Below are 57,671 nucleotides of genomic sequence, written 5' to 3'. Positions count from 1 at the left end.
GGCACCATCAGCTTATTTACATCAACCACAAAGTTGATTTTATTATACTGGTCCGTGAAGAATGTTAGGTTCGTTCCTAAACGCAGGTTTGTTGGAATGTAGTACCGCTCAAGGCCGCCGTAATTGATTCGTCCGCCCAGATTAGACAGCATCCCACCGAAAGCAAGACCAAAGCCTTTACCTGTTGCATTATCACGCGTTTCGTTGCGGTAATACGCACTGATATCAGCAGCTGCTGTTGCTCCCGGTTTCAACGCGGGGTTAGGACTACCAGCGGCCAGGTTGGAATTCAGATATTTTAAATCAACGCCCAACGAAAAATTCTGCGATAGGCGCTGCACAAACGAAGCCGTGATGGCATACTCGCGGGAGTTGAACGTACCGGCGGCTACTCCCGTTGCCGTTGTGAAGTCGACTGTTCCCAGATCAAAATAAAGTAGTGAACCACCGATAACCGAATTTTTACCAACCTTCGAATAACCGCTTAGATACGTATAATACATATCTCCAATCAGATCACGCAGCCAGGGCGTATACGAGATTGCCGCGCCTTTGTCCTGCTTGGCGAAGACAAGCTTCGACGGATTCCAGAAGATAGCGTTTGCATCGGCATCACCCAAGGCTACCCCTGCTTCGCCCAAAGCACCAGAGCGGGCGTCAGGCGTAAAATTGAGAAAAGGAACTGATGAAGTGGGAACCCGTAACACCTGCCCATTAAGAGCTGTAAGTGAAGTTTGAGCGGAAACGACGAGGGGAAGAAAACTAATTACGCCGAGAAGAACACGGAAAAAATTGCGCTTCATACAAAGAGTGTTGGTGACGACAGCAACAAGTTGAGGTGGAAATAGCGGTCGTGTGTGGTCAAAATTACGATGAATCGTTGGATTAGAAAAAATAGGTTAATTAAAGGTGATAAATCATTTCGTCAAGACGATTCGTCCGCTGCCATTTGCCACTGACCCATCAACGGTGGAGCGCACCTGAATTGTCATAATGTACAGTCCATTTGGTAACGGCTGTCCGGCATCCGATACGCCCTGCCAGGTTCCGACGCTTATCGTTGACGGGCAATCTGAGCACTGCCCGACCCGCTGACTATATTGCCTGCCGCTGAGATCATAAATACCCATTGTCCAGTCGAGAGGCTCCCCGGAACGATTTAGCTCAGCGGTTAGGGTAGCTTCGGCCTGTATTGGATTCGGACTACTTGTCAGCGCCCGCACCGTCAGGGCCGGTCGTTCAGAAACTCTTATGGTCAACGCCCCTTCTGTTGAATTATTGTTAATGTCCCAGGCTTTGACTCGAATCTGATACGTTCCCGGCACCATGTCCCGAAACGTATAAATGACATTTCCCTGCCGTCCATCCGTTCCGTCAGCTACATACGTTTCATTCAGAACTATTGGTTGCTGGTTATCCAATTGGGCCGTCAGTTCATGACCTAGTCCCGAGCGGGCAATATTTATGCCTTTGTTATCACTCAATCTCACTTGCAAGGTTACGTCCGGCCCCGCCACGCGCACTGTCTCGTTTTCCTGAACTCCGTCTTTTACGGAAAGCGTAACGACAGGAGGTTGGTTGTCAACACTATCAGCAAAAACGCTGCCACCAATCAGCAAGCTATCGTAGCTACCCGCGGCTTCCAGCAAACTATCGGCTCGTACAGCATACGCGTAGAGTTTACCGCGCCCGATTGAGTAATTAATATCTTTGGGAACCGTGAACCGAATCGAAAAGCGTCCCTGTTGCACAGACGTCTGACCAATGAAAATTGGACTGGTATAAGCCTGGTAGCTCATTTTAGGACTAGTCGCTTCAGCGCCCAACGTAGTCTGTACCGTTGCTTTGTCGTACAGCACGAGCCGGATTGTACCCGTAAAATCAGCCAGGCGTTGTTGCTCCTGTTGGATTTCACCGCTCAGTTCAACCGATTGTAGAGCACGTAACGTATCAGAACGATCCGCTGAAATAGCAAGGCCATTTATGCGGGTGAGCTTTGCTTCGGCCTGTGGATACGCTAACCTCATGGATGGGTCACCGAGCAGCGCAAAGTTGCGGTTCACAGGTCCGCTTAAACTGTTGTTTTTGGTAATTCGCATTACGTCACCCAACCTCGGCATTTCACCGTTAATTGGGGTGAACACCGCCTTATAAAAGGCCTCGTTCAATAGCAGATTCGTATTGGCGTACACAGGGCGCGTAGTGGTTAGTAAACCAATTGCTCCGCCCGTTCGGCTTATTAATGCTAACTCCGCTCCTGAACTTACTGAGGGGTCGTCGTATCGCCCAAACTGACACGTAGCCGTCACGAATAACGGTAACCGTCGGTTTTTCCAGGATAGAATGTCCTGCAACGTAACGACCTGCTCATCGGCCAGGTCCAGAATACCGCCATGACCACTATAATTGATAATCAACCGTCCTTCGGCAAAAGCTCGGTTAATGGTTTGGTTGACAAGGGGAGCTTTCTGACCGTTGGTTGTATTTTCCTGAACGTAACTATCTATAAATATGCGCTCCGGCTTGTAGGCAGGCGATTGAGTTTCGATGGCGGTGGCGAGTTGATCCGCGTCGCGTTGGTGAATGTTATAATCGCCATCATCGGCAACGAGCATAACCCTAGTTTGCCACTCGCCCGACAAGCTCCGGTCGGAACTGTACCGAATCAATTTATCGACTACTGTACGAGCCTCGTCAACGGATTTAACCGGCAAACGCCCGACTCCAATATCCATTCGTTTGTCACCCGTTGTCGTTTCAAGCCACTCTCCTTCAGCTTCATCCATAAAGCCAAAATAATCATCTGACGAGTAGCTTAGCACCGGATGAAGTGACTCTCGGCTTTCGTATACCGGAACCATATTCGCCTGTTGGGATGGGGTAATCAGCTTTGCTATATTCCGATAATCGAACGTAGCATCGCCGAACAATAGCAGGTATTTGAGCTTTCCCGCTTGTTGTTGATAAAAATAGCGGGCCGCATCACGAATAGCCGTCGGGTCGGGCTGACCTGAGCTAAACTCATTATAAATCTGCTGTGTCGTAGCTACCAACACAGTGAGTTTGTCAGACTCGCGTCGAAAGGCGGCCAGTCGCTCCGCCTGATCCTGCCAGGCAGCAGGTGTTATGATCAACAAATCAGGCGCTGACTGACCACGCACATTCTGGTTGGCAAACGTAACGGCAGAGGCTGGACTCAACAACTGGGCATCAGTAAACAGAAAATAGTCGCCGGATGTAGCCGACGCCCAACCCGCTTCCTGGCTAGCCGAGCGTACATACGCCTGATTCACGGGTGCCAGCGGATTTGCTACGTCCCAGATACGCAGGTTTGCGGTTGACTGCTGAACAGCATATTGGCCAGGCATTAACCTTCGCACCCAGGTTGGTTGATTATACTGCCGAAGTTCGCGTCGTGCCTGGATTGCCAGAAAGTTTAGGTATCCCTGTGCTGAAAACTGTCCATTTTTTTGAAATGTCAGTTGAAGTTGGACGGGGCTGGTTGTTACCGTAGGCACGATAGAAAACGTGTCGGTACGGGCAAGACCCTGGTAATCGTACTCGTAACCTGACACCGACGACATGGCCATTGAGCCAACCAACTGGTCATTCAGCCGCACCCGAAACTGCGTCGGCACCGTTGCGCCTGCTACTACTGATGCCGTCAATCGAACCGGAGCGCCCGCCCGCAGTCCCCGCATGTCAAGCGGAATGGTTAGCGTTGTATCCGTTGTCAAATATTCGCCTAGCCACTCCCGACCCGAACGCACACTGGGCAACTTTAACAAATCGTTTTCGTGAAACTGATAATCGTCAAACGACGTAACAGTCGGCGTATTTGATAAGGTACCAGCCTCTCGATCGGCAATACGTAATCCGGGCGACGTACCGATCGTTAAAAAGTAATACGTAGTATCCGAATAGGGGTTGATCTGATGCGTAAACCGCCGGTTGAGCGAGTCGTAGCGAATGGTATGCGGGCTTTGCCCGAAAAAAAGCACCGCATCGCCCAAATCAAAGCGCCCATCGGCTTCACCACTCACCTGAATTGCATTTTCGAGAAGATCACCGGGACGCTGTACTGCATTGAGCTGAGGCAAAACCGCCCCTCCATTTCCATACAAACGCAGTCGACGAGGATCAGCCGTAGCAAACGCTGGGTGCAGGCGGATAAGCTGCGCCTGATCGATTCGATATACGCCCGAAGTCGTAACCCCAATTTTGACCCAGACACCTTCTTTCAGCACCGATTGCGCGTTGAGCGGACTATGAGTCAGAAATGAGTAACAAATCAGGGCAAATAACCAGAGTGCTTTCTGTCCGCTCGGTATAAGCCTTTGCAGCTGTACTCTATCTCTATTGTTGCTCCACCCAAGCATGAGCTAAAATTGCGTATGACTTACCCGACGATACTTCTTTACAAACGACACAAGTCCGGCGTAACGTACCGCGCACATACGTCTTTTTGGCAAATTTGAAGGAATTACCTTCGGGCACATCTCGTAACAACACACGGGTGGTTTCATCAGGCTGCCGAATTTCCGGGTCGGCTCTTCTCAACGCCATCATCAATGCCGGATTCGCGTAGGTTGTCGCTGCGGGATCAGCCAGGTAGTTCACCAGCGGCAGGAGAATGTCCGAAGGAAAGACAGCTGTGGTCAGCAGCGGCTGCATCAACCGCTGAAACGCAACTTTCCAGGCTCGCCCGTGCGGCTGTACCCGTCGCTGGCTCCGCCGATTGACGTCCGCATGGGCAACTTCATGGACATACGTAATGAGAAACGCGTATGGATTCAAATCGGCATTAACGGTGATTTGTGTCAGACCGCCGGGCAAAGCGCGGAAATCGCCCAGCCGGGTTCGACGCGGCTTTACTACCCGAAAATTGAATGAATAGTGTTGCCAGAGCTGTCGACAGTACGCTGCCGAAGCTTCAGGAACATGTTGAGCAAAAACGTCAGCCAAGGTTATAAAACAAAAAAGCCTTATAAAAATAAGGCTTTTTTGTAATTCTATTGCGAGCGGAGCTTACTTAGCGCTGTCGGTAGCCATGGTAGCGGCTGTATCAGTCGACATCGTTGCCGACGAATCCATTGCCATCGTGGTGGTGTCCGTCATCATAGTAGCCGTCGAATCCGTGCCTGCTTCTTCAGTTTTAGGCTTTGTCTGACAAGCTGCGAACGTCAGCATGCTGCCAACGAACAATAAAGCGAATACTTTTTTCATTACCCTATAGTGGTGTTTTAGGTTTACTCTGCAAATATACCCTTTTCCGGAAAAATGCAAAAAAGAACGCCTAAGGCACTTGCTAACGTACTGTATCTCTCTGAAAAATACTAATTGATGTACTCACTTCTAGAGCTGTTCTTCGCTTTGTTTGGAGGAGCGAGACCGAATCTTATCGTATACCCCGGTGCTGCGGAACGTCAGTAATTTATGCCCGAAGTAGTTGGCCATAAAGCTGGCTCCCATGCCGACTACGTGAGATCCTTTTTCACGCCAAAGCTGCTTAACCGATGGGAATATAGGATTGGCAACCCATTCCAATGTGTATTTGGCTACGTAGACCTGGACAAGTAAAGCCACTAAGGCGATACCCAGAAATTTAACGGCCTCGCGACCCGTGTTTCCCGTTTTTCCAGCCGAAAACGCATATCGCTTTGTTGGAATGAATGTTAAAACAGTAGCGGTTAAGTAGCCGCAGAAAACACTCGTATCGAAATCGAGGTCAATGTATTGGCGATAGAAGATTTGACTAACAAAGTTTATTGAAGCCCCCAACAACGCTGTTAAGAAGAACGAGAAGAAGTCCTTAAATTCTTTCTGTTTCGGTTGTTGAATACTGCTCACGTCCACTCTCTCACTCAAATAATATTGTTGACTACTTCCTTCGTTCGCTATTATTAAAAGTCAAAAGTACAAAGCCTCATTTAAATACGCCGTATTGTGTGACTTTAACTGATAAAACGGGCAACTAGATAATTCTTAGAAAAGTCCTTGCAACAGCCCAGGCGCGATACCAAGCCCTAACGTCAGAATAGTTGCGGCTACCAATACGTACCGATAAAAGGGGGCCACCTGAATTGGCTCGGTAGCACCATCCCGGAAATACATCGCTATAATGACCCGGAAATAATAATAAATCCCCACGGCTGACATCAACACAGCAATGACCAGTAACCAAATTTGTCCGCGCTCAACCGCGGTTGAGAACATGTAAAATTTACCCCAGAAACCAGCGGTTAACGGAATGCCAGCCAGCGACAACATAGAAACGGCCATGGCAAAACCCAGCAGTGGATTCTGGCGCGCCAGCCCATTAAATGCATCAAAGCTTTCGGCGGTTGTGCCGCTACTCGACAAGGTTTGTGTGTTCCGTTGCTGAGCAACGAGCAACAGAACTCCAAAGGCGGAGATCGTAGCCACCGAATAAGCCAGTGAATAAAAAACGATTGCCTGTTTAGTTTGGGTACCTAACGCAGCCAGACCTATTAGCAGATAACCCGCGTGAGAAATGCTGGAGTACGCCATCATGCGCTTAAAGCTATTCTGATAAACGGCAGTGATGTTACCCGCCACGAGCGTAATGGCAGTGATAATCGCCAGGATTGTCCACCAGAATGTATATACGCCCCCAAACGATATCGACAGTAAGCGAAAAAGAGCCGCAAAACCAGCCGTTTTGACTACGGTGGACATGAAAGCGGTAAAGATCGTCGGAGCTCCGTCGTATACGTCCGGCGTCCAGAAGTGGAAAGGTGCTGCAGATACTTTAAAGAGTAAACCGATCAGGAGCAACAACAAACCAACGTACAGCAATAACGATAACCCCGCCTGTGGATTAACGGCGTATGAAGCAATACCAGCAAGTGTAAACGAACCGGTTATTCCGTACAACAGGGCCATACCAAAGAGCATAATACCCGTTGTAAAGGAACCCATCAGGAAGTATTTCAGAGCCGCTTCATTGGAACGCAGATTCCGCTTATCGCTGCCTGTCAATACGTACATGGCAACAGACAAGATTTCGACACCAACGAACAGCATAATCAGGTTCTCGTATCCCACCATCATGACTGCACCGACCAGCGAGAACATCATAAGACCGTAATACTCAGCAGGCTGCGCAGCATCGTCCTCAATTAATGTATTCGATAAGGCAACTACCATAAACGCAGACCCCAGGACAATAGCGGTGAACACCATTGCCAGGTTATCGGTCCGCAGCATGCCGTTGAAATACAGGTATGTCTTATTCCAATCCAGGAAATTAACGGCTAACGTAATTAAGAGGAATAGTAATGTTGCAGGTAGCAGTACAGCCTTTGACTTCATAAAGCCAAGGAATAGCAGTACAATACCAAAAACCGATAACAGAACGATGGGAAGCATGCTTTGTTTGTTTGTCTGTTTGGTGGTTTAATCCGCCCGGTTGGTCGTTGATTACGAATCCATCAACCCGGCAGCTAAACAGTCGAACTTTATTTCATAGACACCTCTGTAGTCCCGACGTATTTCATCAGGCTGGCCACAGCGGGTTTAGTTACTTCAAGAAATGTGTGTGGGTAAACACCCATCCAAAATACCATAATTACAAGCGGTACAAAGACCCAGCTTTCGGAGCTTGTCAGATCGGCGAACGTATTGGGGCGTGATGAAGTCGGTCCGAACATGCTTTTCTGGAACATCCGAAGCATGTAGACCGCACCGAATATAATCGTGAATCCAGCCGCTAAGCCAAGATAATGGTTGTAGGTAAAGACGCCGTGTAGCAGCAGAAACTCACCCACAAAACCGTTCGTTAGTGGAAGGGCCACGCTACCCAGCAGCATAATCATGAAATAAACGGTCAGTTTTGGCGTAGTACGGGTGATGCCGCCGAGTTGATCCAACTGTCGGGTATTGGTCCGCGAGAAAATTACATCGGCTACGAAAAACATACCGACTACGTTGATCCCGTGTGCCAGCATCTGCACTAATGCGCCCTGCATGCCGGTTTCGGTCTGCGAAAACACACCGGCTGCCATTAACCCAACGTGCGAGAACGACGAGTACGCAATCAGCCGCTTCATATCGCGCTGACGAATGGCAATTATTGAACCGTACACAATACCGATAACGGATAAAACAATGGCCGTGTGGCCCCAGGCTTCTACGCCCAATGGCACAATCGGCATAATGAACCGAATCAGGCCATATACGCCCATTTTGAGCATAATACCCGCCAGGAGCATCGTTGCTGGCGTTGGCGATTCGACGTACGTATCGGGTTGCCAGGTATGGAATGGAAACACCGGCATTTTGATCGCAAACGCAATAAAGAACGCCCAGAAGACCCATCCCTGCGCTTCGGGTGTCAGTTTTAGCTTGTAGAAATCTGCAATGGCTGCCGAATGAGGAGCCCCGGCAATAGCTGGTGTTTGGTAGTATAAATACACCAGCGCTACCAGCATAAAGAGACTTCCGAAGATCGTGTAAACGAAAAACTTGAAGGTTACCGGAATGCGGTTCTCCCCGCCCCACATAGCCGCTAAAAAGTAAATGGGGATGAGCGCAGCTTCAAAAAACAAGTAAAATAGGAATCCATCCCGAGCCGTGAAGACGCCCATCAGGGCAGCCTGCATAAACAAGATCAAGGCATAGAACGTACTGGGCCGCTCGTAGCTGCGGTTGAAGGTCGATAGTATAATGAAGGGAACGAGCAGCCCCGTCAGTAACACAAGTAGTAGACTGATCCCATCGATACCCGCGCTGAACCGAATACCCAGCGAACCGATCCAGGCGTAATCGAACCCAAACTGGGAGGTTGCATCGGGGGTGAATGTTGTAAACGTATATATAGCAAGCGCCAGTTCAACTAAGGCAGCCCCGAAGGCTATTTGCTTTACGGTCTCGCCTTTGGTCACTAACAGCAACGTGGCAGCCAGGGCGGGAAAAAAGAGTAACGCTAGAGTAAGCATATTCGTAATTCAAATGCCGGTAGGTCAGAAACGAACAAAGAAACGTAATGCGAAAATGACCGCAATACTTAACACCATGGCGAAGACGTAGAAACCAATTGACCCGTTCTGGAGCAGTCGCAGTTGCGCGGAACTTTGGCGAACGAGCCAGGCAATCCCGTTCACAACGCCATCGACGAGCCCTTCGCCAAAGCTGTATAAGGCATCGCCCAGACCACGAATAGGCCGAACGATGATCGTATCGTACAGTTCGTCGACGTAATACTTATTGTAAATAACCTGCTCGGGCAATGACCGCTCAGCCGTTTCCGGCGCGGGTACTGCCCGACGGCTCACGTACATTACGTAGGCAAGACCGAACGCCAGCAGGGCAACGCCCGCCGAAACGGCCATCAGAATGTATTCGGTGCTGTGTTCGATTGTCGATTCAGCGAACGCTTCCGGATTCACTTGGCGGGACCCTTCAAAAAGCGGAGCCATGAAATCACCTAACCAACCCGAACCCGGCAGATTCAACGCACCACCAACGGCCGACAAAACCGCCAGGAATAAGAGTGGTGCGGTCATTGTCGCGGGTGACTCATGAAGATGATGCTTTTGCTCATCCGTACCCCGGAACTCACCGAAGAACGTCAGGAACAGCAGCCGGAACATGTAGAAGGAAGTCAGTCCTGAGCCCAGCACACCTAAAGCCCATAAAACTTTGCTGTGCGCAAATACATGCGCCAGAATTTCATCTTTCGAGAAGAAGCCAGCCAGCGGAGGAATACCCGAAATTGCCCACGTACCGATCAGGAAGGTCCAGAACGTAACCGGCAGGTATTTCCGGAGTCCACCCATTTTGCGAATATCCTGTTCGTCGGACATGGCGTGAATCACGCTACCAGCACCTAGGAACAGTAATGCTTTAAAAAACGCGTGGGTAACAACGTGGAACATTCCGGCCGTGTACGCCGTGGCGCTCAAACCGAGGAACATATATCCCAGTTGTGAAACTGTCGAATACGCCAGTACTTTTTTGATGTCGTTCTGTAGTAAGCCGATCGAAGCAGCTAAAAGCGCCGTAGCAATGGCAATACCACCGATAATTTCTAACGTTAACGGAGACAGCGTATACAGGACATTCGAACGAACGACCATGTAAATACCAGCCGTCACCATCGTTGCTGCGTGAATCAGGGCTGACACGGGCGTTGGGCCAGCCATCGCGTCGGGAAGCCAGGTGTAGAGCGGAATCTGCGCCGATTTACCTATTGCTCCTACGAACAACAGCATCGTGATTATAAACACCGTCTCATCGCCCATCGTCAGGCTGGTCGCCTGCTTAAAAATGTCTACGTATTCAACGGTACCGAACGTATTGATCAGCATGAATATACCGAGCAGAAAGCCTAAATCACCGATACGGTTCATCACGAAGGCTTTACGAGCGGCATTGTTGTAATTCGTGTTTGTATTCCAGAAGCCAATGAGCAGGTACGAACACAGACCAACGCCCTCCCAGCCAATAAACATGATGACGTAGTTAGACCCCATCACCAGCAGCAACATAAAGAACACGAACAGATTCAGGAACGCCATGAACTTACCGAATCCCTCATCGTGACTCATGTAGCCGATACTGTACAGGTGAATCAGTGACCCAACACCCGTAACGACCAATAGCATAATCAGGCTAAGCTGGTCAATCTGAAACGAGAAGTTGATGTGCAGATCCCCAACGCTAATCCAGTCGAAAAGGGTAACGACGAGCGGAGCGGTACTGCCAGTCTGGTGTTCGTTGCCAATAAACGCTCCGAATAAGAAAGCCGACGTAAGGAATGAAGCCAGTACAGCTACTGTTGCAATGCCCCCAGCCAGCCCTTTTGGTACATGTCGGAAGCCAATACCGTTGATGATAAAACCAATCAGCGGAAAAAGCGGAATTAACGCACAGAGTAATTCTGGTTGCATTGATACTGAGTGAATGAGTGAAAGGGCGAATGAGTGAATAGCACGGTTAATAGCACCGCATCGCTACCACTCAACCGTACATTACCATTTTAATTTATTTAATAAGCCCACATCAATTGAGCGTGTGTTGCGGTAAATCATCACAATAATGGCCAGCCCAACCGATACCTCGGCGGCAGCAACAGCCATGATAAAAAAGACAAACACCTGACCGGCAGAATCCGAGCGGTAAGAAGAAAAGGCAATTAGCAGCAGATTAACCGCATTGAGCATAAGCTCAATGGACATAAAGATGATAATTGCATTGCGCCGGGTTAGTACGCCAATAATGCCGATAACGAATAATGCGGTACTAAGAATCAGGTAGTACGTAAGCGGTATTTGCTGAATGACTTCCGGAATGAGGACGTCCTGCGTGGGTTGCATGGCTTGCCGGTTAATAGAAAGTGCCGCAAATGTACAGATTATTCGGTATTGGTGGAAAGAGTATGTTGTGAAGTGAGCTGAGTAAGTGCAGTGTGCATTGACAATGAACCAGTTATCTATAGTCTACTAACTTCACAACTTTTTTACTTTCGTCCATTTGCGCTTGTGAGCATACGCAGCCGAATTTCAGTCAGCCTGCGTTTTGTGTCGAGAGTGAACTCACCTTTTTGTATCCAGTCGTAGAAAGAAGGTTCTTTTTTGAGCACATCCAACACAGGCAGCCCTTTATGCTTGCCAAAATTGAACACTTCCTCGCCTTTGTCATTGATAATCATGCGTCCGGCAAGGTCTACGTTTTTCGTAGCCGTCAGACTGTGGAGCATCTCTACGTCATTTTCAAACACTACGTCCTGCCCACTGTCGGTTTTGGCGATCCGACCCAGATAACGCTGCACCTGGGCATTGAGCACTTCGAGACTGGCGATTGTATCAGCTTCGGCTCCGTGGGCACCAATCAATTCTTTGTCGCAGTAAAATCGATAGGCAGCCGAGAGATTTCGCGGTTCCATGAGGTGAAAGATCCGTTGAGCATCAACCATACGTCGATTCTTTAAATCGAAATCGATGTTAGCCCGCAGGAATTCTTCAACTAGCAGCGGTACGTCGAACCGATTAGAGTTGAACCCCGCCAAATCGCAGCCTTCCAGAAACTGGGCTAATGTCCGGGCAACGGATTTAAACGGAGGAGCATCTTTTACGTCCTCATCGTATATACCGTGAATCATACTCGATTCGAGCGGAATCGGCATGCCGGGGTGAACACGTTGCGTTTTGCTAACAACTTCACCGCCGGGCAGGGCCTTAACGATGCAGATGTCAATAATACGGTCTTTGGCAACATTGATGCCGGTCGTTTCGAGGTCGAAAAACGCCAGCGGCTTTTTGAGTACAAGTTGATGCGTCATAACCAAACCGGGTTTCGCGCGGTAAGGCTACAAAGGTAAACACGTTTCAGCGGTTTTATTATGGGGTACGTCACCCTCTGCAATTCCTGACCCTTAATTATTTTCTGTTGCTTACGTCTTCACTCCATTTATACGTACGTCACAAACGGTTTACCCGTTCAAACGCTAAGTAGGCAGTTTTCCAGAAATAAGCTAACAGCGTTCACTACATAGTGCATAAAAAAGGCTCGTGATCACGAGCCTTTTTTATAATGCTGATGATTACGACTTACTTAGACGTAGCCATGACCATCTTGATATTCAGTTTGGCACCAGTCTGTAGTACGTCGACCAGGTCCTGTACCGTCAGCGATTTATCGAACCGTACCACAACCGTTGGCTCATCAATACCGGCCATTACGGTTTTCAACTCGGTTTCCAGATCAGCCGGATCGACGGGTTTTTTATCGATATAATACTGCTTCTTGTCGTCTACGGACAAGGTTACCTGCTTCTTACTCAACTGCTGCGAAGAAGCCGCTTTTGGTAGTAAGAGCTTGATGACGTTCGGGTTTGCTACGGTCGAGATAATCAGGAAGAACAACAGCAGGAAAAACATGATGTCGTTCAGCGAAGACGTCGCTACCTCGGCCGCAAATTTATTTTTTCTTCTGAGCTTCATAAGAAAGTCATTGACTGCTATCGGTGGTCATTTACCGTAGATGTCATTGCTTTAAAGACGAACAATGACCACTTCATAGCCAGATTTACCGCATCCGTGCTGGTTCGTTCGTGGGCTTCTGAAGGACTTCAATAAACTCGTACGCGTTTACTTCCAATGCCAGCGTAAACCGCTCGATCATCATATTCAGCAGGTGATAGCCGGTATAGGCGATTACCCCTGTAATCAGACCAGCTCCCGACGTAATCATTTTTTCGTATAGACCACCGGCGATAATGCCGACGCTGATGTTGTCCGATAAGGAAATGTCGTAGAATATGCGAATGATTCCCGAAATGGTACCGATGAACCCTAACATGGGGGCGATACCGGCTATAATACCCAGGTAGCCCATATTCCGCTCCAGCCGGGATAATTCAATCTGGCCAACCGTCTCGACGGTGCTTTCAATCTCTTTGATGGGCGATCCGATCCGGCCGATTGCTTTCTCGAAAACGCGCCCCATGGCCGTACGCTGGTTCTTTGCGAAGGATTCGGCCGACTTGATATTGCCCTGCGCGACCATATCCCGGATGTTGTCGATGAAGTTCGCATCCGATTTTGTCTGCGAACGGATCACGAAGAACCGCTCGAAAATCAAGTAGAGCGCTGAGAAGAATAAAAACGCGATGGGGATCATTACCCAACCGCCTTTAGCCACCAGATCAAACAATTGCAGACTTTGAGGCTGAGCAGCCGCTGAAGTGGCCGACAGCGATGCGGCCGTGGTATCGGTGGCCGGAACCTGAAGCAAGAGCATATAAACCAATGGGTAAGTGGATGACGGTAAACCAGCAGTGTTTTGGAACAAACGTGCTGATTAAACCTGATATTGTTGTCAAAGATAAGGAAGCTGCCAGAAAACGAAAGAGAAACTTAGGCTATGTCTGTTAGTCCATCAGGGCTTCACCAGAATCTTTCCCCAGCGTCCGGGCCGATCAGCGTGCTCAACGGCTTCTGCAATCTGATCGAGGGAATACGTCGCTTCGACGGGTAACTGAATTGTTCCGGAAGCCAGTAAGCTGATCACATTCTGCGCTACGTCCTGACGCGTCTGACTATCCACCCGGCGCATCCAGTCGGTTAACCAGAATCCTTTCACCGTCAGCTCCCGAAAGATGAGCAAACCAGCATTTATGGATGGGTCCTGTAGGCTCAGCAGTCCGTAAATGAGCATGGTTCCTCCCCGGCTCAGGCATTTCAGGGCTTCGGTAGCAGTATGTCCGCCCACGGCATCAAGCACACACGTAACGCCATTGCCACCGGTAATCTGTTTGACTCTGGCGCTTAAATTCTCGGTTTCCGTATTGATTACCTCCGTTAACCCCAGTGCTTTCAACTCATCATTCAGATCATCCCGACGTACCGTACCGATGGTGTTTATACCCCGCATCTTGCACAGTTGGACAACCAGTTTGCCAAAGGCCGAACCCGCAGCCGTAACCAGAAGCCAGCCCCCTTCCTGTACGCCCGACTCCTGCACCATTGCATAGGCGGTGAAGGGATTGACAAATAGTTGGGCCGCCACCTCATCGGACATGGCATCGGGTACGGGTATAAGGCTTCGCTGGTGCGCAATGGCATACTCCGACCACGTACCAATGCTCGTAAAGCTTACCCGCATACCGGTACGCATCTGAACGCCTTCACCCAACGCATCCACGACTCCTACCCCTTCAAAACCAGCTCCCGACGGAAACTGAGGCCGAATACCGTAGAGGTTTTGCACGAACATAATGTCGGATGGGTTGATCGGGCTGGCAATCACCTTCACGCGAACCTCATTGGGTCCCGGTTCAGGCGTGGGTATCTCCTTAGCTTGCAGAATAGAAGCCGGTTTGCCCGCCTGTTCAAATACGATGCTTTTCATAACCAATGCGAATTGTGGTTGTATACGTGTCAAAAATATGACTTAATTCGCACAAACTATTCCTAAACCCTGAACTGGGTAGATGTGCAGGAGTTGGTGATCCTCTGTTATGAACTAAGATTCATCAACTACAATGCGCTATCTATCAAAATTTTACAAATGCAAACATCTCCTTTTCTTGGCGAGCTTATCGGTACGATGGTTCTGCTTTTACTAGGCAATGGCGTAGTAGCCAATGTCGTTCTCAAACAGACCAAAGGTGAATCGGCCGGATGGATTGTCATTACCGCGGGTTGGGCGTTCGCCGTAACCATGGGCGTCTTCGTGGCGAAAGCGTTTGGTAGTACCGACGCCCACCTAAATCCGGCCGTTACGGTTGCGTTCGCCATAGCCACGAATGACTTCAGCCATATTTTCCCCTACATTGCCGCTCAACTGATCGGGGCTTTTCTGGGGGCAACGCTCGTATGGCTGCATTATCTGCCGCATTGGGCAGCTACGCCAGACCCTGGAGCTAAACTAGCCTGTTTTGCAACCGGCCCCGCTATCCGCAATTCCGGCGCAAACTTCCTCAGCGAAACATTCGCAACCATCGTACTCATACTGGGCTTAGCAGGTATTTCGTCTAAAAATCTGGGCGAGCTCGCCATCGGCGTAGGTCCTTACTTGGTGGGCATTCTGGTGTGGAGCATCGGCCTATCGCTTGGCGGCACAACGGGCTACGCCATCAGCCCAGCCCGCGATTTTAGTCCTCGCTTAGCGCATGCCCTGCTTCCTATACCCAACAAAGGTTCGTCCGATTGGGGATACGCCTGGGTTCCGGTTGTAGGTCCAATCGTCGGAGCCGCCATCGGTGGGTTTCTGATCCGGTGGTTTGCGTTATAACTGTTTTAGATATTCACGAAAGTTGCACTAGTCAACTACTACGACTATTCCCATGCCCACCTACGTAGCGGCCATTGATCAAGGTACCACGAGTACGCGTTGCATTGTATTTGACCGGCAGGGTCAGATTGTTTCATTGGCTCAAAAAGAGCATAAGCAGATTTATCCGCAGCCCGGCTGGGTTGAACACGATCCAGAAGAGATTTGGCGGAATACCCTCGAAGTAATTGCCCTGGCCCGGATCAAAGCCAAGCTGTCGGCGCAGGATGTTGCGGCTATCGGCATTACCAACCAACGCGAAACCACCGTGGTCTGGAATCGTCGGACGGGCAAATCGTATTACAACGCCATCGTCTGGCAGGATATGCGTACCGCTGACCTGGTTACGCAGTTTTCGGCCGGAGAAGGTGGACAGGATCGGTTTCGCGAGCAAACCGGATTGCCACTTGCTACGTATTTCAGCGGCCTGAAGTTGAAGTGGCTGCTGGACAACGTACCGGGTTTACGGGAAGATGCCGAGCGGGGCGACGCGCTCTTCGGGAATATGGACACGTTTGTGGTCTGGAACCTGACCGGAGGGGTGAACGGCGGCTTACACCTGACCGACGTAACGAATGCGAGCCGTACCCAACTTATGAATCTGAAGACGTTAAGCTGGGACGATTCACTGCTTGACGACTTTACCGTACCGCGTGCTATGTTGCCCCAGATTCGGCCAAGCAGCGAAGTCTACGGTACGGTTTCGTCCGAAGTGTTACCCGGCGTTCCAATCGCAGGTATTCTGGGAGATCAGCAAGCGGCATTAGTTGGCCAAACTTGCTACGAGCCGGGACAGGCTAAAAATACGTATGGTACGGGTTGTTTTCTGCTGATGAACACAGGCACGGAATTACGTCCGTCTACCTGTGGTTTGCTCACAACCGTAGCGTATCAGTTTCAGAACGAGCCAGTGCATTACGCCCTCGAAGGGAGCGTAGCCATTACGGGTGCGCTTGTGCAGTGGTTGCGTGATAACCTTGGCATCATCAAGAAAAGTACGGACATTGAACCATTGGCCCGCTCGGTCGATGATAACGGGGGCGCTTATTTTGTACCGGCCTTTTCGGGGCTGTACGCGCCCCACTGGAAAGCTGACGCCCGGGGTGTTATTGCGGGGCTAACGCGTTTCGTGAACAAAGGGCATCTGGCCCGCGCCGTACTGGAGGCCACGGCCTACCAGACCGTGGATGTTGTTCGGGCTATGGAGCAAGATGCGGGCGTATCACTAAAGTCGTTACGTGTCGATGGCGGTATGGTGGTAAACTCGCTACTCATGCAGTTCCAGGCCGACGTATTGAATGGTCCCGTTATTTGCCCCCGCATGACAGAAACCACGGCACTGGGAGCCGCTTATGCCGCCGGTCTCGCCGTTGGCTACTGGCAAAATCTGGATGACTTACGTCAAAACTGGGGGATTGCCCATACGTACGAATCGAATATGGACGAAACTCAGCGGACCCGCCTGATGCGCGGCTGGCAAAAAGCCATTGAACGATCGTTTGGCTGGGAAGATTAACGCACGAACTGGTATATATTGTAAATAAAAATGCTGGCGTGTAGTCGAAGAGCTACGTACCAGCATTTTTTCAAAGTTTTCTCGATTACTCTACGCTTTTTATCTCACGAGGCCGCAGTTCTTCAGCCAGCATCAATCGGGTTTGGGGTAATCCTTGTGGGTATTCGTCCCGAATAAATGCAATGAGTTGTTCGCGTAGGTGACACCGCAAATCAAACGCCGAAGGCGCATCCGGGGCCGATACTAATACACGCACGACAATACACGTAGGTTGGGTGTCGGTAACCTGTACCGCAAATACCTGCTGATTCCAGAGCGGATCGGCTTCGGCTAATTCGCGGGCCTTCTCTCGTACCCTGTCGACCGGAATTGTGTAATCCAAGTACAGGAAAACGGCTCCGGTAATCGAAGCATCGGAGCGGGTCCAGTTTTCGAAAGGGGTTTCGACGAAGTATGTAATGGGCAAGATCAGCCGTCGCCGGTCCCACAAGCGGACAACTACGTTGGTCAGGTTAATCTCTTCAATACGTCCCCATTCCTTTTCAACGACAACGGCATCGTCCAGCCGGATTTGCTGATTGAACGCGATTTGAATACCAGCTAATAGGTTGGCCAGCGTTTTTTGGGCTGCAAAGCCAAGCACTACCGAAACAACCCCGGCCGATGTTAACACGCTCAATCCGACCTTACGACTGCCCTGGAACGTAATCAACAGAAGCGAGCCACCAATGATAATCACCCCAAGCGCGATAATCCGCCGGACAAACCGCACCTGAGTCACGAATTTGCGCTGGGATAAGTTGATGTCCTGCGTCGTATCGTACTCACGAATAAGCAAGAGTTCGCCGACTTTAAGCAATTGAACGATCAACCAGGTGGCGATGATCAAAAAAAGAACTTCAGCGGCTTTATCGGCAACCGGATGCCGACGCAGAAAACGCTCAGATTGTACGTTCGTAGCCAGGAGGAACAGTAAGGAAGGAATAAATGCCCAGAATGCCCAGCGGACATGGATCTTAAGTAAAGCCAATGTCTGAAACGGCCGTCGACGAACGATAAACCGAATTACCTGGGTAATAATTACGTCAACAATCAAGCCGAACAGCACAGCCGAAATCAGCAGAACCCAGCCCGATATGTCGCGGTTGGGAATATAACCTGCCCACCGAATCAGGGCCCGTATCCAGGTATCGAGTTGTTGTAGCATACCGGCAAAATTAAAAAAGCCACCTTGTTTCAACGCGGCTTTCCTAAAGATGTTTGTTCGCTACGATTTCGAACCGGAGTAAAGTACCCGGTTTTAGAAGTAGGTCGGAGTATGATAATTTACGCCAGTAATGGCTTCACCACTTTGCCGTGTACATCGGTTAAGCGGTACCGGCGACCCTGGCTTTTGAAGGTCAACTTCTCGTGGTCGAGGCCTAGTAAATGCAGGACAGTGGCCTGAAAATCATGCACATGCACCGGGTCACGGACAACGTTATACCCAAACTCGTCGGTCTCGCCATAAACCACTCCTTTCCTGACGCCCGCTCCCGCCATCCAGACCGAAAACGCCCGGGGGTGATGATCACGCCCGTAATTATCGCGGGTTAGCTTGCCTTGTGAATAACTGCCTCGCCCGAACTCCCCGCCCCAGATTACGAGCGTATCGTCGAGCAAACCGCGCTGTTTTAAATCCATGATGAGCGCGGCCGAAGGCTGGTCTACGCTCTTTGTCTGGATCTTGATATCGTTAGGCAAGTTGCCGTGCTGGTCCCACCCCTGATGATACAACTGAATAAACTTGACATCTTTCTCAACGAGTTTACGGGCCAGTAAGCAGTTAGCCGCAAACGTACCGGGCTTCCGGCTATCGGGCCCGTACATATCGAAAATGTAATTGGGCTCTTTAGAAATGTCGAGCGTTTCGGGAACCGACGTCTGCATTCGATACGCCATCTCGTACTGCGCCATGCGGTTGTTGATTTCCGGGTCCAGTACGTGCTTATACTGCTCCTGATGCATTTTGGTCAGGTAATCGAGCATACGCCGACGACTTGTTTTATCGATTCCAGGCGGATTGTTCAGGTAGTACACCGGATCGGGACCCGACCGAAACACAACGCCCTGGTGGACCGATGGCAAAAAACCATTGCTCCACAACTTGGCATACAGTGGCTGATCCCCATCGCGTCCTTTCGAGAGCAAGACCACGAAAGCAGGCAAGTTTTGGTTATCGCTTCCCAGGCCATAACTGATCCACGACCCAAACGAAGGCCGACCCGCCTGCTGACTACCCGTCTGGAAGAACGTAACGGCCGGGTCATGGTTGATCGCTTCCGTATGCATCGAGCGAACAAACGTCAGATCGTCGGCGATACGTGCCGTATAGGGCAGCAACTCACTGATCCACATGCGGCCAGACCCATATTGTGCAAACTTATATTTCGACGCGGCCAACGGGAAATGACTTTGTCCAGCGGTCATACCCGTCAGACGCTGCCCTTTGCGAACAGACTCCGGCAGCTCTTTTCCCCACATGGCTTCGAGCTTCGGTTTATAGTCGAACAGCTCCAGCTGGGAAGGAGCTCCGCTCTGAAACAGGTAAATCACGCGCTTTACCTTTGGCGAAAAATGAGGTTTACCCACCGCCGGATTTTCGCCCGGTGTATTGCCAAAAAGGCTCGTCGGATTCAATAAGGACGCCAGCGCAATGGTGCCTAAACCGGCGCTGGTCTGCCCCAGGAATGTCCGGCGGCTAAGCTGATCATGAATCTGGTCCTGTATGTCCATAAAGCTAGCCAGTTAGTACGTATTGTTAATCAATTGTAATTAATTAACAATACGTTATCGTTTAATAATCGCTTCGTCGAAGTTTAGGATCGTGCTCGCTACAACCGTCCAGGCAGCCAGTTCAGTCGGGTTAAGCTTTTTGTCAACCGGGTACTCGCCCACAGACAGCAATTCCTTCGACCGCTTCGGATTTCGCCTAAAATCCGCTAGTTCTTCCGAATAAAGCTGCTTCATCAACTGAATCTCCTGCGGTCGGGCCGGTCGACTAACAATAGCCTTAAAGGCATTGTCGAGCAGCTTCTCGTCCCGCTCGCCACGAGCCATTGCCCGCTGAGCCAATACACGAGCAGCTTCGACGAATTGAGGATCATTTAGTGTAACAAGCGCCTGCAAAGGGGTACTGGTCTTCTGTCGCTTAACAATGCAGGTGTGCCGTTCGGCCGCGTCGAAATTCAGCATCATCGGTGGTGGCGACGAGCGTTTCCACATGGTATACAACGACCGGCGATACAAGCTGTCGCCTTTGCTCTGGACGTATTTAACTGCGTTACGTGTCGCTAACGCTTCCCAGATACCCGCTGGCTGATACGGGCGAACACTTGGCCCACCGATATTGCGGCTCAACAAACCACTCGCGGCTAACGCGTTATCGCGCACTTGTTCGGCCGACATCCGGTAGCTGGGTCCACGGGTCAGATACGTATTGTCGAGGTCATCCTCGCGCGCTTTTTCGGGCACACGCGACGATTGGCGGTACGTCGCCGACATAACGATCAGCTTGTGCATGGCTTTTACGTTCCAGCCCGACTGTCGGAATTTTACCGCCAGGTAGTCCAGCAGTTCGGGGTGGCTGGGCAAAGCGCCCTGATTACCAAAATCATCGCTTGTTTTGGCCAGTCCCTGCCCGAAATATTGCTGCCAGAACCGATTGACCATCACGCGGCTAAACAAAGGGTTATCGGGTTGTACCAACCACATAGCCAGGCCAAGTCGATTTTTCGGTACATTGTCGGGAATAGGCGGCAGATTATGAAGCACAGCTGGAGCAACCGCTTCACCGGGCGCGTCGTAGGCACCGCGTTTGAGCAGATGCGTTGGCCGGTTGAATTTCCGCTCCCGCATCACCATCACATCAATCTGCTCATTTAATATGCTTGTTTCTTCGCCTAGTTGTTGCTCCCGCGTCAGTCGCCGTTCCTGCACCGAACGATCTACATTCGTTACGTAGTAATCGAAAAGGGCGGCTTGTTGAGTCGGTGTGCGCTTTGGGGTACGTAGTGCAGCCTGTAGCTCGTCACGTCGCGAAAACAAACCTTGCACTTCTAACGGAGTAAGTTTCCGGTTGTATACCCGAAGCTCATCTACCGCGTAGCCTTTGTAATTGTAATCGTGACGCTGACCAATGCTGAAGTTAGGCGTTCCGGCACCCCAATTCGTTTTGCTCTTGCCCCAAATCGTACTCTGGGTTAGATGATCCGTAACGACCCGGGTACGCGCTGGAAAACCGTTGGTATAGACATGCAAGCCACTGGCCTGGCTCGTACCGTCGTAGGTTATGGTCAGGTACGTCCATTTGTTCAGCGGCAGTTTGTCGAGGGTTTCCACATCGATGGCATCGTCGGGCCAGCCATTGCTTAGGCGGAAGGCAAGCCGTCCATCCTCAAGCCGAATGCACTCGTACCCTCTGAAGCCATTAAATGGCCCCAGGCTCCGGTTAAATAAAGGACCTTTCAGTTTGGGATCCTGAACGTTGACCCAAATCCCCACGGTAAAGGGCTGATTGCGTTCGTACCAACCCGGCGGATAAACCTTCGTTTTACTTTTGCCGGTCCAGGCGTCAAACCCACCAATACCTTTCATTTGGACAAAGCTTTCGCCAACTAACCGGATACCGGCTCCGGCCGGGCTTTTAACAAACGGAATCTTGGCGTCCAGATCGCCCTGCATTTCAAGCGGCAACGTATCATTTGCCATATTCCGGTAAAGGCGACGCATACGGGGCGTAGTCGGCGCTTTCGGATCAGCAGCCTTAGCGATACTCTTCTTGTCCCCCTTTTTTGTTAGCTCATCCTTTTTCGGCTTATCGGCCAATACGTCTTCACGTTGATCGAAGGGCACATAGATGGCCAAACCCTGATCAGCGGGAAGCGATACTTTAGCCGGATCACGTTGGGCCTGAGCCAGCCACGTAGCAAAGCGTTGCTTAGCACCCGCGTTCAGATCGGTCGTTTGTTGTTGATCAACCGTTCGCATTTTCTCACGAATAAATTTCAGCTTAGCCTCTGCTTCGGGCGTTGGTAAGGTAAGGTGCGGAGCGGGCTCACCGTTGTACGGAATCTGCCCGTATTCGTTATTCTGAGCAAAAAAAGCCCCTAGCGAGTAATAATCTTTCTGTGAGATGGGATCGTATTTGTGGTCGTGACACCGGGCGCATTCAACCGTCAGGCCCAGCATCGCTTTGCCGAATGTAGCAGTTCGATCAGCGATGTATTCAGCCTGATACTCCTCCGGCACAATTCCCCCCTCCTGGCTTTGCTGATGATTCCGGTTAAAAGCGGTCGCCAGAATCATATCCTTACTGGGCTTTGGCAGCAGGTCACCGGCTAATTGCCACGTAACGAACCGGTCGAATGACAGGTTGCGGTTGAACGCCCGAATCACCCAGTCCCGGTAGGGCCACATCGTACGCATGCCATCGTCCTGATAGCCATGCGTGTCGGCGTAACGAGCTACGTCGAGCCACTCTACCGCTTGCCGCTCCCCATAATGCGGGCTGTTCAGCAGGCGATTGACTACCTTCTCATACGCGTTCGGTGATGTATCGGCCAGAAACGCATCCACCTCATCCGGCGTGGGCGGCAGCCCCGTCAGGTCCAGACTGACGCGACGTAACAGCGTCGTCATATCGGCCTCGGCTGAATGCGTTAATTTTCTGGATTCCTGCTGGGCCAGAACAAATCGGTCAATATCGTTTTTCACCCAGTTTACGTCCTTCACCTTAGGAAGTTCAGGTAAAGTTGGCGCAATCAACGACCAGTGTTCTTTGTAGGCAGCGCCCTGCTCGACCCATCGGATCAACATGGCTTTTTCCTGAGCGTTTAAGCTCAGGTTCGACTCCGGGGTAGGCATCATTACGTCTGGATCGCTACTCAGAATCCGCCGGACCAGCTCACTACCACCCAGGTCACCGGGTACGATGGCCTTATGGCCACTTTTTGTTAAGGCTTCGTAAGCGCCCTCGGGTGTGTCGAGCCGCAAACCTGCCTGCTGTTTAGCCTGATCGGGTCCATGACAGGCGAAACAACGGTCGGACAGAATAGGCTTAACGTGTAAATTATAGTCAACTGCTTCGGGAAGATCAGCCTCTGCAGCTAGTATATCCGGGGTTTTCTGAACCGATTTATGGCAGGCCGTTAACCAGACTGATGCTCCGAACAGGATTGCAGCCGAGCTAAGAAGAGCATACCTAAATCGTGTGTCAGACCAGTTACGCATACGGACAGATTGCGTTGATAATGAATCGAATCAACAAAAATACCAAAGAAATCCCCACAAAATGAGACAATACTATCTTCTTTCTGTTCAAAATTGACCTATCATTAATTAAGTCACAGAAAGCACGTATCACTATCCTGTGGGCTCTTCCTGTAGGGTTGACGTATTTCGAGATTAGTTCTTTTTGGGTTCGTCTGCTTTAGCTTCAGCCGCTTTGGCAAATTCAGCGACGGTCTGCTCATTGATCCCGCCCACAACCTCTACCGAAGGCCTTGTCTTTTTTAAGGTTGCCAATCCCTGTTCGGTTACTTTCGTTTGCCACAAGTACACCGTTTTCAGACTTTTCAACTGCGCTATTTCGGCTAAACCCGCGTCTGAAATTGAGGTACCGTATAGATTCAGGTACTCCAAATTCGTCAGACCTTTTAATTGACTAAGCCCTGCGTCTGTTACGTCAGTTTGCTCGAGGTGTAGCTTCTGAAGATTCTTAAGTTTAGCAACCTGAGCCAGCGTTACGTCTGATATATCCGTATCGCCCAGCCGCAACCAAACAATCTGTTCGCTTAACTTAGGCAGTAAAACCGCCTGCGCATCGTTGAATGTCCGGGCGTTTACGGCGCTCACTTCGACTTGATTCTGTTCTTTTGAGAGAGGAAGTACCAGCAAGCCCGTTTTCCGTAACTCGTCAACCGCCTTTACATCAGCGGCCGGAACTTTCATAGTCAGCACGGGAGACTGGGGGGCAGGACCCGACGCAACCGATGCTCCACCCGTTGCGCTAGAACCACCTGTAGCTAATGAAGCCAATACAGGCCGAATGGCATCGGTAACTTTTACCTCTGAGACCTTTTTGTCGAAAGGAGCACCCTGATCGATCCACCAGGTCAGTAATGCAATTTGCCCTTCGGTGAGTTGGTTCTTCCCTTTGGGCGGCATGTGATGATCGTCTTCCTCGGGCAGTAAGCAGCGTTTAATCAGTTCACTATCGGTTGCCTTACCCGCCACGAACACAGGCCCATCTTCACCACCTTTTTTGACCATGTCGGGGGTATCGAACCGCAGATCGCCTTTCGATTTTTCGGCGTTATGGCACTGCACACAGCGGCTTTGCAAAATCGGATTCACAATCTGCTCATACACCAGTGCCTGGTTTACGTCCGTAATTGGCTTAACGGCGATTTCCCGCCTACGGGGCGGTATACCCGCTAAGGTCCGTAAAGGTTCGGGGGTAAATTGAGTTAGGTAACCTGACCCGTGCGTGAGCGCCCCGCCGTGGTGACCAGCTGCAATCAGCAACACCAGCGCCAGCCCTAAGGCTGGTACGTACAGAACGGACCCGGCCGGAATGCGGTGGCCGAACGCATCAGATTTAACAGCCCAGGCAATCCAGGCAAACGCGGCTACACCAATGCCCTGCCACATGTGTTCGTCCAGAATCTCTTCTTCGTAGCCGCCCCCCAGCGATAGCAGATAGCCCAACGCACACGCTACCGTTGCGCTCACCGCCGACCAGAACAAGACGCTCGTGATTGCCGATTCGCTAACGCTCACTTTACCCAGTCGCCTGCCAATTTCCAGAATGGCAGCTACTACCAGAAAGCCAATAGGCAAATGGACAATTACCGGATGAAAGCGGCCAAAGAACAAGACCCAATCGGCCGGTTGCGACGAGACAGCTTGCAGAAGAAGTAAGGTGTTCATACGGGTAGGTCTGGTCAGGCGACTCGCTCCAGTTTGATGGGATACGTTTTCTTAGAATTCCACTGCGCTACGTACACGTTCTCATCGGCGTCCACAAGTACGTCGTGCGGATGGAGGAACGTGGACGTACTACGGTCTTTACGCTGCTCAGCCAGTTTATCGCCCTGGTATATAGGTTCTGAGCCGCCGGGCGTCGATACAACCCGATCGTTTTTGTCCAATATCTGAATATAGCCCGAATCAGGATACGAGTCCGACGTACTCCGAAAAACGGCTCCGTAGATATTTTGGCCGTGGATCACCGGGCGGCAGATGTATGACCCCGGTAAGGCGATCGTCGCCAGGTATTTCCCATCCAGCGAAAACCGCTTCAGGGCGTTACGTCGGCGATCAGTAATTAAGAGAGTGGGGCTGCTGGCGTTACGTCGGTCAACGACAATTCCGTGGCAGCAGTCGAATGTATCAACGGCCTCGCCTTTACCGCCCCAGTAGCGAATTAGCTTACCGGTCCGATCGTACTGCATGACGTAATTGAGTCCGTAGCCATCCACTACGTAAATATCGTCATTGGCCGGATTAACAGCGGTTTCTGTCGGCTTGAACTGGCCAGGATAAGCGTATTTTCCGGTTTCCTTCGGATAGTCCAGTTTTAATAACTCGCGTCCTTTTAGGTCCGTTTTGATGACCTGATTGCGATCCGTATCGCAAATGAGCAGATATTGGTCATTGCCTTCACCCCCTATGCTAAGGCCATGACCACCGGGGTACTCGTGTCCCCAGCTTTCGAGCAGTTCACCCGACTTATCGTAAACGAGTATATTATTTTTTGTCTCGTTGGTAAGCATCAGAATACGCCCTTTGGTATCCTGCACCATTTCGTGACAATCATTTACGGGATTTTTACCGGCGTCTAACAAGCCCCAGCCGGGCACCACCCGGTATCGGAAACCGTTATGACCAATCAGAGCGGCTTCGGCGGTACTCCGGCCGGACTTAGCCGTAAGAATTGTAGGAGCGGCAATAGCAGCCGCGGTTGCGAGTGACGCCTTCTGTACAAACGACCGACGCGAAAACGAAGAAGACATGGTGTTGCAGGGTTTACAGAAAAAGACACCAGTCTGTAAACTTTACTGCCTGACCTTATCTCAGTAAACCGTTGAAATTAAGTTGGCTACCTGCTCAAGCCCTTCAACGTCGACCTGGCTAAAATCATCGAGCTGGTCACTGTCAACATCCAGCACCATAACGACTTCACCAGCCTGGTTAAAGACAGGGACGACTACCTCAGACTTTGAAGCCGAACTGCAGGCAATATGGCCAGGAAATTGCTCAACGTCCGGCACTAAAATCGTCTCCTGGCGCGTATAAGCTGCCCCGCAAACACCCTTATCAAAGGCAATACGTGTACAGGCGATTGGTCCCTGAAACGGACCCAGCACGAGCTGGTTCTCCTTTTTCAAATAGAAACCGACCCAGAAGAATCCGAATGCCTCTTTAAGCGCAGCCGTTATATTCGCCAGGTTTGCGATCAGATCAGATTCGCCTTCGACGAGGGCAGCGATCTGCGGCAGCAACGAATCATAAACGGCTCTGCGGTCGGCAGTCTGAGGAATGATGAGTGTTTCAGCCATGTTAGTTTCTTGTGAAGAATTGAATCAATAACACACTTACGCTGGTTAGCAACGTACTGGCCGCTACCCGAATCAGCGTAGGAATCAGTAACGCTACGCTACTGGCTTCAATAAAAAACAACGCCGAGTGGTGAATTAACGCCATTATAAACACGTACCGAAAAAAAGGCCCTGTACCGAGTTCCTGCAACGAGAATTCGATTCGGGATTCCATACCTGGAACATCAATCTGGGCTCGAACGACCAACGGGCGACAATAGGCCATTAGTACCGTAGCGGCAGCGTGCATGCCCAGCGTGTTATAGAACGTATCGATGATGATACCCGTAGCAAATCCAATCAACAGCAACCAGGTCATGCTCATCTCATTGGGTAACAGCAGGATGCAGGCGATATAAATAAAGCAGAACGCATAATCGAATAAGACAATATTTCGCGCAAGCAAAATCTGCAGGGCTAAATACAGCACGAAAAGTAGGGTAGTCGTAATTATTTCGCGCAGGGTCATGCTGTAATCAAACGGTCAATAGTGAGTGGCGGAGTGAGTCGTCTTCTGAACAACCCGTTACCTGAAAACTTATTTTTCAGTTTCTACCTGTTTTTCTAATTGCTCCTGCTCGCCTTGCAGGCTATTTTCTACGACATACACAAATGCCAGACTACTGAAGTTGGTAGACAGGTCCAGCGTAATGTCATGGAAAACCCGGTTTGGCTGAACGCCAATGCTTCGAACGCGGCCAACCAGGATGCCAGGCGGGAACGTTGAATTACGCTCCGACGTCACCACCGAATCCCCTTTGCTGACGGGCTTGGTGAGCGAAATATCGTTTAGCTTTATCAGGTGCGGGTCTACTCCATCCCAGCGTGCGGTTCCGATCTCTTCCGCTTTTGTCAACGCCGATGACACCAGGAAACTGGAATGTAGAATTGAGGTAACTACTGAAAAATGCTGATTACACGTTTTCACGCGACCCACCACACCCGTCGGTGAAATAACACCCATGCCGGGCCGAATCCCGTCATCCGTACCCTTATCGATGGTAATGTAGTTGTTGGCAAACTGCGTGGTGTTGTTCACCACTTTAGCCACTGTAAACTTGAACCGGTTGGCGAAGGCGGAGTCGGCCTGATATTCGTCGGGTGCCGCGGGCTTACTCTGAAGCAATTTGGTTAATCGATCGCGAAGACGTTGATTCTCCTGAGCTAAGTCAGCGTTTACCTGGCGCAGGCTGGCGTACTCATTGGCTGCGTTCGACCACGCCAGAACCTGAGCTGCGTAGCGATTCGACGTATTAAAATACGTAGCACTCCAGTAATTGCTCGTGTTAATGATGAAGTAAAAGCAAAGGACTTCCAGCAACACGAACAAGATGAAGTTTCGACTTCGAAGGAAAAAGTCAACTAACTCTCCCATTAGATTAAAAACTGTAGCCTGGAAATCAGTCCGGAAGCCTATCCTCAGCTATCCAGACTAATTCCCAGGCTACATGTCTGACTTCTTAGCTAATTAGTACCGACCGGTACATATCCAGGTTTTTAATCACTTCGCCGGTACCTTTCACAACCGCCTTGAGCGGATCATCGGCTACGTGAATTGGCAGTTTGGTTTTTGCACCTAATCGCTTGTCCAGCCCGTGCAGGAGAGCGCCACCTCCGGTCAGGTGAATACCGTTCGTATAAATATCGGCCGACAGCTCCGGGGGCGAAATCTCGAGGGCTTTCATAGTAGCCTCCTCAATCTTCGAGATGGATTTGTCGAGTGCGTACGCGATTTCGCTGTACGTAACCTTAATCTCTTTCGGAATACCCGTCATCAAATCACGGCCCCGGATTTCATAATCAGACGGTGGATTATCGAGTTCGGGCAGCGCCGACCCAACTTCCATCTTGATCTGCTCAGCCGATCGCTCCCCGATGAGCAAATTGTGCTCCCGACGCATGTAATCAACAATATCGCGGGTGAATACGTCGCCTGCGATACGTATCGACTGTTCGCACACAATCCCCGACAGGGCAATTACTGCAATTTCAGTCGTTCCGCCCCCAATATCGACAATCATTGTGCCATTGGGCTGCGTAATGTCAATGCCAATGCCAATAGCGGCTGCAATTGGCTCGTGCACCATGTATACTTCTTTGGCACCAGCGTGTTCAGCCGAGTCTTTAACGGCTCGCTTTTCCACTTCGGTAATGCCGGAAGGAATACAGATGACCATCCGGTGCGAAGGCGAAAACAGCTTACTGCCGGTATCGATCATCTTAATCATGCCCCGAATCATTAGTTCGGCGGCCGTAAAATCGGCAATTACCCCGTCTTTTAGCGGGCGAATTGTCTTGATATTTTCATTGGTCTTTTCATGCATCTGCATGGCCTTGTGGCCAATAGCCAGCACTTTACCGCTGACTTTGTCCATTGCTATAATCGAAGGCTCATCCACCACAATCCGATCCTTGTGAATAATCAAGGTATTCGCCGTGCCCAGGTCAATCGCAATGTCGCTGGTTAAAAAATTGAAAAGTCCCATTTCAGGTTGGCTATTAGGCCTTAATGCGCGTACAGTTTTTTGAAAGGTTTGCAAAAATATAGATTATTCAAGACAAACTACGCCCCCCCTTGAATAGAACACGCTATTTTTCAAATGACAATCAGACATATGAGTAATGGGTTACCCAAAAACACCGGTATATGCCGTTCATTCAAGCACAACCCATTTTGCATTATTCATTGTCTATTATACATTACTTTTGCGAAATCATGGGAATTCGTTCGGTATTGAGTAAACCATTGGCCAAGTGGGTCGTAGAACGGCAGCGCGACTGGATGTACCAGCCGGCCGAATCCCAGCAGCGCTGGTTCAGGCGGTTAGTAGCAGAAGGACGTAATACGGTGTTTGGCCGCGACCATCACTTTCATGACATTCAATCAGTTGACGAATTTCGCCAAGCTGTTCCCGTTCGCGATTACGAAGAGTTAAAGCCTTATGTCGAGCAAATTCTGGCCGGAGGCACCGATATACTCTGGAAAGGAAAGCCTTTATACTTCGCTAAAACGTCGGGTACAACTTCCGGAACGAAATACATTCCCATCACTCGCGACTCGATTCCGAACCATATTGACTCGGCCCGCGATGCCCTGCTGAATTATATTCACGAAACTGGCAACGGCGCTTTTCTGGATAAGAAGCTGATTTTCCTCTCCGGTAGCCCCGAACTCGATCAGAAAGCAGGGATTAACATTGGCCGACTATCGGGTATTGCCAATCACCACGTACCAGCGTATCTACGTACCAATCAGTTGCCCAGCTACGAAACCAATACCATCGACGATTGGGAAACCAAGCTGGAACGTATCATTGATGAAACGTTAACGCAGCCGATGTCGCTCATCTCGGGCATACCGCCCTGGGTGCAGATGTACTTCGACCGAATTCAGGAGCGTACCGGCAAGATGATCAAAGATGTCTTCCCTGATTTTTCGGTGTTTGTCTACGGTGGCGTCAATTTCGAGCCATATCGTGCCAAACTTTACGAAAGTATTGGCAAACGCATCGATTCGATCGAAACGTATCCAGCCTCGGAGGGCTTCATTGCCTTTCAGGATACGCAGACCGAGGAAGGCTTATTGATGCTGCTCGACAGCGGCATCTTTTTCGAGTTCATTGCCGCCGACGAGTACTTTACCGAAAACCCGCGCCGACTCACAATTGACGAGGTGGAGCTGGGTAAGAATTACGCAGTAATCATCAATAACAACGCGGGTTTGTGGGGCTACTCGATTGGCGATACGGTGAAGTTTGTGTCTCGTGATCCATATCGATTACTTGTAACGGGACGTATCAAGCATTTTATTTCAGCTTTCGGCGAGCACGTTATTGGCGAAGAAGTTGAAAAAGCGTTACAGTACGCGATGCAGCAACATCCCGAAGCGGAGGTGGTTGAGTTTACGGTTGCCCCCATGGTTAGCCCGAAGGAAGGCCTCCCCTATCATGAATGGTTCGTAGAGTTTGCGACTCCGCCTAACGACGCTACTGCCTTCGCCCGCGACCTGGATAAGCACCTGATCAAACTTAATGTATATTACGACGACCTCATCACAGGTGCCATCTTGCAACCGCTGAAGCTAACGAGTCTGCCGCGCGGTGCTTTTCAACGGTATATGAAGTCGCAGGGTAAATTAGGTGGCCAAAACAAAGTACCCCGCCTGGCTAACGACCGAAACATCGCAGATGGGTTATTATAAATTCTTAAAACGGCTTAGACAATGAAAATAACTGGCATTGACATTAGTGATTATCGTCAGTTTAAAAATATAAATTTTGATTTTACTTATCCCGCTGACCATCCAAAAGGAGGTCAACCATTAGAAAAAGTATGCTTTATAGGACAGAGTGGAACTGGAAAAACGACGTTATTAAATATTATTTGGAATTTTTTTACGATTAATGACGACGGGTATCAGCTCCTTAAAAGAAAGCAACTTGCCAGAGCTCACTCTGTAGATCCTTACCGCATATTCGAAAAAGTAGCAGTGACGGCAGATACAAATGGGAAAACTATTCGGTTGGATCATCGTATCTTCAAGAACTACGAAGACAGCCTTTTTGAAAATTTATCGGTTATCTCAAGCAGTATCGAGTGGCTACTAGAATCCCAAATACAAGAGGACATTGAAACAATTGACAAACTGTGTTTATATATAGATGATTCTTCTATCAATCATTCGTATACTCTAACTGCTAATAGAAACGAAAGTATTTTTGGAGACAAAACTTATGTAGCAAATAGTAATGACGTTTTTCTAGCTAACGAAAAAAGAGAAGAGGCCACGTTTAAATTAACTAGTTCAAAAGTAATGGCTTTACAATCTTTAGATAGCCGCTATTTATGGAGTTACTTGCTAAATGATATAGATAAATATGATGAAAATTTAAAAAAAATAGCAATTAACCTAATTCAAAAAAATGGCAGTTTTTCTCCAAATCGATTAGCCGATAATTTAAGAAAATGGCAAGAAGAGAATCCTAACCCTAAAATTGATATAGCTGATAACTGTCTAAACCCGATGTTAGAAAATTTCTTTTTAGAAGTTGACATAGAAGGCACTGAGGCACCAATAGTTATAAAGACCAAAAGTGGTACGCACTTAACCTATGACACTTTAAGCACAGGAACAAAGCAGCTATTAGTAACCGCTATCTCTATCTATAAAAGTCGAACTAACAGAGGAGTTATTCTATTTGACGAGCCAGAACGTTCCTTATTTCCTGATATTCAACGCGACTTAGTTAAATATTACACTTCGCTTGCGCCTGAAGCACAATTCTTCTTTGCTACTCACTCTCCAATTATTGCATCAGCTTTTGAGCCATGTGAACGGTTCATATTGTATTTCAATGAAAATGGTGAGGTAGAATGTCATAATGGTGTGGCTCCAGTTGGCGATGACCCGAATGACGTATTGAGACAAGATTTCGGTATGAGTCCATTAATGTTGGACGAAGGTGTTGAAGCATATAGACATTATCTTGATCTAACTACAAAGATCAAAAAAGAGCCAAATACTGAACGTAAGATGGAGTTAATTGCTGAGCGGTCAGTCCTTGGAAACAAGTATAATTTTTCTGCAACGAGTGCTGATGAGACGAATTAAGAAGAATTCAGATTCGCTCATTTTGAAAGAAGGCTTATCATATCAAAAAGGTGACGGTAAGCGTATTGCTGAGCTTCTGAGAGAAGAGCAAAATCATATTTGCGCGTATACCGAAGAATACCTTGGCCGGGCAGATAAAGCAGATGTAGAACATTTTGATCCGTCACTTAAACCAACTGATCAGGACGGGTATCAAAATTGGTTTCTGGTTAAGTCCCAATGGAATGTAGAAAAAGGAAAGACAGCACGTTGGAATAAGCATCAACCACTGATGCACCCTACGGAGGAAGATTTTGAGACTCGCATTATATACGATAGAGGACGTTATATACTTGCTCATGAGAATGATATTGAGGCTCGAAATCTAAGAGATTATTTGAAGCTCGATGATGAGGAGTTAGCCAAACAACGGGTATATTATATACAGCGAATACAAGAGGAGATCGCTCTGTCTGGACTATCAAATCAGGACTTTATAGACTGGAGATTAAGATCACCTCGATATCGTAGCACGATCTATTATATCCGAGCCATTGAAGAAGAGTTGAACGTTAGAGTCAACTTTGATTTGCTGAAGACAACATGACCAACATTAAAAAACGCCATATCGCCATTCTTGGCTCGACCGGCTCCATCGGAACGCAGGCCGTAGAGGTGATAAAAGCTCATCCTGACCAGTTTCAGGCGGAGGTGCTGACGACCAATACCAATGCTGACTTACTTATTCAGCAGGCCATCGAGTTGAAGCCGAACGTAGTTGTCATCTGCAATGAAGATCGCTATGACCAGGTGTTTTCAGCCCTCGACCCGCTGGGAATAAAGGTATATGCCGGGCTCAAGGCGATTGCTTCCGTCGTTCAGATGGATACCGTTGATATGGTGCTTACCGCCATGGTCGGTTACGCGGGTCTACTACCCACGATCAAAGCAATAGAAGCCGGTAAATCCATTGCTCTGGCCAATAAAGAAACGCTGGTAGTGGCTGGCGAACTGATTACGCAGCTAGCCGCCCAAAAGGGTGTGAACATCTACCCGGTCGACTCGGAGCACTCGGCAATTTTCCAGTGCCTGGTTGGTGAATTTCATAACCCGATTGAGAAAATAATTCTGACGGCTTCCGGCGGTCCATTCAGGGGTAAATCACGCGAGTTCCTGGCAACGGTGACCAAAGCGCAGGCCCTGAAACATCCGAACTGGACAATGGGTGCTAAAATTACCATCGATTCGGCTACCTTAATGAATAAAGGGTTGGAGGTCATCGAGGCCAAGTGGCTGTTTGGACTTCGGCCTGATCAAGTCGACGTAGTGGTTCACCCGCAGAGCATCATTCATTCGCTGGTGCAGTTTGAAGATGGAAGCTTGAAAGCACAGATGGGCTTACCCGATATGCGCCTGCCCATTCAATTCGCGTTGGGATATCCCAACCGTTTAAAATCTGATTTTCCGCGCTTTAACTTCCTGGATTATCCGTCCCTCACATTTGAGCAGCCCGATATGGATACGTTCTCTAACTTGCGGTTGGCGTTCGAGGCACTGGCGCGAGGGGGTAATGCTCCTTGCATTATCAATGCCGCCAATGAGGTTGCCGTTGATGCTTTCCTACACGACCAGATTGGTTTCCTCGAGATTTCGGAGATTATTGCGTCTTGTCTGGCCAAAGCGACCTTTGTTCAACAACCCGTGTACGATGATTACGTACGTAGCGACGACGAAGTTCGACGATTAGCGGCTGAGCGAATCAAAACTTTGGTTTAGGTGTTTGTACAGTAAGTGTTATCCCCAACGTTTTCAAGTAGATGGAATACTGGCTTTGGTTTGTTATTGGCATTGCGCTTGGCGTTTTCCTACTCAGAGCACTTAAACGTCGTTCGAAGTAACTAGTCCAGTTTGCTCATTTGTAAATCCGTATTACCTCAGTTCTGAATAAATGGAAATTTTAGTGATGGCAGGGCAGCTCATTCTGGGCTTGTCCATTTTAGTAGGCTTACATGAATTAGGGCACTTGCTGGCGGCAAAGGCGTTCGGCATGCGCGTTGAGCAATATTTTATTGGTTTCCCACCCAAGATATGGAGCATTAAACGGGGTGAAACAGAATACGGAGTCGGAGCTATTCCGCTAGGTGGCTTTGTTAAAATTACCGGTATGATTGACGAGTCGCTGGATACCGCTCATACGCTAACGGAACCCCAACCCTACGAATTTAGAGCTAAACCAGCCTGGCAGCGCCTTATCGTTATGCTCGGCGGTATTATCGTTAACGTAATTGTCGGTATTCTGATTTTTGTGGTTCTGTCGTACAAAAATGGGCATACGTATCTGGCTGCCAAAGACGCTAAGTATGGTATAGTAGCTTACGACTTGGCTAAGAGCATCGGCTTGCGTACGGGTGATAAAATTGTGAAGGTCAACGGCAAGGAGATTACCAATTTTGAAGAAGCGCTTGACGTTTCTAATGTCTTTCTCGGCACAAACAGTTCGTACACGGTTGAGCGCAATGGCCAACTCATTGACATCGATATTCCCAATGATTTTGTCGATAAGTTAGTAGACAAGAAAAAAGCGTTGCAGTTCATCGAGCCTATTGAACCCTTTAAAGTTAAGGAGATAGCCCCCGGACAGCCCGCCGAAAAAGCAGGCTTAAAAGCAGGCGACGTAATCACGAGCGTTAACGGCAAGCCAATTCGTTTCTACCACGAATTTACTGAACTTGTCAAACCGCTTAAGCGCAAACCCGTCACTATGGGTGTTAACCGAAATGGGCAGGACGTAACGCTCAAGATGACCACCACTGAAGAGGGCACAATCGGCTTTTATCCTGAATTTCTGCTTAAACTCACGACTCAGGAATATACCTTCGGAGAGGCCATATCAGTTGGTACGCAACGAGCCTTTCAGGTCGTTTACGACAACATAAAAGGATTCGGCAAGATATTCCGGGGTGAAGTTTCGGCGTCGAAAGCGCTAAGTGGCCCGATTGGTATTGCTCAGAATTTGTTTGGCGGAATCTGGGTATGGGATCGCTTCTGGACAGTTACCGGACTACTGTCGATGGCACTTGCATTTATGAATGCGCTTCCCATTCCGGCTTTAGACGGTGGACACGCTACGATCCTGAGTTATGAGATCATTTCGGGTCGCAAGCCTTCTGATCGCTTTCTGGAAGCAGCGCAACGGGTGGGTATGGTCATCTTGTTGGGACTGATGGCCTTTGCTATCTTCAACGATGTATTTAAAGCTGTTTTCTAGATCTTGAAAGGGGTAAAGCTTCGTTTTCTCATATTGTTTATTGTGGCCGGTTGTCTATTTGGCGGCCGGCCCTTAACGCTTCATGACTTCCATGCCAGCGTTACGCAGATGCAGTACAATCAAAAAAACCGTGTCTTTGAAATCAGCATTCGGATTTTTACGGATGACTTCGAGAAGGCACTTTCGGAGGAATATAAAACTAAAGTTCATTTATCAAGTACGCCTTCGGCAGACCGTTCAAGCGATAAAAACGGTCCATTAATCGAAAAATACATCCGTTCCCACTTTGCCTACGTAAATGCCCAAAAACAGACCAAACCCTTTGATTATGTGGGACATGAGGTCGAAGCTGATGCCAACTGGCTCTATCTCGAAATGCCTTATGCCGAACCTTTCAAGGGAGGTTTACTGAAGCAGAATGTGTTGATGGAGACCTTTGACGATCAGGTCAATATGGTTAACATAAACTACCTTGGCCAGAAAAAAACGTTTGTTTTTCGCAAAAACCAGCCCATTCAGGACATTTCTTTCTGATTAATAAATTTATTAGGGCTATGGGTTGCTAGTTTAGTTATTTTGTGAGAGTAACGCCGGGTCCGCCGTCTCGTCAGAAGAGAACGAACTGGCACAGGCCTTGCGAGTACTTTATCCCCTGACTTTTCTGCAAGTAACAGACACCTACATGTAATGAAAGCTGTCACATTGGCAGTGCACTTATGATTTCAAATAAAGAGTTAACTACCCGTTTGTTGCTGGCCGATTTCGACTCGGACAATCTGGAGATTGTTCCACTAGGATCGCCGGAGGGTTTGGATGATGATTATGACCTTCCAGCGAACCTGCCCATTTTGCCGGTTCGGAATACTGTGTTGTTTCCAGGCATGGTGATTCCCGTTACGGTGGGACGCTCGAAATCGATACGGCTGGTCAAAAAAGCTTACAAAGGCAACCGAATAATCGGCGTGACCGCCCAATTGAATCAGCAGAAAGATGAACCTACTGTCGACGATCTATATCGGTTCGGCACAGTAGCTTATATTATTAAGATGATTACGCTGCCCGATGGTAATATTACCATTATCATTCAGGGTAAAAAGCGCTTCGAAATTCAGCAAATCACTCAGGAAGACCCGTACATGACGGCCAAGGTTCGCCAGATTGACGACGTATTTCCGAATGTGAACAAGAAAGAAGGAAAAGCACTGCTTCAATCGTTGAAGGATGCGGCCTACAAGATGTTACGTCTCAATCCTGAGATTCCGCAGGAGGCCCGCATTGCTTTGGATAACATCGAGAGTCCAACCTTTTTGCTGCACTTTCTGTCCTCGAACATCAACGCCGACGTAGCGGATAAGCAGCGCCTGCTCGAAACCCTGGAAGGCAACCAACAGGCTAACCTCTTGCTGGAATATATGCTCCGGGAAGTGCAATTGCTTGAGTTAAAGCGCGAAATCCAATCGAAAGCGTCGTCTGACCTCGACCAGCAGCAGCGTGATTATTACCTGCGCCAGCAAATGAAGGTGCTGCAGGACGAGTTGGGCATGGATAATCCCGACCGCGACATCGATGAGCTACGCATAAAAGCTGACGCCAAGAAATGGCCGACCGAGGTTCGTGCTCACTTTGAGAAAGAACTTAATAAGTTGCAGCGTATCAACCCCATGGCTCCGGAATACCCGGTTACGATGAATTACATCGAGCTGATGGTTGATTTGCCCTGGAACGAATACACAAAGGATAATTTCGACCTGAAACGGGCGCAGAAAATTCTGGATACCGATCATTTCGGGCTCGAGAAAGTGAAAGAACGGATCATTGAGTACCTCGCCGTTCTGAAACTGAAGAACGACATGAAAGCGCCCATTCTGTGTCTTTATGGCCCTCCCGGCGTTGGTAAAACCTCGTTGGGTAAGTCGGTTGCTAAAGCGCTAGGCCGTAAGTATAGCCGTATGGCCCTGGGCGGGGTGCACGATGAAGCCGAGATTCGCGGTCACCGGAAAACGTATATCGGTGCCATGCCGGGCAAGATTATCCAGAACATTCGCAAGTGCGGCACTGCAAATCCGGTGTTTATTCTGGATGAAATCGACAAGGTTAGCTCTGACTTCCGGGGTGACCCATCATCGGCGCTGCTGGAGGTACTCGATCCGGAACAGAACTCAACGTTTATGGACAATTATCTCGAAACAGAGTTCGATCTGTCGCGCGTGTTGTTCATAGCCACAGCGAATTCATTGGATACCATCCACCCCGCGCTACGTGATCGGATGGAAATCATTGATATCGCTGGGTATACTGTTGAAGAAAAAGTACAGATTGCCAAAAAGTACCTGATTCCAAAGCAACGGAAAGATCATGGCCTGAAACCGAAAGATCTGGTTATCGAAGATAAAGCCGTTTTACGTATCATTGAAGGCTACACGCGTGAGTCGGGAGTACGTAATCTAGAGCAAAAAATTGGTGCCTTAGTTCGGAAAGTGGCGAAGTCGATCGCGATGGAGGAAGAGTACAACCATACGATCAAAGCGGCTGATATTCCCAAAATGCTTGGTGCCGAGATCTTTGACAAAGAGCTGTACGCCGACGACGACATTGCGGGTATTGTTACCGGTCTCGCCTGGACACAGGTCGGTGGCGAAATCCTGCTGATCGAATCCAGTCTAAGCCGGGGCAAAGGGGTGTTGACCTTGTCCGGACAGCTTGGCGACGTCATGAAAGAATCGGCCATTACGGCCCTTTCTTACCTGAAAGCGCATGCCGATACGTTAGGAATAGACTACCGGATTTTCAGTAATTACGATCTGCATATTCACATTCCGGCCGGTGCCGTTCCGAAAGACGGTCCATCAGCGGGTATCACGATGCTGACGTCGATGACATCCATCTACACCCAGCGGAAGGTGCGACCGTATCTGGCCATGACTGGTGAAATTACCTTGCGCGGCAAGGTTCTTCCGGTAGGTGGTATCAAAGAAAAGATTCTGGCGGCTAACCGGGCCGGCGTGAAAGAGATTATCTTGTGTTCGAAGAACCGAAAAGATATCGAAGAGATCAATCAGACCTATATCAAAGAGTTGAAATTTCATTACGTAGATACGGTTGATCAGGTACTGGAATTTGCGTTGCTACCCGAACAGGTTGGTAAACCGATGCAATTTATTTTACCCGACGACGATACCGCATCCCGAAAAGAGCAACGCGAGGTCGAGCGAATCTATTAAGTGAGAGAAAACGCACGGAAACGGGGTTGGACTGATGCATCAGTCCAACCCCGTTTTATATATTTACGGGTATGCTGAATTTTCAAAAGCTCTCCGCTGACTATCAACAGGCATTATTACGTCAGGCTGTGCCCTTCTGGCTCAAGAACGGCTGCGACAAACAATGCGGGGGGTATTTTGATCTGTTGTCAGCTACCGGCGAACCGATTCAGGGAGACAAATTCGTCGCCTTGCAGGCTCAGCAGGCTTGGGCTTTCGCCTGGCTCTACAACTCGTTCGATGGACAGCCGAACTGGTTGACACATGCCCGGCACGGAATTGAGTTTCTGAGCCAGTTTGCTCACGATGATACGTTAAATTGTTACGCACAGCTCGATCGCCGTGGCCGTCCTGTAGCTCCGCACACGAGTATTGTTCCCGATAGCTTCGTGGTGATGGCCTATAATCAGTTTTACCAAGCAACCGGTGAAGATGAGTGGGCACGACTGGCAAAACAGACCTTCACTACGTTATTGAACCGTTGGGATTCGGTACGACTCGGGCAAACGCAGGACCTAGGTGGTTTCCGGCACGTATGGCACATAAGCGAGCCGACAACGGCGCTTAAGGCCTTACTTGAGTTAAAGCCCTTATTCGATGAAGAGGAGTGGAAAGAGACGGTAGAAATTATTCTGCAACGGCTGCTGCGTGAATTTCTGGACCGACGTACCGACACCTTACGGGAATACATTCTGCCCGAAGGTGGATTTGTGAATACGCCCGAAGGTCGTCGATTGAGTGTTGGACTGGTCTTTCAAACGGCGGGGTTTCTGCTCGATTTATGCGCTGAAAGTGGCAACCGGAAGTTAGCCATTCAGGTAACGGCCTGGTGCCTTAAACTGTGTGAACAAGCGTGGGACGAAGCGTTTAACGGCCTGAGCGAGTGTATCGACATCAAAGGTGAACCACTCGTTATACCAGTTGCGACGGGGAAATGGGCCTGGGTACAACTTGAAGCCATTACGTCTTTACTGAAAGGCTACTTCTATACGCATCATCCTGACTGCCCCAAATGGTTTAAACGTATCCATGATTATACGTTTGAAGCTTTTCCCGATCCGAAACAGACAGGCTGGCACCTGGCGGTTGATACGTACAAACAACCGCTGCTCAACGCAAAAGCGATTCCAACCGTAGGTTGTTTCTCCTTTATCCGGTGCCTTGCCGAAACCGCTCAGTTGTTAACGAAGTGCGGGCAGTTACAACCCGTAGGCAGACATGTCCGTGTTGTCTAAGTTGAATTTGCTGCGTTAACGTAACGAAAGAACAGTAAACTCATCCTCATCTGCGGTCACTAACAAGAAACTCGCAATTGTGTCTTCCAGCAGCGTTCGGTCAACGTCAAACTGATGACTTCCAGCTTCAATAAAACGAGTAAGCAACGTAGCTTGACGGGTCGTATGAATCGCATCAAGCTGGTACAAATCGACTGTTAACCGACAGGCTTGACGGGCAACTATACAGAGCTGGATCGTTTCCGATTGTTCACAGCTTACGCTAACTAGCCGATTAGTCTCAACAGGCTTAGCGGCCAGCGTTGCCGTAATCTGTCTTACGAGTAATGGAATAATGGGGGCAAGTCCGTCAACGAAATGCACGCCTGGATGCTGGCCTTTAAAATTTCTTTTCAGCTCCGCTTTCGCATCTTCATCGACACCCCGCCCAAACGCAATCAAATCAAAATCGGCCGCATTAAAATCCTGATCAGCTTGTTCGACAAGACTGGTCATTTGTACAAGCATCTTTTCGTTGATCAATGCATCAGCGAGTGCCGACAGCACCCCGGGATTACGACCAATCAACAATACCTTTTTATTCATGCTTTCTAGTTCATTATAAAAAGGCAGTCGTTGTTCAGACCAAAATATTGCAGGAGCGGCTTACGAATTATTCTGCGTATAGTTGTCAATAGCCCCCCGCACATTGCCGTATTTTTCTAATAAGGATTCGGCTTCTTCCCGACTGACACCGATCTCGCTCATAACCATTTTAGCGGCTCGATCTTGTAGTTTAACATTCGTCAATTGCATATCCACCATCTTGTTGCCCTTAACCCGGCCAAGCTGAATCATAACCGACGTAGAAATCATGTTTAACACCAGTTTTTGCGCTGTCCCCGCCTTCATACGTGTGCTCCCCGTAACGAATTCCGGGCCAACCACTACCTCAACCGGAAACTCAGCCGCCTGAGCAACAGCCGAACCTGCATTACAAACAATGCAACCTGTCAGTAATCCAGCCGCCCGAGCCTGCTGTAGACCACCAATTACGTAAGGTGTCCGACCGGAGGCTGCAATACCAATTACGGTATCATTAGGATTGGGTTCATACGGAGCAATGTCTTTCCAGGCCTGTTCGGCATCATCTTCGGCAAATTCTACCGCTTTCCGAATTGCCCCATCTCCACCGGCCATAATGCCAATCACTAAATCAAATGGAACGCCGTAGGTAGGTGGACATTCTGAGGCATCAACTACGCCCAGGCGCCCACTAGTACCAGCTCCTATATAGATCAAGCGACCGCCTGCTTTCATCCGCTTGACAATTTCAGTGACAAGTGCCTCAATTTGAGGTAAAGACTTCTCTACGGCATCTGGTACTGTTTTGTCTTCCTTATTAATGTTCACGAGCAAGTCATGAACAGACATTTGCTCCAAGTGATCGTAATGCGAGGTGGTTTCGGTTGTCATATCCCAAAAGTAAAAGCTATACTTTTTATCTGATAAATAATTAATCTTTTCTTGCCTTTTTGGTTTAGATGATTTTCCTTTACGGCGTTATTACACTTACAGCGAAATTTCGCTAGCAGTAGAGAATGATAGTCGAACAGCCTACAACCGCTTTAAATCGCTTTAGCCGTACGTTAACTCAAGAGGTTAGTAACCCGGCCGCTCAAGCAATGCTATATGGTATTGGTTTAACCGAAGAGGATATGCAAAAACCTCAAATCGGAATTGCTAGTACCGGATATGAAGGTAACACCTGTAACATGCACTTAAACGGACTATCCGTTTATGTGAAACAGGGAGTACAAGCGAACGGGTTGATTGGACTAATTTTCAACACAATTGGTGTTTCTGACGGTATGACCAACGGGAATGATGGCATGCGCTATTCATTACCCAGTCGTGACCTCATCGCTGATTCTATTGAGTCGGTTGTTTCGGCCCAGTGGTACGATGGCGTAGTGACCGTTGTAGGATGCGACAAAAACATGCCTGGAGCCGTTATGGCCATGGCCCGGCTCGACCGGCCCGGTATTATGGTGTACGGCGGCACAATTCGTTCGGGTCATTATAAAGGTCAAAAACTGGATATCGTTTCGGCATTTGAAGCGCTGGGCAAAAAGTACGCGAACAACATTTCCGACGAAGATTTCAAAGGCGTTGTTCAGAATGCTATTCCGGGCGCTGGTGCCTGTGGTGGTATGTACACGGCCAACACAATGGCCAGCAGTATCGAAGCAATGGGTTTAAGCCTGCCGTTCAGCAGTAGCTACCCAGCTACGCACGAAGGCAAGCAGGAAGAATGCAAGAAGATAGGAGCCGCTATGCGGGTGCTGCTGGAACGTAACATCACCCCGCGCGATATTATCACCCGCAAATCGCTTGAAAACGCTTTTACGGTGGTAATGGCCCTTGGCGGCTCTACCAATGCGGTACTGCATTACCTGGCTATTGCACGAGCTGTAGATATTCCCTTAACCCTCGATGAGATTCAGGCCATTAGCGACCGGGTTCCTCTGCTCGCTGACCTGAAGCCAAGCGGAAAATATTACATGGAAGATCTGCTGGCGATTGGTGGCGTACCGGCGGTTACCAAATATTTATACGAGCAAGGTATGATCCATGGCGATTGCATGACCGTTACAGGTAAAACAGTCGCCGAGAATCTGGCTGAAGCTCCTAATCTCGAGTTTGAGAACCAGAAAATTGTATTTCCGTTATCGCAGCCGATTAAGGCCACGGGGCATATCCAGGTTCTACGTGGTAATCTGGCACCGACCGGTTCGGTAGCTAAAATCACGGGCAAAGAAGGCGAACGTTTTGAAGGAACGGCGAAGGTATGTGAGCACGAAGGCGAAGTGATCGATGCCTTACAAAAAGGAGAAATTTTGCCGGGTCAGGTGATCGTTATTCGAAATGCTGGGCCAAAAGGTGGGCCAGGCATGAGCGAGATGCTAAAGCCTACCTCTGCTATAATCGGAGCAGGACTGGGTGATAAGGTCGCCTTAATTACAGACGGACGTTTTTCAGGGGGCACGCACGGATTTGTGGTGGGGCACGTTACCCCAGAAGCCTATGAAGGCGGCCCCATTGCCTTAGTACAAAACGGCGATAAAATCACCATCGATACCATTGGACGGGAAATGACATTACATGTTTCTGACCAAGAGTTAGAAGAACGTCGCAGCCGCTGGGTGCAGCCCGCTCCGCGCTTCACGAAAGGCGTATTAGGCAAATACATACGCAACGTGAAGTCAGCGAGCGAAGGTTGCGTAACCGACGAAGACTGAACACTCGCAACAAGAACAACAAACTAAACGAACTTAAAACAAGCAGCGTCATGGAAGCAGTAACCAGCGTTATGCCGCAAACTCAGGAGACAACTCCAGTTCCTACTTATATCAACGGTTCTCAGGCGCTCATGAGAGCCCTGGTAGCCGAAGGTGTAGATACCATTTTTGGCTATCCGGGCGGAGCGATTATGCCCGTTTATGACGCCTTATATGATTTCCAGGACGAGCTGAATCATATTTTGGTACGTCATGAACAGGGGGCTGCTCATGCCGCCGAAGGATACGCCCGCGTTACTGGCAAAGCTGGTGTTTGTTTAGTGACCTCAGGGCCCGGCGCAACAAACTTGGTGACAGGTATCGCCGATGCGTTGATCGACTCTACCCCCATGGTCTGCATTGTAGGCCAGGTAGCCAAGAAGCTTTTGGGTACTGATGCCTTTCAGGAAGCCGACGTAATGGGCGTTACCATGCCCATCACTAAATGGAACTATCAAATTACCAGCGCCGACGAAGTAGCGGATGTATTATCGAAAGCGTTTTACATCGCTCAGTCGGGTCGGCCAGGACCGGTGTTAATTGATATTACGAAGAGTGCCCAGTTGGAGCTGATGACAAAGCCCTTCTCTTATGAGCGTTGTCAGTCAATCGTTAGTTACCGCCCTCGTCGCATACCCAAACAAGACCAGATTGAAGCCGCGGCTGCGCTCATTAACAGTGCAAAACGGCCTTATCTTTTAGTTGGACATGGTGTACAGATTGCTAAAGCCGAAGCCGAGCTCCTCGCTTTTGCCGAAAAAACCGGAATTCCAGTAGCTACTACTTTACTTGGTCAATCAACAATTCCAACGAACCACCCGCTTTACGTCGGTTGGCTAGGCATGCATGGTAACTACGGTCCGAACGTAATGACGGACGAAGCTGATGTAGTCATCGCCATCGGTATGCGTTTCGACGATCGCGTGACGGGCGACGCCAGCAAGTACATCAAGCAGGCAAAAGTTATTCATATCGAGATTGACCCGGCAGAAATTGACAAAATCATTCGGGCTGACGCACCGGTGGTGGGCGATGCCAAAGAAGCCTTAAAAGCTCTTTTGCCACTCGTTAACCCAAACGATCATACGGTATGGCGCAACGAATTCCGGAAATACGACGCGATTGAGAACGAAGCTATCACGGTTCCAGAGCTGACTAATGCCGACGGTAAGCTCCGTATGGCAGAGGTCATCGACATGCTGTCAAAAAAGACGAAGGGGGAAGCTGTGCTTGTTACCGACGTAGGACAGCACCAGATGATGGCATCACGTTACTATCAATTCCGCCGTCCTAACAGTCTTGTGACGTCAGGCGGTATGGGCACCATGGGCTTTGCCTTACCCGCAGCGTTCGGCGCTCAGGTTGGCGCACCGGACCGTCAGGTAGTGGCAATCATTGGCGATGGCTGCTTTCAGATGACCTTACAGGAGTTGGGCACTATTGTTCAGAATAAACAGCCGGTTAAAGCTGTCATCTTGAATAACAACTTCTTAGGAATGGTACGACAGTGGCAGCAATTGTTTCACGAACGGCGGTACTCTTTCGTTGAGTTACAGAATCCAGACTTTATCACGATCGCGAGAGGATTTGGTATGGATGGACACACCTGTAACGAACGGTGTGATCTTTCAGCCTCGCTCGACAAAATGCTGGCCCACGATGGCCCATATCTGCTCGAAGTGGTTGTTGAAAAGGAGGAAAACGTCTTTCCTATGGTGCCTGCCGGAGCCAGTGTATCACAGATTCGATTAAAATAGTCATTCGCTACGTGTCATTTATGGTCATTTGGTTAGCTCATAGCAACACGACCAATGACGTTGAATGACAACTTAATGACCTTAAAATGACGACCTACACGATTTGCATATTCACGGAAAACACGATCGGCCTGCTTAACCGCATCACGATCATTTTCACGCGCCGTCGCATCAATATTGAAAGTTTGACCGTATCAGAAACCGAGCGAAAAGGTATATCACGGTTTACGATCGTCATCAAGCACGAGTCACGCGAGGAGGTAGAAAAACTAGTACGGCAAATACGTAAAATCGTCGAGGTGTTGGCCGTATTTGGCTATCTGAACGATGAGATTGTCTATAACGAAATCGCCTTGTTCAAAATATCGACTCCACTTGGTGGCAAGTCGCTCGATGTCGAAACGATCAACAAGCAGTATAAAGCCTGGGTCGTGTATTGGGGACTGGATTATGTAGTGATTGAAAAGACGGGGAGCGACACAGAGATCTTTGATTTTTTCGCTTACCTCAAGCAGTACGAAATCCTGGAGTTTGTGCGGTCTGGCCGAGTAGCGGTCGGCAAAACAGAGAAAGGGTTAGTCGAGTACTTACCCGAGGCTGAATGGGCTTATTATCTGTAACTAATTAACCTGAAAAATAAGAAGACAAAAATCAATTAAATATGGCAACGATTAATTTCGGAGGGGTTGAAGAACAAGTTGTTACTCGGGAGGAATTCCCGCTGGAGAAAGCCCGTGAGGTGCTGGCTAATGAAGTAATTGCCGTTATCGGCTATGGCGTACAAGGACCCGGTCAATCGCTGAACATGCGCGACAATGGCTTTAATGTTATTGTTGGTCAGCGGAAAGGCAAAACCTATGACAAAGCAGTTGCTGACGGTTGGGTACCCGGCGAAACGCTGTTTGAGATTGAAGAAGCCCTCGAGCGTGGCACCATTATCTGTTTCCTACTCTCCGACGCTGCCCAGATTGAGCTTTGGCCTACGGTAAAAGCCGCACTTAAGCCTGGCAAATCATTGTATTTCTCGCATGGCTTCGGTGTTACGTATAAAGATCAAACGGGCATCGTTCCTCCTACTGATGTTGATGTATTCTTAGTAGCTCCTAAAGGCTCTGGTACATCGCTACGCCGGTTATTCGTAGAAGGCAAAGGCCTCAACTCTAGCTTTGCTGTCTATCAGGATGCATCGGGTCACGCTCGTGAAAAATGCATCGCTATGGGCATCGGCGTTGGTTCGGGCTACCTGTTCGAAACTGATTTCTATAAAGAGGTAACGTCTGACCTTACCGGCGAACGTGGTACGTTGATGGGCGCTATTCAAGGTATTTTCGCAGCTCAGTACGAAGTATTACGTGCTAATGGTCACAGTCCTTCAGAAGCATTCAACGAAACCGTTGAAGAACTGACCCAGTCACTCATGCCACTCGTCGCCGAGAACGGTATGGACTGGATGTACGCTAACTGTTCAACCACGGCGCAACGGGGTGCCCTCGACTGGTGGAAGCCTTTCCGCGATGCTACCAAGCCTGTATTTGAGCAGCTGTACAACTCGGTGAAAGCAGGTGAGCAGGCTAATATTTCGATCACCCGCAACTCGCAGCCAGACTACCGCGAAAAGCTTGAAACCGAACTGGCCGAGCTTCGTGAGTCAGAAATGTGGCAAGCTGGTAGCGCCGTTCGCGGCCTGCGTCCAGAGCGTAGCTAGTGTACCTTGTTTAGTTCTGTCGGGTAAGGTAACCCGACAGAACTAAATGATAACAAATTCAATCATGTCCGACGAAGTTACAATAGACATTCCAGCACACGCAACCATTGCAGCCGCTTCGGCTGATCTAGGATTTTCTATGAGCGTTGATGTGCAGGCAGCGTCACTTCTTCGGACACTAGCCCGCTCCAAACCAGGCGGCAAGTTTTTAGAGCTGGGTACCGGAACAGGCCTATCAACCGCTTGGCTCCTCGACGGTATGGACGAACGAGCAACGTTGTTATCAGTCGACAATGATGCGGCCTGTCAGGCGGTAGCTCAACAGCATCTGGGCACTGACCATCGGTTAACTTTAGTGTGCCAGGACGGCGAAGAATGGCTGGCTACTACTACCGAAACTTTCGACTTCATTTTTGCCGACACTTGGGCGGGTAAGTATCTACAGCTCGACAAAGCTCTTTCTATTCTGAATCCGGGCGGGTTATACATCATCGACGATATGCTTCCGCAGCCGAACTGGCCCGAAGGTCACCAGGCTAAAGCAGACCGATTGGTAGCCGAACTGGATCAGCGGACAGACCTGATTTTAACAAAGCTGGCCTGGTCTACCGGCATAGTTATCGTGACGAAGAAGGGCTGACGAAGTTTTCGTATTTTTGTAGAATACGGAACAACGAACTGATGAGCACTGAAACCGGCGTCAACAAGCTAATTACCCTTCCTGATCTTGACAACATCTACTTGGCGGCTGATCGGCTCAGGGGCGTAGCCACGCATACGCCTTTACAGGAAAATATCAACCTGTCGGACCGTTACGGAGCAAACATTTTCTTAAAGCGAGAGGATTTACAGGTAGTACGCTCTTATAAAATCAGAGGGGCTTACAACAAAATGGCCAGCCTACCGGCCGAAGCTTTAGCTAAAGGAGTAGTGTGCGCCAGTGCTGGCAACCACGCGCAGGGGCTAGCCTACGCTTGTCGAAAAATGGGGGTGCGCGGCCGCATCTTCATGCCCACCACTACACCCAATCAGAAAGTAAAACAGGTAAAGCTTTTCGGAAAAGAGTTCGTAGAAGTGGTACTGACGGGCGATACGTATGACGATGCGTACCACGCAGCCATTGATTACGTAAACACTCACGACAGCACCTTTGTCCACCCCTTCGACGACTTACAGGTTATGGAAGGCCAGGGCACGGTTGGCTTAGAGATTTTCAAAGACTCTAACTTCAAGATCGACTACCTGCTGATGGCCATTGGCGGGGGTGGGTTGGCGTCGGGCGTATCGACTGTATTTAAGCAGCTAAGCCCGAGAACCAAGCTGATTGGGGTTGAGCCACTGGGTTCGCCATCGATGAAAGTAGCCATAGACGAAGGCCATGTTGTGACACTTACCGAAATCGACAAGTTTGTTGATGGAGCTGCGGTGAAGCGCGTTGGCGAAACAACGTTTGAAATCTGCCGCAAATACCTCGACCGCGTTCTTCTAGTGCCCGAAGGCAAAGTGTGCACGACGATTCTTCAACTTTACAACGAAGAAGCTATTGTGGCCGAACCCGCCGGTGCCCTAACGATTGCAGCCTTAGATTTCTTGAAAGACGAAATTCGTGGTAAGAACGTAGTCTGTTTAGTTGGTGGCGGCAATAACGACATTACCCGAACAGAAGAGATCAAAGAGCGCTCTTTGCTGTACGAAGGGCTTAAGCACTACTTTATCATTCGCTTTCCACAACGAGCCGGTGCCTTCCGTGACTTCCTGAACGTATTAGGCCCTACGGATGACATTAGTCGCTTCGAGTACGTCAAAAAAACAAACCGGGAAACCGGCCCCGCCGTAGTAGGCATCGAACTCAAACACCGCGAGGATTTTGAGCCCCTTATCCAGCGAATGCAAGAGCAAAACATCGCTTTTGAGTACCTAAACGACCAGCCTGATATATTTCAGTTTCTGGTGTAAACAAGCTGCTTTATGCAAAACCCTGTCACAATTGACCCAGATATTCAGTTTGGTACTCCAGTTTTTACGGGTACAAGGGTACCTGTAGAATCGCTATTTTGGCATTTAGAAAGCGGCATTTCTCTGGATGTCTTTTTAGATGAATTTCCCTCAGTAACTCGCGAACAGGCTGTAGCAGTATTAGATATGGCGGCTAAAGCATTTGGTTCAAATAAACTAGTATCATTAATTCATGAAATTGCTAATTGATGAGAACTTGCCTAAAGTACTAAAGCAGTATCTAACCGAACATGATGTATATACAGTACGCGATATGGGATGGCAGAGTAAGAAAAACGGCGAGCTACTAAAATTGATGCTGGCTGAGAGCTTTGATGTGTTAGTTACATTCGACAAGAACCTGAGATATCAGCAGAATTTTGCAAAATATCCAATAGCAGTACTAGTACTTAACGCCTTTGGAAACGCATTCCCATTTTTGGAACCTCTGATCCCCGCTATGCAAAAAGCTCTAAGCCAACCACTACCTGCTGGGGCAACTATTATTTCTCTATCATAAACACTGTTTCTCAACGGCTAGCTTTAGTCTATTAAATTCTCACCAAGCTAGCTCTATTAAGGCAAGGAGTACCATTGATTTACTTTGTAATTCACTTCGATGCACACGTTTAGTGGCTTTCTCTATTCATGCTCCGCGTTCCTTCGTCTATACAGCCTGATCAGTTTGAATCGTTGAGCATTCGGCGGTCCGATGCGTCAGAAATGACGTTTGTGGCGTATCGTAGCGACGTATATCCCGAACGGAACGAAGTTTTTTTTGAAGAGCATGCCGTTATTGTCGTGTTGGAGGGTGAGAAAAAATTTAGCTCGCCCACGCAAGAGCTGCATGTTAGAAAAGGGCAGATCCTGTTTTTCCAGCGCGGCTGCTATTCCATGAACGAATCTATCGATTCGAGCTACCGGAGCCTTGTCTTTTTCGTTAATGAAAAACTTTTAAAAGAATTCGTTGGGCAACATCTGAGTTTGTTTCAATCAGTACCCTCTCCGCTGCCGTCCGACTCAATCCTTTCGCTTACGTCGTCGCCTACGTTCGCCACCTTTATTAATTCACTGCTGCCTTACTTCGGCGCTAAAACACCTTTCCTGAATGAGTTACTACGTTTGAAGTTTCAGGAGTTATTGCTGCATTTATTCGAATTAGATACGTCTGGCCAGCTCAGAGCAATGCTGCTGCATATCTATCAGGGACAAAAGCCTGACCTTGATTACCTCATGCACACCTATCTTTTAAAACCATTGTCGATGAGTGAATTGTCTAGGCTTTCGGGCCGGAGTTTATCAGCTTTCAAGCGCGATTTTGAGGCCCATTTTCAGACCTCACCCGGCCAGTGGATTCGGAACAAACGCCTTGAACACGCTCACTTTCTACTCCGTAATACGGATAAAAACGTATCGGAAGTTAGTATGGAGATTGGTTACGAAAGCGTGTCTCACTTTATAAAAGCGTATAAGCAGCAATACGGTTTTACACCCAAACATAATGCCTGAACCAAAATCGCTATTTACTGGACGAATGCCGTGATTAGTGATCCAAGAATACCAGGCAATTTTGCACTTAGGATTCTCTGCCACAGCGATACCAGAGAACTACACCAGAAATAATATCCTCTACAGCTATGAGTACCCCAAAAACCCTATTCGATAAAGTATGGGATGCGCACGTTGTCCGGCAGATTGAAGATGGTCCGGATGTGCTGTTTATTGACCGCCATTTTATTCACGAAGTCACAAGCCCGGTAGCTTTCTTAGGCTTGGAAGGTCGGGGCGCATCTGTCTTGTTTTCAGGACGCACCTTTGCGACGGCCGACCATAATACGCCTACGCTTAATCAACACCTACCCGTCGCTGATCCATTGTCGGCAAATCAGTTGGCCGCCCTCGAACGTAATGCTACAGCACACGGCATTTCATATTGGGGCTTAGGGCACGAGAAAAACGGCATTGTACACGTAGTTGGCCCCGAAAATGGTATTACGTTACCCGGCATGACCATTGTGTGTGGCGACTCGCATACGTCAACCCACGGGGCGTTTGGCGCTATTGCCTTTGGTATCGGTACGTCGGAGGTTGAAATGGTGCTGGCGTCTCAGTGCATTATGCAGCCAAAGCCGAAGAAGATGCGCATAAGCGTCAACGGTAAATTAGGCAAAGGTGTATTACCTAAAGATGCTATCCTCTATATCATTTCGCAAATTTCGGCGAGTGGAGCCACAGGCTACTTTGTTGAATACGCCGGTGACGTATTCGAGAATATGACCATGGAAGGCCGGATGACGGTCTGCAACATGAGTATCGAGATGGGTGCCCGTGGTGGCATGATTGCGCCTGATCAGAAAACCCTCGATTATCTGAAAGGCCGCGAGTTGGCTCCCCAAGGCGAGCAGTGGGAAAAATTGGTTCCTTACTGGCAGACGCTTAAAACTGACGAAGGCGCTACGTTCGATGTTGACCTGACCTTCGATGCGGCTGATATTGAACCGCAAATTACATATGGAACCAACCCTGGTTTAGGTACAGGCGTAACCCGTCAAATCCCGATTGCAGAAGCAGTAAAAGATGGCGTTGCCAGCTATAAAAAGTCGTTGCAATACATGGGCTTCGCTGAAAATGAATCCATGATTGGCAAACCTGTTGATTTCGTCTTCCTCGGCAGTTGTACCAATGGACGTATTGAAGATTTCCGAGCCTTTGCATCGATTGTAAAAGGCCGTCAGAAAGCGGATAATGTAACGGCCTGGTTAGTTCCAGGATCGCACATTGTTGAAAAGCAGATTCAGGACGAGGGTATTCTTGATGTGCTGAAACAGGCTGGGTTTGAACTTCGTCAGCCAGGTTGTTCCGCTTGTTTGGCTATGAACGAAGATAAGATTCCGGCGGGCAAATACGCCGTTTCGACCTCAAACCGCAACTTCGAAGGTCGCCAGGGTCCAGGAGCTCGTACTTTGCTGGCTAGCCCACTGGTAGCAGCCGCGGCTGCCGTAACCGGCGTAGTAACTGATCCCCGTCAACTAATCTTAGAATAGTCCTTTGCTGCGCGTCATTAGATAGTCATTTATTGTTACTTGTCATTTTACGACTAATAACTACCAATGACTCTTCAATGACACGTAGCGCAATGGCAATGACCTTAAAACCATGGCTTACGATAAATTCACTATACTCCGCAGCACCGCCGTTCCGATGCCAATCGAGAACGTAGACACGGATCAAATCATCCCTGCCCGCTTCCTGAAAGCTACCGAGCGCAAAGGTTTCGGCGATAACCTCTTCCGCGACTGGCGTTATAACAACGACGATACGCCCAAAGCTGATTTTGTTTTAAACAATCCTACGTATTCAGGGAAGATTCTGGTTGGTGGTAAGAACTTCGGTAGCGGCTCAAGTCGCGAACACGCAGCCTGGGCGATCTATGACTATGGCTTCCGTTGCGTAGTGTCGAGTTTCTTCGCTGACATTTTTCGAAATAACTCGTTGAACATCGGTATTCTACCGGTGCAGGTCAGTCCAGAGTTTTTAGAGAAGATTTTTTCGGCTGTCGACGCTGATCCCGAGGCAGAACTAGAAGTAAACTTACCTGAGCAAACAATCACCTTGCTAGCAACCGGCGAGAGCGAGACGTTTGATATCAACGGCTATAAAAAACACAACCTCGTTAACGGCTACGACGACATTGATTATCTCTTATCGATGAAAAACGAAATCGCAGCCTTCGCCGAAACGCGACCTTTTTAAATGAGTGGATGAGCGAATGAGTGAAAGAGCGAAAATAAGGCTAACCACTCTTTTGCTCTTTCAGTCTTTCGCTCTTTAAATTATGACACGTCGCTACATTGAAATTATGGATACGACGCTCCGCGACGGTGAACAAACCAGTGGAGTATCGTTTTCAGCGTCGGAAAAACTTGCCCTGGCTCAGTTACTACTTACAGAAGTTAAAGTAGACCGGGTCGAAGTCGCTTCCGCTCGGGTATCGGCGGGAGAATTAGAAGCCGTTCAGCAAATCACAGGATGGGCAGCTAAAGCCGGTTTACTTGATAAAGTCGAAGTACTTACATTCGTCGATGGTCAGGCATCGCTCGACTGGATGCAGGCGTCCGGAGCGAAGGTCATGAATCTGCTCACAAAAGGCTCGCTTAACCATTTAACGCATCAGCTTAAGAAAACACCGCTAGAGCATTTTGATGACATCAAGGCGGTTATCGATCAAGCGCAGCAGCAAGGCCTACAGGTTAACGTATATCTCGAAGACTGGAGTAACGGGATGCGTAAATCGCCCGACTACGTACTACAGTATCTTGACTTTCTCGAAACGCAGCCGATCCGACGAGTGCTTCTACCGGACACACTAGGCGTGCTAACTCCGTCCGAAGCGTATCAGTTCATTCAGCAACTAGTAAGCCGTTATCCAAAGCTGCATTTTGATTTCCACGCCCATAACGATTACGATCTGAGCATCGCTAACGTCATGGAAGCTATTCGGGCGGGAGCTCATGGTGTACATTTGACGGTTAACGGACTGGGCGAACGAGCGGGTAATGCGCCTATGGCTAGTGCCATTGCTGTACTACGCGACTTCATGCCGGAGGTTAAAATGGGTGTAGTCGAAAAATCGCTTTATCAGGTCAGCAAAATTGTAGAGACGTTTTCAGGGCTACGTATTCCCGACAACAAGCCTGTTGTGGGCGACAATGTGTTTACCCAAACAGCAGGTATTCACGCCGACGGTGACAAGAAGAATAACTTATATTTCAATCCTCTTCTTCCCGAACGCTTTGGCCGAAAACGTAGCTACGCTTTGGGCAAAACCTCAGGGAAGGCAAACATTGAGAACAACCTTCGTGAGCTGGGTATTCAGCTATCGGAAGCTGACCTCAAGAAAGTGACGCAGCGCGTTATTGAGCTTGGTGACCAGAAAGAGGTAGTTACACGTGAGGATTTACCTTATGTTATCTCCGACGTATTAAATACTAATGCCATTGCCTCTCGCGTAGAGGTGCTCAATTATGTCCTGACGCATTCCAAAGACCTTAAACCATCAGCAACCTTACGGGTGCGTATTGCTGATGATCAGTTTGAAGAGAACGCGCAGGGTGATGGGCAATACGATGCGTTTATGAACGCTCTGAAGAAGATTTACTCTCGGATGAAACTGACGTTGCCCGAGCTGACGGATTATGCAGTACGTATCCCGACGGGCGGCCGTACTGACGCGCTTTGCGAGACCATTATTACCTGGAAACACAACAATCACGAATTTAAAACACGGGGCCTTGATTCCGACCAAACCGTTTCAGCAATTAAGGCGACCCAAAAAATGCTGAATACACTCGATTAACATGGCAAAAAAACACATTCTTGTCGTCCCTGGCGATGGCATTGGGGCTGAAGTAACCACCGTTGGTAAGCAAGTTCTAGAAGTAATCGCTAAAAAGTTCGGGCATGAATTCACCTACGATGAAGCCCTGATTGGCCACGTTGCTATTGAAGCTACTGGATCTCCCCTACCCGACGAAACCCTGACTAAAATGCGGGCGGCCGATGCTGTTCTGTTCGGAGCCGTAGGCCACCCCAAATATGATAATGACCCTTCAGCGAAAGTTCGGCCTGAGCAGGGTTTGCTGAAGATGCGCAAAGAGTTGGGCTTATACGCTAACCTACGTCCTATAAAGCTTTTCGATGAGTTGCTTGATGCATCCAGTATCAAACCAGAAATTCTGCGGGGAGCCGACATTCTATTCTTTCGAGAATTAACGGGTGATGTTTACTTTGGTAAGCGTGAACGACTCGACGAAGGCAATACGGCTTACGATACCATGATCTATAGTAAGTACGAGGTTGAACGTATTACGCGTAAAGCGTTTGAAGCGGCCCGTACCCGTAACAAACGGCTATGTTCGGTGGATAAGGCCAACGTATTGGAAAGCAGCCGTCTGTGGCGTGAAGTAGTGCAAGCCCTTGCTCCTGAATACCCTGACGTTACTGTCGAGCATCAATTTATTGACGCAGCCGCCATGTTGCTGATTAAAGACCCGAAACGCTTTGACGTAGTAGTTACGGGCAACCTTTTCGGCGATATTCTAACGGATGAAGCCAGTCAGATAGCTGGTTCTATGGGAATGCTGGCTTCTGCATCAGTTGGCGATAATACAGGTGTTTATGAGCCTATCCATGGATCGGCGCATGACATTACAGGTAAAGGTGTAGCAAATCCGCTAGCGTCTGTCCTCTCTGTTGCTTTGATGCTTGATATCTCTTTCGGAATGAAAGCCGAATCAGAAGCGGTTGTTAATGCCGTAGATAATGTATTGAAGAATGGTTATCGTACTCGTGATATAGCGAATGCAGGTACATCTTCTAAAATGATTTTGGGTACTGAGGCAATGGGGAATCAACTGTTATTACACTTAAGTGCTTAATAGACAGAAAGAGTATCATTTTTAAAAATTATGTTTTTACTTGCATAGTTTTTTAAAAGTCATATTTTTGTAGCGTATTTACGCATTCAGCGAATTTTCGCAAAGATAGTATGATATCAAATCTCCTTAATCATCTACAACGACTGTATGTCTTATTGTAAGAGAGAAGGAGACTTTATGTTCTTTTTAAGCCCTCTCTCTTAAGATAGGGCTTTTTTTATACAAACTAACCACCTGTAATCAATCAACCTAATGAGCCAACGAGTATTCATTTTTGACACCACTCTGCGAGACGGCGAACAAGTACCAGGCTGCCAGTTAACTACTGAAGAAAAAATCGTAGTGGCTAAAGAACTCGAACGCCTTGGAGTTGACGTTATTGAAGCAGGTTTCCCGATTTCAAGCCCAGGCGACTTTAAGTCGGTAGTGGAGATTTCTAAAGCCGTTACTGAGCCTACTGTATGCGCCCTCAGCCGAGCTGTTAAAGGCGATATCGATGCAGCTGGCGAAGCATTAAAGTGGGCGAAGCGAGGACGTATTCACACAGGTATCGGCTCTTCTGACATTCATATTCAGAATAAATTTGGCAGTACCCGCGAAAAGATTCTTGAGCAGGCAGTAGCAGCTGTTATACACGCTAAAACGTACGTAGAAGATGTAGAATTCTATGCCGAAGACGCCGGCCGCGCTAATCTCGAGTTTTTAGCAAAGCTTACAGAAGCTGTCATTGCAGCCGGAGCTACGGTCGTAAACATTCCGGATACAACTGGCTACTGCTTACCGGATGAGTACGGCAAGAAAATCGCTTACATCTATGAGCATGTGTCTAATGTACATCAGGCTACAATCTCAATTCATTGTCATAACGACCTAGGCTTAGCAACAGCTAACACACTGGCAGGTGTCATGAACGGTGCACGTCAGGTTGAAGTAACGATGAATGGCATTGGCGAACGCGCAGGTAACACGTCATTAGAAGAGGTTGTTATGGCGCTTAAAGTCCGCAAAGAACTTGGTTTCTACACAAATGTTGACTCAACGCGACTCTTTCCGGTAAGCAACTTAGTAGCTGAGATGATGCATATGCCCGTTCAGGCAAACAAAGCGATTGTCGGTCGAAACGCTTTTGCTCATTCGTCAGGCATTCATCAGGACGGTTTTCTAAAACACTCAGAAAACTATGAGATTATGAACCCTCAAGATGTAGGCGTTGACAAATCTTTGATAGTACTAACGGCTCGTAGTGGCAGACATGCTTTAAAACACCGGTTAGAGTTACTGGGATTCCGCTATGACAAGCCAACTTTAGATGGGATTTATACACGCTTCCTAGACATGGCTGACGTTCGTAAAGAAGTGAATGATAAGGATTTGATGGAGCTAGTGCGCTAACAAAGAAGCCTGTCGAATGACAGGCTTCTTTGTTAAATGCCTAACGAACAAAACGAACAAACACACTGTTCGACTCATATAGACTGAAGCTTGTCAACCAAAACAAACGCAGTAATGGCACGACCAACCCCTGAACTGATTGATGCTCTTCGACGGACAGCCCGCAATTTGCAAAATGGTGCGCCCTATCAATGGGGCCATATGGGCGGTTGCAATTGTGGCAATTTAGCTCAGGAGCTAACTAAGCTCAACAAAGATCAAATTCACAGCTACGCTATGCAGCGCTATGGCGATTGGAGTGAGCAGGTGGAGGATTACTGTTCAACTAGCCAAATGCCGATAGACCTTCTTATCAACGAAATGCTAAATGCAGGCTTGACGCTTGAAGATCTTAAGCATCTTGAGAAGCTAAATGACCGACAGGTATTAACTCGCCTTCCAATTGAGAAGCGTTTTCTCAAACACAATGTTCGTGATGACGTAGTAGCCTATATGAATGAGTGGGCTAATCTTTTAGAAGAACAATTATTAGCTAAGATTACATTGCCCGACTTCGAAGCACACAACATCGCTGCCTATTGAAGTTGTATAATTTCATCAATACAACACATACCAGAGATGCCCTCATTGGAGAATAAGGTCATCTCTGGTATAGCTTACCTCATCTACTCCCCTATAAACGAGAAGAGCCCACCCGCTAGGGTGAGCTCTCACTCGCTCAATGACATCAGGTGGCACCTTCCTACTCTCCCGCTTG

The 57,671-nt window shown here is 48.8% G+C and carries 49 protein-coding genes (1 of these 49 running past the window's edge); 25 read left to right on the top strand and 24 right to left on the bottom strand.

All coding sequences use genetic code 11. The features are described 5' to 3' along the window. From porV to ACYVIY_RS15535, 13 genes are all read right to left on the bottom strand, one after another. Nucleotides 1-803: the 5' portion of a type IX secretion system outer membrane channel protein PorV gene (gene porV, locus ACYVIY_RS15595; RefSeq protein ID WP_460977299.1), read on the bottom strand. The gene continues 406 nt to the left of window position 1, outside the view; only the first 803 of its 1,209 coding nucleotides appear in the window; its start codon is at nucleotides 801-803; the stop codon falls past the left edge of the window. Nucleotides 804-917: 114 nt separating this feature from the next. Beyond that, nucleotides 918-4,379 carry a type IX secretion system sortase PorU gene (porU, locus tag ACYVIY_RS15590; protein ID WP_460977298.1) on the bottom strand — a complete coding sequence of 1,154 codons (3,462 nt, stop codon included), beginning with the start codon at nucleotides 4,377-4,379 and terminating at the stop codon, nucleotides 918-920. After that, nucleotides 4,357-4,965 (bottom strand): sprT domain-containing protein, encoded by a 609-nt coding sequence (locus ACYVIY_RS15585; protein WP_460977297.1) that lies wholly within the window; start codon nucleotides 4,963-4,965, stop codon nucleotides 4,357-4,359. The genes porU and ACYVIY_RS15585 overlap by 23 nt, the downstream gene beginning before the upstream one ends. Nucleotides 4,966-5,028: 63 nt before the next feature. Beyond that, nucleotides 5,029-5,226 carry a hypothetical protein gene (locus ACYVIY_RS15580; RefSeq protein WP_460977296.1) on the bottom strand — a complete coding sequence of 66 codons (198 nt, stop codon included), beginning with the start codon at nucleotides 5,224-5,226 and terminating at the stop codon, nucleotides 5,029-5,031. A gap of 129 nt (nucleotides 5,227-5,355) precedes the next feature. Next, complete coding sequence (locus ACYVIY_RS15575; protein ID WP_460977295.1) at nucleotides 5,356-5,868, bottom strand: GtrA family protein; 513 nt, start codon at nucleotides 5,866-5,868, stop codon at nucleotides 5,356-5,358. A 117-nt stretch (nucleotides 5,869-5,985) separates the two neighbouring features. Then, nucleotides 5,986-7,392, bottom strand: a complete 1,407-nt coding sequence (locus ACYVIY_RS15570; protein WP_460977294.1) for an NADH-quinone oxidoreductase subunit N — start codon at nucleotides 7,390-7,392, stop codon at nucleotides 5,986-5,988. Between the two features lie 89 nt (nucleotides 7,393-7,481). Beyond that, nucleotides 7,482-8,960 (bottom strand): complex I subunit 4 family protein, encoded by a 1,479-nt coding sequence (locus ACYVIY_RS15565; RefSeq protein ID WP_460977293.1) that lies wholly within the window; start codon nucleotides 8,958-8,960, stop codon nucleotides 7,482-7,484. A gap of 24 nt (nucleotides 8,961-8,984) precedes the next feature. Then, on the bottom strand, nucleotides 8,985-10,913 hold the full coding sequence (gene nuoL / locus ACYVIY_RS15560) for an NADH-quinone oxidoreductase subunit L (protein ID WP_460977292.1): 1,929 nt from the start codon (nucleotides 10,911-10,913) through the stop codon (nucleotides 8,985-8,987). A gap of 81 nt (nucleotides 10,914-10,994) precedes the next feature. Further along, entirely contained in the window at nucleotides 10,995-11,339 is a 345-nt protein-coding gene (gene nuoK / locus ACYVIY_RS15555; RefSeq protein WP_020597411.1) for an NADH-quinone oxidoreductase subunit NuoK, read from the bottom strand. Between the two features lie 143 nt (nucleotides 11,340-11,482). After that, nucleotides 11,483-12,304: an exonuclease domain-containing protein gene (locus tag ACYVIY_RS15550; protein WP_460977291.1), complete on the bottom strand. Its 822-nt coding sequence runs from the start codon at nucleotides 12,302-12,304 to the stop codon at nucleotides 11,483-11,485. Nucleotides 12,305-12,572: 268 nt separating this feature from the next. Beyond that, nucleotides 12,573-12,965: an ExbD/TolR family protein gene (locus tag ACYVIY_RS15545; RefSeq protein WP_460977290.1), complete on the bottom strand. Its 393-nt coding sequence runs from the start codon at nucleotides 12,963-12,965 to the stop codon at nucleotides 12,573-12,575. Nucleotides 12,966-13,050: 85 nt separating this feature from the next. Continuing rightward, on the bottom strand, nucleotides 13,051-13,764 hold the full coding sequence (locus ACYVIY_RS15540) for a MotA/TolQ/ExbB proton channel family protein (protein WP_460977289.1): 714 nt from the start codon (nucleotides 13,762-13,764) through the stop codon (nucleotides 13,051-13,053). 138 nt (nucleotides 13,765-13,902) lie between these two features. Further along, nucleotides 13,903-14,874, bottom strand: coding sequence for a zinc-dependent alcohol dehydrogenase family protein (locus ACYVIY_RS15535; RefSeq protein ID WP_460977288.1), 972 nt, complete (start codon nucleotides 14,872-14,874; stop codon nucleotides 13,903-13,905). Between the two features lie 159 nt (nucleotides 14,875-15,033). On the opposite strand from ACYVIY_RS15535, the gene ACYVIY_RS15530 reads away from it, so the two are divergent. Both ACYVIY_RS15530 and glpK read left to right on the top strand, forming a co-directional pair. Further along, nucleotides 15,034-15,759, top strand: coding sequence for an MIP/aquaporin family protein (locus tag ACYVIY_RS15530; RefSeq protein WP_460977287.1), 726 nt, complete (start codon nucleotides 15,034-15,036; stop codon nucleotides 15,757-15,759). A 52-nt stretch (nucleotides 15,760-15,811) separates the two neighbouring features. Further along, nucleotides 15,812-17,314: a glycerol kinase GlpK gene (gene glpK, locus ACYVIY_RS15525; RefSeq protein WP_460977286.1), complete on the top strand. Its 1,503-nt coding sequence runs from the start codon at nucleotides 15,812-15,814 to the stop codon at nucleotides 17,312-17,314. A gap of 85 nt (nucleotides 17,315-17,399) precedes the next feature. Here the strand turns inward: glpK and ACYVIY_RS15520 are convergent, their stop codons facing one another. From ACYVIY_RS15520 to ACYVIY_RS15480, 9 genes are all read right to left on the bottom strand, one after another. Beyond that, nucleotides 17,400-18,521 carry a mechanosensitive ion channel family protein gene (locus ACYVIY_RS15520; protein ID WP_460977285.1) on the bottom strand — a complete coding sequence of 374 codons (1,122 nt, stop codon included), beginning with the start codon at nucleotides 18,519-18,521 and terminating at the stop codon, nucleotides 17,400-17,402. 119 nt (nucleotides 18,522-18,640) lie between these two features. Then, a complete protein-coding gene (locus ACYVIY_RS15515; RefSeq protein WP_460977284.1) occupies nucleotides 18,641-20,089 on the bottom strand; it encodes a DUF1501 domain-containing protein in 1,449 nt (482 codons plus the stop codon). Nucleotides 20,090-20,143: 54 nt separating this feature from the next. Continuing rightward, complete coding sequence (locus tag ACYVIY_RS15510; protein WP_460977283.1) at nucleotides 20,144-23,584, bottom strand: DUF1553 domain-containing protein; 3,441 nt, start codon at nucleotides 23,582-23,584, stop codon at nucleotides 20,144-20,146. 174 nt (nucleotides 23,585-23,758) lie between these two features. After that, nucleotides 23,759-25,285, bottom strand: coding sequence for a c-type cytochrome domain-containing protein (locus ACYVIY_RS15505; RefSeq protein ID WP_460977282.1), 1,527 nt, complete (start codon nucleotides 25,283-25,285; stop codon nucleotides 23,759-23,761). A gap of 14 nt (nucleotides 25,286-25,299) precedes the next feature. Next, on the bottom strand, nucleotides 25,300-26,370 hold the full coding sequence (locus tag ACYVIY_RS15500) for an NHL repeat-containing protein (RefSeq protein ID WP_460977281.1): 1,071 nt from the start codon (nucleotides 26,368-26,370) through the stop codon (nucleotides 25,300-25,302). A gap of 60 nt (nucleotides 26,371-26,430) precedes the next feature. Further along, nucleotides 26,431-26,916: a GAF domain-containing protein gene (locus tag ACYVIY_RS15495; RefSeq protein WP_460977280.1), complete on the bottom strand. Its 486-nt coding sequence runs from the start codon at nucleotides 26,914-26,916 to the stop codon at nucleotides 26,431-26,433. 1 nt (nucleotide 26,917) lies between these two features. After that, nucleotides 26,918-27,424, bottom strand: a complete 507-nt coding sequence (locus tag ACYVIY_RS15490) for a hypothetical protein (RefSeq protein ID WP_460977279.1) — start codon at nucleotides 27,422-27,424, stop codon at nucleotides 26,918-26,920. A 69-nt stretch (nucleotides 27,425-27,493) separates the two neighbouring features. Continuing rightward, nucleotides 27,494-28,330 (bottom strand): rod shape-determining protein MreC, encoded by an 837-nt coding sequence (gene mreC, locus ACYVIY_RS15485; protein WP_460977278.1) that lies wholly within the window; start codon nucleotides 28,328-28,330, stop codon nucleotides 27,494-27,496. An 85-nt stretch (nucleotides 28,331-28,415) separates the two neighbouring features. Continuing rightward, on the bottom strand, nucleotides 28,416-29,441 hold the full coding sequence (locus tag ACYVIY_RS15480) for a rod shape-determining protein (protein WP_012930377.1): 1,026 nt from the start codon (nucleotides 29,439-29,441) through the stop codon (nucleotides 28,416-28,418). Nucleotides 29,442-29,671: 230 nt separating this feature from the next. Between ACYVIY_RS15480 and ACYVIY_RS15475 the strand changes: the two genes are divergently transcribed. The 8 genes from ACYVIY_RS15475 to ACYVIY_RS15440 all read left to right on the top strand — a co-directional run bounded on the left by ACYVIY_RS15475 (nucleotide 29,672) and on the right by ACYVIY_RS15440 (nucleotide 40,308). Next, nucleotides 29,672-31,156 carry a GH3 auxin-responsive promoter family protein gene (locus tag ACYVIY_RS15475; RefSeq protein ID WP_460977277.1) on the top strand — a complete coding sequence of 495 codons (1,485 nt, stop codon included), beginning with the start codon at nucleotides 29,672-29,674 and terminating at the stop codon, nucleotides 31,154-31,156. 21 nt (nucleotides 31,157-31,177) lie between these two features. After that, the gene (locus ACYVIY_RS15470; protein WP_460977276.1) at nucleotides 31,178-32,566 is read left to right on the top strand and encodes an AAA family ATPase; all 1,389 of its coding nucleotides are present in this window, start codon (nucleotides 31,178-31,180) and stop codon (nucleotides 32,564-32,566) included. Beyond that, nucleotides 32,553-33,152, top strand: a complete 600-nt coding sequence (locus tag ACYVIY_RS15465; RefSeq protein ID WP_460977275.1) for a hypothetical protein — start codon at nucleotides 32,553-32,555, stop codon at nucleotides 33,150-33,152. Before ACYVIY_RS15470 ends, ACYVIY_RS15465 begins: the two co-directional genes overlap by 14 nt. Next, nucleotides 33,149-34,321 carry a 1-deoxy-D-xylulose-5-phosphate reductoisomerase gene (locus ACYVIY_RS15460; RefSeq protein ID WP_460977274.1) on the top strand — a complete coding sequence of 391 codons (1,173 nt, stop codon included), beginning with the start codon at nucleotides 33,149-33,151 and terminating at the stop codon, nucleotides 34,319-34,321. The genes ACYVIY_RS15465 and ACYVIY_RS15460 overlap by 4 nt, the downstream gene beginning before the upstream one ends. 172 nt (nucleotides 34,322-34,493) lie before the next feature. After that, nucleotides 34,494-35,813 (top strand): RIP metalloprotease RseP, encoded by a 1,320-nt coding sequence (gene rseP, locus ACYVIY_RS15455; protein ID WP_460977273.1) that lies wholly within the window; start codon nucleotides 34,494-34,496, stop codon nucleotides 35,811-35,813. A 108-nt stretch (nucleotides 35,814-35,921) separates the two neighbouring features. Next, complete coding sequence (locus ACYVIY_RS15450; protein ID WP_460977272.1) at nucleotides 35,922-36,347, top strand: DUF6702 family protein; 426 nt, start codon at nucleotides 35,922-35,924, stop codon at nucleotides 36,345-36,347. 182 nt (nucleotides 36,348-36,529) lie between these two features. After that, the gene (gene lon, locus ACYVIY_RS15445; RefSeq protein ID WP_460977271.1) at nucleotides 36,530-39,034 is read left to right on the top strand and encodes an endopeptidase La; all 2,505 of its coding nucleotides are present in this window, start codon (nucleotides 36,530-36,532) and stop codon (nucleotides 39,032-39,034) included. Between the two features lie 71 nt (nucleotides 39,035-39,105). Further along, on the top strand, nucleotides 39,106-40,308 hold the full coding sequence (locus ACYVIY_RS15440; protein ID WP_460977270.1) for an AGE family epimerase/isomerase: 1,203 nt from the start codon (nucleotides 39,106-39,108) through the stop codon (nucleotides 40,306-40,308). Nucleotides 40,309-40,323: 15 nt separating this feature from the next. Here the strand turns inward: ACYVIY_RS15440 and ACYVIY_RS15435 are convergent, their stop codons facing one another. Next, complete coding sequence (locus ACYVIY_RS15435; protein WP_460977269.1) at nucleotides 40,324-40,893, bottom strand: hypothetical protein; 570 nt, start codon at nucleotides 40,891-40,893, stop codon at nucleotides 40,324-40,326. A gap of 60 nt (nucleotides 40,894-40,953) precedes the next feature. Then, nucleotides 40,954-41,763, bottom strand: coding sequence for an N-acetylmuramic acid 6-phosphate etherase (murQ, locus tag ACYVIY_RS15430; protein WP_460977268.1), 810 nt, complete (start codon nucleotides 41,761-41,763; stop codon nucleotides 40,954-40,956). A 125-nt stretch (nucleotides 41,764-41,888) separates the two neighbouring features. Here murQ and ilvD point away from each other — a divergent pair, with 125 nt between their 5' ends. The 15 genes from ilvD (at nucleotide 41,889) to ACYVIY_RS15355 (ending at nucleotide 57,496) form a co-directional block, all read left to right on the top strand. Next, entirely contained in the window at nucleotides 41,889-43,589 is a 1,701-nt protein-coding gene (ilvD, locus tag ACYVIY_RS15425; protein WP_460977267.1) for a dihydroxy-acid dehydratase, read from the top strand. A gap of 50 nt (nucleotides 43,590-43,639) precedes the next feature. After that, nucleotides 43,640-45,385 carry a biosynthetic-type acetolactate synthase large subunit gene (gene ilvB, locus ACYVIY_RS15420; protein ID WP_460977266.1) on the top strand — a complete coding sequence of 582 codons (1,746 nt, stop codon included), beginning with the start codon at nucleotides 43,640-43,642 and terminating at the stop codon, nucleotides 45,383-45,385. An 86-nt stretch (nucleotides 45,386-45,471) separates the two neighbouring features. Beyond that, a complete protein-coding gene (gene ilvN / locus ACYVIY_RS15415) occupies nucleotides 45,472-46,005 on the top strand; it encodes an acetolactate synthase small subunit (RefSeq protein ID WP_460977265.1) in 534 nt (177 codons plus the stop codon). Nucleotides 46,006-46,046: 41 nt separating this feature from the next. Then, the gene (gene ilvC / locus ACYVIY_RS15410) at nucleotides 46,047-47,090 is read left to right on the top strand and encodes a ketol-acid reductoisomerase (protein WP_460977264.1); all 1,044 of its coding nucleotides are present in this window, start codon (nucleotides 46,047-46,049) and stop codon (nucleotides 47,088-47,090) included. Between the two features lie 64 nt (nucleotides 47,091-47,154). Next, nucleotides 47,155-47,730 carry an O-methyltransferase gene (locus ACYVIY_RS15405; protein ID WP_460977263.1) on the top strand — a complete coding sequence of 192 codons (576 nt, stop codon included), beginning with the start codon at nucleotides 47,155-47,157 and terminating at the stop codon, nucleotides 47,728-47,730. Between the two features lie 41 nt (nucleotides 47,731-47,771). Continuing rightward, the gene (ilvA, locus tag ACYVIY_RS15400) at nucleotides 47,772-49,046 is read left to right on the top strand and encodes a threonine ammonia-lyase IlvA (protein ID WP_460977262.1); all 1,275 of its coding nucleotides are present in this window, start codon (nucleotides 47,772-47,774) and stop codon (nucleotides 49,044-49,046) included. 12 nt (nucleotides 49,047-49,058) lie between these two features. After that, the gene (locus tag ACYVIY_RS15395) at nucleotides 49,059-49,295 is read left to right on the top strand and encodes a DUF433 domain-containing protein (protein ID WP_460977261.1); all 237 of its coding nucleotides are present in this window, start codon (nucleotides 49,059-49,061) and stop codon (nucleotides 49,293-49,295) included. Beyond that, nucleotides 49,279-49,605, top strand: coding sequence for a DUF5615 family PIN-like protein (locus tag ACYVIY_RS15390; RefSeq protein ID WP_460977260.1), 327 nt, complete (start codon nucleotides 49,279-49,281; stop codon nucleotides 49,603-49,605). Before ACYVIY_RS15395 ends, ACYVIY_RS15390 begins: the two co-directional genes overlap by 17 nt. A gap of 128 nt (nucleotides 49,606-49,733) precedes the next feature. Further along, complete coding sequence (locus ACYVIY_RS15385; protein WP_460977259.1) at nucleotides 49,734-50,594, top strand: helix-turn-helix transcriptional regulator; 861 nt, start codon at nucleotides 49,734-49,736, stop codon at nucleotides 50,592-50,594. Between the two features lie 128 nt (nucleotides 50,595-50,722). Next, the gene (leuC, locus tag ACYVIY_RS15380; RefSeq protein ID WP_460977258.1) at nucleotides 50,723-52,129 is read left to right on the top strand and encodes a 3-isopropylmalate dehydratase large subunit; all 1,407 of its coding nucleotides are present in this window, start codon (nucleotides 50,723-50,725) and stop codon (nucleotides 52,127-52,129) included. Between the two features lie 112 nt (nucleotides 52,130-52,241). Beyond that, entirely contained in the window at nucleotides 52,242-52,838 is a 597-nt protein-coding gene (leuD, locus tag ACYVIY_RS15375) for a 3-isopropylmalate dehydratase small subunit (RefSeq protein ID WP_460977257.1), read from the top strand. A gap of 82 nt (nucleotides 52,839-52,920) precedes the next feature. Beyond that, entirely contained in the window at nucleotides 52,921-54,441 is a 1,521-nt protein-coding gene (locus tag ACYVIY_RS15370) for an alpha-isopropylmalate synthase regulatory domain-containing protein (RefSeq protein ID WP_460977256.1), read from the top strand. Between the two features lies 1 nt (nucleotide 54,442). Continuing rightward, nucleotides 54,443-55,522: a 3-isopropylmalate dehydrogenase gene (gene leuB / locus ACYVIY_RS15365; protein WP_460977255.1), complete on the top strand. Its 1,080-nt coding sequence runs from the start codon at nucleotides 54,443-54,445 to the stop codon at nucleotides 55,520-55,522. Nucleotides 55,523-55,774: 252 nt separating this feature from the next. After that, on the top strand, nucleotides 55,775-56,914 hold the full coding sequence (locus tag ACYVIY_RS15360) for a 2-isopropylmalate synthase (RefSeq protein ID WP_460977254.1): 1,140 nt from the start codon (nucleotides 55,775-55,777) through the stop codon (nucleotides 56,912-56,914). 114 nt (nucleotides 56,915-57,028) lie between these two features. Beyond that, nucleotides 57,029-57,496 (top strand): hypothetical protein, encoded by a 468-nt coding sequence (locus tag ACYVIY_RS15355; RefSeq protein WP_460977253.1) that lies wholly within the window; start codon nucleotides 57,029-57,031, stop codon nucleotides 57,494-57,496. Nucleotides 57,497-57,671 lie beyond the last annotated feature (175 nt).

The organism is Spirosoma knui (assembly GCF_054780635.1).
Note: the sequence above shows the minus strand (reverse complement) of the source record. Positions and strands in the feature narration are given on the sequence as shown.

Coding starts and splice junctions, on each gene's coding strand:
- porU (WP_460977298.1), bottom strand. CDS start 4,379: ATGCTTGGGTGGAGCAACAATAGAGATAGAGTACAGCTGCAAAGGCTT.
- ACYVIY_RS15580 (WP_460977296.1), bottom strand. CDS start 5,226: ATGAAAAAAGTATTCGCTTTATTGTTCGTTGGCAGCATGCTGACGTTC.
- ACYVIY_RS15570 (WP_460977294.1), bottom strand. CDS start 7,392: ATGCTTCCCATCGTTCTGTTATCGGTTTTTGGTATTGTACTGCTATTC.
- ACYVIY_RS15565 (WP_460977293.1), bottom strand. CDS start 8,960: ATGCTTACTCTAGCGTTACTCTTTTTTCCCGCCCTGGCTGCCACGTTG.
- nuoL (WP_460977292.1), bottom strand. CDS start 10,913: ATGCAACCAGAATTACTCTGTGCGTTAATTCCGCTTTTTCCGCTGATT.
- nuoK (WP_020597411.1), bottom strand. CDS start 11,339: ATGCAACCCACGCAGGACGTCCTCATTCCGGAAGTCATTCAGCAAATA.
- ACYVIY_RS15550 (WP_460977291.1), bottom strand. CDS start 12,304: ATGACGCATCAACTTGTACTCAAAAAGCCGCTGGCGTTTTTCGACCTC.
- ACYVIY_RS15545 (WP_460977290.1), bottom strand. CDS start 12,965: ATGAAGCTCAGAAGAAAAAATAAATTTGCGGCCGAGGTAGCGACGTCT.
- ACYVIY_RS15540 (WP_460977289.1), bottom strand. CDS start 13,764: ATGCTCTTGCTTCAGGTTCCGGCCACCGATACCACGGCCGCATCGCTG.
- ACYVIY_RS15535 (WP_460977288.1), bottom strand. CDS start 14,874: ATGAAAAGCATCGTATTTGAACAGGCGGGCAAACCGGCTTCTATTCTG.
- ACYVIY_RS15530 (WP_460977287.1), top strand. CDS start 15,034: ATGCAAACATCTCCTTTTCTTGGCGAGCTTATCGGTACGATGGTTCTG.
- glpK (WP_460977286.1), top strand. CDS start 15,812: ATGCCCACCTACGTAGCGGCCATTGATCAAGGTACCACGAGTACGCGT.
- ACYVIY_RS15520 (WP_460977285.1), bottom strand. CDS start 18,521: ATGCTACAACAACTCGATACCTGGATACGGGCCCTGATTCGGTGGGCA.
- ACYVIY_RS15515 (WP_460977284.1), bottom strand. CDS start 20,089: ATGGACATACAGGACCAGATTCATGATCAGCTTAGCCGCCGGACATTC.
- ACYVIY_RS15510 (WP_460977283.1), bottom strand. CDS start 23,584: ATGCGTAACTGGTCTGACACACGATTTAGGTATGCTCTTCTTAGCTCG.
- ACYVIY_RS15505 (WP_460977282.1), bottom strand. CDS start 25,285: ATGAACACCTTACTTCTTCTGCAAGCTGTCTCGTCGCAACCGGCCGAT.
- ACYVIY_RS15500 (WP_460977281.1), bottom strand. CDS start 26,370: ATGTCTTCTTCGTTTTCGCGTCGGTCGTTTGTACAGAAGGCGTCACTC.
- ACYVIY_RS15495 (WP_460977280.1), bottom strand. CDS start 26,916: ATGGCTGAAACACTCATCATTCCTCAGACTGCCGACCGCAGAGCCGTT.
- ACYVIY_RS15490 (WP_460977279.1), bottom strand. CDS start 27,424: ATGACCCTGCGCGAAATAATTACGACTACCCTACTTTTCGTGCTGTAT.
- mreC (WP_460977278.1), bottom strand. CDS start 28,330: ATGGGAGAGTTAGTTGACTTTTTCCTTCGAAGTCGAAACTTCATCTTG.
- ACYVIY_RS15480 (WP_012930377.1), bottom strand. CDS start 29,441: ATGGGACTTTTCAATTTTTTAACCAGCGACATTGCGATTGACCTGGGC.
- ACYVIY_RS15475 (WP_460977277.1), top strand. CDS start 29,672: ATGGGAATTCGTTCGGTATTGAGTAAACCATTGGCCAAGTGGGTCGTA.
- ACYVIY_RS15470 (WP_460977276.1), top strand. CDS start 31,178: ATGAAAATAACTGGCATTGACATTAGTGATTATCGTCAGTTTAAAAAT.
- ACYVIY_RS15465 (WP_460977275.1), top strand. CDS start 32,553: ATGAGACGAATTAAGAAGAATTCAGATTCGCTCATTTTGAAAGAAGGC.
- ACYVIY_RS15460 (WP_460977274.1), top strand. CDS start 33,149: ATGACCAACATTAAAAAACGCCATATCGCCATTCTTGGCTCGACCGGC.
- rseP (WP_460977273.1), top strand. CDS start 34,494: ATGGAAATTTTAGTGATGGCAGGGCAGCTCATTCTGGGCTTGTCCATT.
- ACYVIY_RS15450 (WP_460977272.1), top strand. CDS start 35,922: ATGCAGTACAATCAAAAAAACCGTGTCTTTGAAATCAGCATTCGGATT.
- lon (WP_460977271.1), top strand. CDS start 36,530: ATGATTTCAAATAAAGAGTTAACTACCCGTTTGTTGCTGGCCGATTTC.
- ACYVIY_RS15440 (WP_460977270.1), top strand. CDS start 39,106: ATGCTGAATTTTCAAAAGCTCTCCGCTGACTATCAACAGGCATTATTA.
- ACYVIY_RS15435 (WP_460977269.1), bottom strand. CDS start 40,893: ATGAATAAAAAGGTATTGTTGATTGGTCGTAATCCCGGGGTGCTGTCG.
- murQ (WP_460977268.1), bottom strand. CDS start 41,763: ATGACAACCGAAACCACCTCGCATTACGATCACTTGGAGCAAATGTCT.
- ilvD (WP_460977267.1), top strand. CDS start 41,889: ATGATAGTCGAACAGCCTACAACCGCTTTAAATCGCTTTAGCCGTACG.
- ilvB (WP_460977266.1), top strand. CDS start 43,640: ATGGAAGCAGTAACCAGCGTTATGCCGCAAACTCAGGAGACAACTCCA.
- ilvN (WP_460977265.1), top strand. CDS start 45,472: ATGACGACCTACACGATTTGCATATTCACGGAAAACACGATCGGCCTG.
- ilvC (WP_460977264.1), top strand. CDS start 46,047: ATGGCAACGATTAATTTCGGAGGGGTTGAAGAACAAGTTGTTACTCGG.
- ACYVIY_RS15405 (WP_460977263.1), top strand. CDS start 47,155: ATGTCCGACGAAGTTACAATAGACATTCCAGCACACGCAACCATTGCA.
- ilvA (WP_460977262.1), top strand. CDS start 47,772: ATGAGCACTGAAACCGGCGTCAACAAGCTAATTACCCTTCCTGATCTT.
- ACYVIY_RS15395 (WP_460977261.1), top strand. CDS start 49,059: ATGCAAAACCCTGTCACAATTGACCCAGATATTCAGTTTGGTACTCCA.
- ACYVIY_RS15390 (WP_460977260.1), top strand. CDS start 49,279: ATGAAATTGCTAATTGATGAGAACTTGCCTAAAGTACTAAAGCAGTAT.
- ACYVIY_RS15385 (WP_460977259.1), top strand. CDS start 49,734: ATGCTCCGCGTTCCTTCGTCTATACAGCCTGATCAGTTTGAATCGTTG.
- leuC (WP_460977258.1), top strand. CDS start 50,723: ATGAGTACCCCAAAAACCCTATTCGATAAAGTATGGGATGCGCACGTT.
- leuD (WP_460977257.1), top strand. CDS start 52,242: ATGGCTTACGATAAATTCACTATACTCCGCAGCACCGCCGTTCCGATG.
- ACYVIY_RS15370 (WP_460977256.1), top strand. CDS start 52,921: ATGACACGTCGCTACATTGAAATTATGGATACGACGCTCCGCGACGGT.
- leuB (WP_460977255.1), top strand. CDS start 54,443: ATGGCAAAAAAACACATTCTTGTCGTCCCTGGCGATGGCATTGGGGCT.
- ACYVIY_RS15360 (WP_460977254.1), top strand. CDS start 55,775: ATGAGCCAACGAGTATTCATTTTTGACACCACTCTGCGAGACGGCGAA.
- ACYVIY_RS15355 (WP_460977253.1), top strand. CDS start 57,029: ATGGCACGACCAACCCCTGAACTGATTGATGCTCTTCGACGGACAGCC.